46 protein-coding genes are annotated in these 46,692 nt (G+C 35.3%); 8 read left to right on the forward strand and 38 right to left on the reverse strand.

What is annotated here, in order from left to right; genetic code table 11:
• Positions 1 to 22: 22 nt before the first annotated feature.
• A complete protein-coding gene (gene yqeH, locus LLA01S_RS00330) occupies positions 23 to 1,120 on the reverse strand; it encodes a ribosome biogenesis GTPase YqeH (protein ID WP_061777669.1) in 1,098 nt (365 codons plus the stop codon).
• A gap of 215 nt (positions 1,121 to 1,335) precedes the next feature.
• Positions 1,336 to 2,817, reverse strand: a complete 1,482-nt coding sequence (gene guaB / locus LLA01S_RS00335) for an IMP dehydrogenase (RefSeq protein ID WP_003129822.1) — start codon at positions 2,815 to 2,817, stop codon at positions 1,336 to 1,338.
• A gap of 379 nt (positions 2,818 to 3,196) precedes the next feature.
• Here guaB and LLA01S_RS12800 point away from each other — a divergent pair, with 379 nt between their 5' ends.
• Positions 3,197 to 3,481 carry a hypothetical protein gene (locus tag LLA01S_RS12800; protein WP_061777650.1) on the forward strand — a complete coding sequence of 95 codons (285 nt, stop codon included), beginning with the start codon at positions 3,197 to 3,199 and terminating at the stop codon, positions 3,479 to 3,481.
• A gap of 23 nt (positions 3,482 to 3,504) precedes the next feature.
• Positions 3,505 to 4,494, forward strand: coding sequence for a GH25 family lysozyme (locus LLA01S_RS12050; RefSeq protein WP_255209957.1), 990 nt, complete (start codon positions 3,505 to 3,507; stop codon positions 4,492 to 4,494).
• 133 nt (positions 4,495 to 4,627) lie between these two features.
• Here LLA01S_RS12050 and LLA01S_RS00350 read toward each other — a convergent pair whose 3' ends face one another.
• The 24 genes from LLA01S_RS00350 to LLA01S_RS00465 all read right to left on the reverse strand — a co-directional run bounded on the left by LLA01S_RS00350 (position 4,628) and on the right by LLA01S_RS00465 (position 29,589).
• Positions 4,628 to 6,055, reverse strand: coding sequence for a DUF2142 domain-containing protein (locus tag LLA01S_RS00350; RefSeq protein WP_061777651.1), 1,428 nt, complete (start codon positions 6,053 to 6,055; stop codon positions 4,628 to 4,630).
• A 1-nt stretch (position 6,056) separates the two neighbouring features.
• Positions 6,057 to 7,856: a hypothetical protein gene (locus tag LLA01S_RS00355; protein ID WP_061777652.1), complete on the reverse strand. Its 1,800-nt coding sequence runs from the start codon at positions 7,854 to 7,856 to the stop codon at positions 6,057 to 6,059.
• A gap of 28 nt (positions 7,857 to 7,884) precedes the next feature.
• Positions 7,885 to 9,303, reverse strand: coding sequence for an oligosaccharide flippase family protein (locus tag LLA01S_RS00360; protein ID WP_021166054.1), 1,419 nt, complete (start codon positions 9,301 to 9,303; stop codon positions 7,885 to 7,887).
• Positions 9,300 to 10,430 (reverse strand): UDP-galactopyranose mutase, encoded by a 1,131-nt coding sequence (gene glf / locus LLA01S_RS00365; RefSeq protein ID WP_061777653.1) that lies wholly within the window; start codon positions 10,428 to 10,430, stop codon positions 9,300 to 9,302. The genes LLA01S_RS00360 and glf overlap by 4 nt, the downstream gene beginning before the upstream one ends.
• Positions 10,430 to 11,494 (reverse strand): glycosyltransferase, encoded by a 1,065-nt coding sequence (locus LLA01S_RS00370; protein ID WP_021166052.1) that lies wholly within the window; start codon positions 11,492 to 11,494, stop codon positions 10,430 to 10,432. The genes glf and LLA01S_RS00370 overlap by 1 nt, the downstream gene beginning before the upstream one ends.
• Positions 11,495 to 11,556: 62 nt before the next feature.
• Positions 11,557 to 12,558: a stealth family protein gene (locus tag LLA01S_RS00375; RefSeq protein ID WP_021166051.1), complete on the reverse strand. Its 1,002-nt coding sequence runs from the start codon at positions 12,556 to 12,558 to the stop codon at positions 11,557 to 11,559.
• Positions 12,551 to 13,696, reverse strand: a complete 1,146-nt coding sequence (locus tag LLA01S_RS00380; protein WP_061777654.1) for a glycosyltransferase — start codon at positions 13,694 to 13,696, stop codon at positions 12,551 to 12,553. The genes LLA01S_RS00375 and LLA01S_RS00380 overlap by 8 nt, the downstream gene beginning before the upstream one ends.
• 117 nt (positions 13,697 to 13,813) lie before the next feature.
• Positions 13,814 to 14,860 (reverse strand): glycosyltransferase family 2 protein, encoded by a 1,047-nt coding sequence (locus tag LLA01S_RS00385; protein WP_061777655.1) that lies wholly within the window; start codon positions 14,858 to 14,860, stop codon positions 13,814 to 13,816.
• A complete protein-coding gene (locus LLA01S_RS00390) occupies positions 14,853 to 15,215 on the reverse strand; it encodes a DUF2304 domain-containing protein (RefSeq protein ID WP_021036603.1) in 363 nt (120 codons plus the stop codon). Before LLA01S_RS00390 ends, LLA01S_RS00385 begins: the two co-directional genes overlap by 8 nt.
• The gene (locus tag LLA01S_RS00395) at positions 15,215 to 15,934 is read right to left on the reverse strand and encodes a glycosyltransferase family 2 protein (RefSeq protein WP_031286686.1); all 720 of its coding nucleotides are present in this window, start codon (positions 15,932 to 15,934) and stop codon (positions 15,215 to 15,217) included. Before LLA01S_RS00395 ends, LLA01S_RS00390 begins: the two co-directional genes overlap by 1 nt.
• Positions 15,935 to 16,033: 99 nt before the next feature.
• Complete coding sequence (locus LLA01S_RS00400) at positions 16,034 to 17,800, reverse strand: rhamnan synthesis F family protein (protein WP_061777656.1); 1,767 nt, start codon at positions 17,798 to 17,800, stop codon at positions 16,034 to 16,036.
• Positions 17,790 to 18,746, reverse strand: coding sequence for a glycosyltransferase family 2 protein (locus tag LLA01S_RS00405; protein WP_021166047.1), 957 nt, complete (start codon positions 18,744 to 18,746; stop codon positions 17,790 to 17,792). Before LLA01S_RS00405 ends, LLA01S_RS00400 begins: the two co-directional genes overlap by 11 nt.
• Before the next feature lie 7 nt (positions 18,747 to 18,753).
• Positions 18,754 to 20,145: a DUF2142 domain-containing protein gene (locus LLA01S_RS00410; protein ID WP_061777657.1), complete on the reverse strand. Its 1,392-nt coding sequence runs from the start codon at positions 20,143 to 20,145 to the stop codon at positions 18,754 to 18,756.
• Entirely contained in the window at positions 20,123 to 21,316 is a 1,194-nt protein-coding gene (locus LLA01S_RS00415; protein ID WP_021166045.1) for an ABC transporter ATP-binding protein, read from the reverse strand. The genes LLA01S_RS00410 and LLA01S_RS00415 overlap by 23 nt, the downstream gene beginning before the upstream one ends.
• Positions 21,317 to 21,330: 14 nt before the next feature.
• A complete protein-coding gene (locus LLA01S_RS00420) occupies positions 21,331 to 22,140 on the reverse strand; it encodes an ABC transporter permease (RefSeq protein ID WP_011834296.1) in 810 nt (269 codons plus the stop codon).
• Positions 22,137 to 23,078 (reverse strand): glycosyltransferase family 2 protein, encoded by a 942-nt coding sequence (locus LLA01S_RS00425; protein ID WP_021213965.1) that lies wholly within the window; start codon positions 23,076 to 23,078, stop codon positions 22,137 to 22,139. The genes LLA01S_RS00420 and LLA01S_RS00425 overlap by 4 nt, the downstream gene beginning before the upstream one ends.
• Entirely contained in the window at positions 23,068 to 24,276 is a 1,209-nt protein-coding gene (cps2T, locus tag LLA01S_RS00430) for a beta 1-4 rhamnosyltransferase Cps2T (RefSeq protein WP_061777658.1), read from the reverse strand. The genes LLA01S_RS00425 and cps2T overlap by 11 nt, the downstream gene beginning before the upstream one ends.
• 162 nt (positions 24,277 to 24,438) lie before the next feature.
• Complete coding sequence (gene rfbD / locus LLA01S_RS00435; RefSeq protein WP_021166041.1) at positions 24,439 to 25,338, reverse strand: dTDP-4-dehydrorhamnose reductase; 900 nt, start codon at positions 25,336 to 25,338, stop codon at positions 24,439 to 24,441.
• A gap of 187 nt (positions 25,339 to 25,525) precedes the next feature.
• On the reverse strand, positions 25,526 to 26,578 hold the full coding sequence (gene rfbB, locus LLA01S_RS00440) for a dTDP-glucose 4,6-dehydratase (protein ID WP_021166040.1): 1,053 nt from the start codon (positions 26,576 to 26,578) through the stop codon (positions 25,526 to 25,528).
• A 41-nt stretch (positions 26,579 to 26,619) separates the two neighbouring features.
• A complete protein-coding gene (locus LLA01S_RS00445) occupies positions 26,620 to 26,874 on the reverse strand; it encodes a hypothetical protein (protein ID WP_021166039.1) in 255 nt (84 codons plus the stop codon).
• Positions 26,874 to 27,467, reverse strand: a complete 594-nt coding sequence (locus LLA01S_RS00450; RefSeq protein WP_010905193.1) for a dTDP-4-dehydrorhamnose 3,5-epimerase family protein — start codon at positions 27,465 to 27,467, stop codon at positions 26,874 to 26,876. The genes LLA01S_RS00445 and LLA01S_RS00450 overlap by 1 nt, the downstream gene beginning before the upstream one ends.
• Positions 27,468 to 27,497: 30 nt before the next feature.
• Positions 27,498 to 27,818: a hypothetical protein gene (locus LLA01S_RS00455; RefSeq protein WP_061777659.1), complete on the reverse strand. Its 321-nt coding sequence runs from the start codon at positions 27,816 to 27,818 to the stop codon at positions 27,498 to 27,500.
• A 47-nt stretch (positions 27,819 to 27,865) separates the two neighbouring features.
• A complete protein-coding gene (gene rfbA / locus LLA01S_RS00460; protein WP_021166037.1) occupies positions 27,866 to 28,735 on the reverse strand; it encodes a glucose-1-phosphate thymidylyltransferase RfbA in 870 nt (289 codons plus the stop codon).
• A gap of 194 nt (positions 28,736 to 28,929) precedes the next feature.
• Positions 28,930 to 29,589 (reverse strand): DUF1129 domain-containing protein, encoded by a 660-nt coding sequence (locus LLA01S_RS00465; protein WP_011675249.1) that lies wholly within the window; start codon positions 29,587 to 29,589, stop codon positions 28,930 to 28,932.
• Positions 29,590 to 29,725: 136 nt separating this feature from the next.
• Here LLA01S_RS00465 and rpmB point away from each other — a divergent pair, with 136 nt between their 5' ends.
• From rpmB to LLA01S_RS00480, 3 genes are all read left to right on the forward strand, one after another.
• Positions 29,726 to 29,920, forward strand: a complete 195-nt coding sequence (gene rpmB / locus LLA01S_RS00470) for a 50S ribosomal protein L28 (protein ID WP_003129776.1) — start codon at positions 29,726 to 29,728, stop codon at positions 29,918 to 29,920.
• 278 nt (positions 29,921 to 30,198) lie between these two features.
• Positions 30,199 to 30,561, forward strand: a complete 363-nt coding sequence (locus LLA01S_RS00475) for an Asp23/Gls24 family envelope stress response protein (protein ID WP_031286678.1) — start codon at positions 30,199 to 30,201, stop codon at positions 30,559 to 30,561.
• Complete coding sequence (locus LLA01S_RS00480; RefSeq protein ID WP_061777660.1) at positions 30,561 to 32,225, forward strand: DAK2 domain-containing protein; 1,665 nt, start codon at positions 30,561 to 30,563, stop codon at positions 32,223 to 32,225. Before LLA01S_RS00475 ends, LLA01S_RS00480 begins: the two co-directional genes overlap by 1 nt.
• 127 nt (positions 32,226 to 32,352) lie before the next feature.
• Here LLA01S_RS00480 and msrB read toward each other — a convergent pair whose 3' ends face one another.
• Complete coding sequence (gene msrB, locus LLA01S_RS00485; protein ID WP_011675246.1) at positions 32,353 to 32,781, reverse strand: peptide-methionine (R)-S-oxide reductase MsrB; 429 nt, start codon at positions 32,779 to 32,781, stop codon at positions 32,353 to 32,355.
• 330 nt (positions 32,782 to 33,111) lie between these two features.
• On the opposite strand from msrB, the gene LLA01S_RS00490 reads away from it, so the two are divergent.
• From LLA01S_RS00490 to LLA01S_RS00500, 3 genes are all read left to right on the forward strand, one after another.
• Complete coding sequence (locus LLA01S_RS00490) at positions 33,112 to 33,570, forward strand: ferrous iron transport protein A (protein WP_061777661.1); 459 nt, start codon at positions 33,112 to 33,114, stop codon at positions 33,568 to 33,570.
• 102 nt (positions 33,571 to 33,672) lie between these two features.
• Positions 33,673 to 35,748 carry a ferrous iron transport protein B gene (gene feoB / locus LLA01S_RS00495; protein ID WP_061777662.1) on the forward strand — a complete coding sequence of 692 codons (2,076 nt, stop codon included), beginning with the start codon at positions 33,673 to 33,675 and terminating at the stop codon, positions 35,746 to 35,748.
• Positions 35,735 to 35,935, forward strand: a complete 201-nt coding sequence (locus LLA01S_RS00500) for a hypothetical protein (protein WP_061777663.1) — start codon at positions 35,735 to 35,737, stop codon at positions 35,933 to 35,935. Before feoB ends, LLA01S_RS00500 begins: the two co-directional genes overlap by 14 nt.
• A 60-nt stretch (positions 35,936 to 35,995) precedes the next feature.
• Here LLA01S_RS00500 and LLA01S_RS00505 read toward each other — a convergent pair whose 3' ends face one another.
• From LLA01S_RS00505 to LLA01S_RS00555, 11 genes are all read right to left on the reverse strand, one after another.
• Positions 35,996 to 36,901 (reverse strand): prenyltransferase, encoded by a 906-nt coding sequence (locus LLA01S_RS00505; RefSeq protein WP_032950758.1) that lies wholly within the window; start codon positions 36,899 to 36,901, stop codon positions 35,996 to 35,998.
• Positions 36,902 to 37,096: 195 nt separating this feature from the next.
• Positions 37,097 to 38,077 (reverse strand): polyprenyl synthetase family protein, encoded by a 981-nt coding sequence (locus tag LLA01S_RS00510; protein WP_011675241.1) that lies wholly within the window; start codon positions 38,075 to 38,077, stop codon positions 37,097 to 37,099.
• Between the two features lie 150 nt (positions 38,078 to 38,227).
• Complete coding sequence (locus LLA01S_RS00515) at positions 38,228 to 38,839, reverse strand: nitroreductase family protein (protein ID WP_011675240.1); 612 nt, start codon at positions 38,837 to 38,839, stop codon at positions 38,228 to 38,230.
• A 247-nt stretch (positions 38,840 to 39,086) separates the two neighbouring features.
• On the reverse strand, positions 39,087 to 40,184 hold the full coding sequence (gene rlmN / locus LLA01S_RS00520) for a dual-specificity RNA methyltransferase RlmN (RefSeq protein WP_011675239.1): 1,098 nt from the start codon (positions 40,182 to 40,184) through the stop codon (positions 39,087 to 39,089).
• Positions 40,185 to 40,375: 191 nt separating this feature from the next.
• The gene (locus tag LLA01S_RS00525; RefSeq protein ID WP_011675238.1) at positions 40,376 to 41,143 is read right to left on the reverse strand and encodes a YutD family protein; all 768 of its coding nucleotides are present in this window, start codon (positions 41,141 to 41,143) and stop codon (positions 40,376 to 40,378) included.
• Between the two features lie 14 nt (positions 41,144 to 41,157).
• A complete protein-coding gene (locus tag LLA01S_RS00530; protein WP_061777664.1) occupies positions 41,158 to 42,498 on the reverse strand; it encodes a bifunctional metallophosphatase/5'-nucleotidase in 1,341 nt (446 codons plus the stop codon).
• Between the two features lie 92 nt (positions 42,499 to 42,590).
• Positions 42,591 to 43,043, reverse strand: a complete 453-nt coding sequence (locus LLA01S_RS00535; RefSeq protein WP_011834277.1) for a dUTP diphosphatase — start codon at positions 43,041 to 43,043, stop codon at positions 42,591 to 42,593.
• A gap of 65 nt (positions 43,044 to 43,108) precedes the next feature.
• Complete coding sequence (locus LLA01S_RS00540; RefSeq protein WP_011834276.1) at positions 43,109 to 44,545, reverse strand: glycoside hydrolase family 1 protein; 1,437 nt, start codon at positions 44,543 to 44,545, stop codon at positions 43,109 to 43,111.
• Positions 44,546 to 44,673: 128 nt separating this feature from the next.
• Positions 44,674 to 44,868 (reverse strand): hypothetical protein, encoded by a 195-nt coding sequence (locus LLA01S_RS00545; protein ID WP_011675234.1) that lies wholly within the window; start codon positions 44,866 to 44,868, stop codon positions 44,674 to 44,676.
• Positions 44,865 to 45,071: a hypothetical protein gene (locus tag LLA01S_RS00550; protein WP_011675233.1), complete on the reverse strand. Its 207-nt coding sequence runs from the start codon at positions 45,069 to 45,071 to the stop codon at positions 44,865 to 44,867. Before LLA01S_RS00550 ends, LLA01S_RS00545 begins: the two co-directional genes overlap by 4 nt.
• 126 nt (positions 45,072 to 45,197) lie before the next feature.
• On the reverse strand, positions 45,198 to 46,682 hold the full coding sequence (locus tag LLA01S_RS00555; protein ID WP_011675232.1) for a PTS sugar transporter subunit IIC: 1,485 nt from the start codon (positions 46,680 to 46,682) through the stop codon (positions 45,198 to 45,200).
• Positions 46,683 to 46,692: the final 10 nt, after the last annotated feature.

The raw sequence follows: 46,692 nt of genomic DNA on the forward strand, positions 1-46,692 counted from the left end.
TACAAGTCAAACAAAAATGATTTTACCCAATCAAAGCCTTACGCACAACTACATCCACACCCTCTGGCACCCAAGCGGCAACGACTGCTTTTTGTGGCACGCGGACCCAACCAAGACCAGAAAAGACAATATCTGACTTGTCAGTAATTTTAAACTCGCGACGAACCAATTTGGCACCAACCAAAGCAGGAGCCAAAAGCTCACCTTTATGCTTTTCATAAAATTCAGTCGCACCTTCAAGTTTCGTCCGATGAACATTGATTTCATTGTCAAAATAAGCAGTCATTCCTTGGCGCTCACCACTTATAAAGTCAAAACGTGCCAAACCACCAAAGAACAAAGTTTGTTCAGGATTGAGTTGATAGGTTTTCGGCTTAATTTCTTTACGTGGTGATACATATTTCAAATCCTCTGGTTCCAAGTAATGAGCCATTTGCCCTCGATGAATAATCCCCGGTGTGTCAATCAGTGCCGAGTCTTCATCAAGCGGAATTTCAATCTTATCAAGAGTCGTTCCTGGAAAACGTGAAGTTGTAATCACATCCTCAGAACCTGAAGCTGACTTAATAATCGCATTAATCAAAGTTGATTTACCAACATTGGTCACCCCAACCACATAGACATCACGCCCACGACGATAATGCTCGATAGCTTCCATCAATTCAGCCACATCATCTTTGTTTTGTGCTGAAGTGATGAGGATATCCTTAGGTTTCAAACCACGAGAAGCCGCTTGTTCTCTCAACCAAGCCGTCATTTTCCCAACTTTTAAAGATTTTGGCAAAACATCACGTTTGTTTGCGACCATTAATAAATCATTTCCACCAGTCAATTTATGAAGGTTAGGAATCAAAGACCCATTAAAATCAAAAATATCAACCACATTAACAATCAAAGCATTATGTTGACCAATTTCTTTAAGCAAACGCAAAAAATCTGCATCAGTCAAACTTGTCGGTGCAATCTCATTATAATGACGCAAGCGGAAACAACGCTGACAGTATAAATCCTCATCGTTCTTTATTTTTTTCTTCAAAGCACCCGCAGGCAAAAAGCCAAGTGCATTTTTATCCTCAGTTTGAATTTTTGCACCACAACCAATACAGTACAAATCTTCCATTGTATTTTCATTTTCAATCATATTGCCTATTATACCACATTTCATCAGCATTTTTAGCCTTTTTTCCTAATAATAAAGAGCTATTTTTGTCAGCTTTTTACTGACAGATTTATCAGTAAGTTAATTTTAAAATAAAAAAGAGAAGGACAACTTGTCCATCCCCTTTTTCTACTGACAGAATTATCAAAATAAGATAATTTTCTTGTCAGCAATTTTTATTGTACAGAATAGTTAGGTGCTTCTTTAGTAATTTGCACATCATGTGGATGTGATTCTTTCAAGCCCGCACCAGACATTTCGATAAATTGTGCTGAATCATGCAAAGCTGTAATATCAGCCGCACCAGTATATCCCATCCCTGCTTTCAAACCACCAAGCATTTGGAAAACGATATCTGTCGCTGTTCCTTTATAAGCCACGCGTCCTTCGATTCCTTCTGGAACAAGTTTATTTGCTTCATTAACAGCCCCTTGGAAATAACGGTCTTTAGAACCTTTTTTCATCGCTGCCAAGCTACCCATTCCACGGTAAGTTTTAAACTTACGACCTTGGAAGATTTCAAATTCACCAGGAGATTCATCAGTCCCTGCGAGCATTGAACCAAGCATAACTGCATCTCCACCAGCAGCAAGTGCCTTAACAATATCACCAGAATATTTAATCCCACCATCAGCGATGATTGTTTTACCAAATTCACGCGCCACATTAGCTGCATCATAGATTGCTGTAATTTGAGGAACACCTACCCCAGCAACCACACGAGTTGTACAGATAGAACCAGGACCAATCCCAACCTTAACCACATCAACACCAGCTTCAAACAAAGCACGAGCACCTTCACCAGTAGCAATATTACCAGCAATCAAAGTACGGTCTGGAAAATGATTACGGATTTCACGAATTTTACGTAAAACACCAGCTGAATGTCCGTGAGCCGTATCAATAACAATCGCATCAGCCCCAGCAGCGAACAAAGCTTCCGCACGCTCAAAGGTATCAGAAGATACACCAACTGCTCCAGCAACAAGCAAACGACCTTGCTCATCTTTAGCAGCATTTGGGAATTCAATCACACGTTCAATATCTTTAATTGTAATCAAACCAGCCAATTTACCAGCTTCATCAACCAAAGGTAATTTTTCAATTTTATGCTCTTGCAAAATACGAGCCGCTGTATCTAAAGTTGTTCCAACTGGAGCTGTGATTAGATTTTCAGAAGTCATCATATTTTTGATTTGTTGATTATAATCAGTAATAAAACGCAAATCACGGTTAGTAATAATCCCTACCAATTTACGATTTTCAAGCGTATCAACAATTGGTACACCAGAAATACGGTAAGTCGCCATCAAGTTTTCAGCTTCTTCAATTTTATGATTTGGAGTCAAGAAAAATGGGTCTGTAATAACACCAGATTCTGAACGTTTTACCTTATGAATTTCTTCAGCTTGTTCCTCAACAGACATATTTTTGTGAACCACACCAAGTCCACCTTGACGGGCCATTGAAATAGCCATTTTTGAGTCAGTTACGGTATCCATAGCGGCAGAGATAATCGGAATATTCAAAGTCAAATTTTTAGCCAACTTTGTCTTCATACTCACCTCATTAGGTAAAACATGAGACTCCGCTGGAATCAGCAATACATCATCAAAAGTAAATCCTTTTTTCAAAAACTTAGTTTCCCAGTTTGACATCGAAAATATTCCTCCATTATCGCGCTATATAAAGTATATAGCTATATTTCTATGGCCATCGCCAATTTTTTATTTTTACTATTCTACCACTATTCCCCAAGCATTTCAACAGTAGGAAATAGTTTAAATAGGAAAAAAACTAAAATTTAGCCAATAATTACCTTATTATTTCATAATCTCACCTTAAATATGGTAACATATATTATACATGGTAAAATTCAATGGTTAAAAATTACATTTTAACTTTAAAAATAACAATTATATTTGACTGATAATTATTTTTTGCCAAACTGAAATAAAGACTGATTCTTATCATTGTAAAATATTAATAAGAAAGTTTATTTATTCCTCCCAACACAAAGAAAGCTATAAATTAGAAATGAAACTGAAAAAATCCCACATTATTTCCCTAATTCTATTTTCCGGATTACTACTTGTCGAACCCGTACTAGCCGAAGATAATGTCACCTCTGACAATCATCCGATGGGCTATTTTATCAAGCAAGAACAGGAGCAAAGTCAACAAGCTTCTGATGAAACTAGCATTCTACCACAGATGAAACTCCAAATATTAGAGCGCGCTCATTTGCAGCAGTTCCGGCAGCAAGCGCCCCTTCCAATCTCTCTTCCACTGATAACTCACTCCCTAGACAAGATGCTGTAGATATTTCAGACTACCAAAACTGGATGGTTCAATCTGATTTTAACGCTTTGAAATCAGAAGGGGTTAAAACAGCTATTATCAAGTTAACTGAAGGAACAAGTTATCTTAATCCAAGTGCTGCAAAACAAATTCTGATGGCAAAAAATGCTGGACTGACTGTAGCTACTTACCACTTTGTATATGATCCAACAAAGATTCAAAACGAAGCCGCCTTTTATGCTCAAAGCGCTAAAGCACTCGGTTTATCTACCAATACCGTGATGATTGAAGATGCGGAAGCCCCTTCACAATATTACAATTGGACAGCCGTATCACAAGTTTTCAAAAGCACTATGAACAAAGCAGGCTTCAACAATATTCGCTATTATACTTCACAAGGTTGGGTGAGTTCAGGTGTTATGAATGCTTCAACTCTTGGAGCCAAAAATTTATGGGTTGCTCAATATCTCTATGGAAAACCAAGTAATCAAAATCTTAAAAATACAGACTACGGTTCTTGGCAATATACGAGCCAAATGTATTACCAAAGCACTCCAAACTTAAGAAGTCACAATCTAGATACTTCAATTGATTATAATAATATTTTCAATGCTTCACAAGGACTTCAAGACGTTTACCGCTTGTATAACGCAAATACAGGAGAACACTTCTACACTCTCAATTTTGCTGAGAAAACAAACCTGCAGAACGTTGGTTGGAGTTATGAAGGAATCGGTTGGCTATCTTCTTCTTCTGGGTCCCCTGTTTACCGCGTCTACAACCCCAATGCTAAAGGTGGCGACCATTATTATACAATGAGTAAATGGGAAGCACAGCAGCTGGTCAACAAGGGATGGAGATGGGATAATAATGGAGCCCCTGCCTTTTACTCTAATGGCTCAAAAAATCTCTATGTATCTTATAATCCAAATGCTTATTCTGGCTCACACAACTACACCACAAGTTCATATGAGCAAAACAGCCTCCTTAGAAGTGGCTGGAAATATGGTGCAGTTGCATGGAAAGTTAATTAAATTAAATTAAATAAAACTAAGAAAAGCTTTTCTTAGTTTTTTTATATTCAGAATTTGATTGATTACTTTAGGCTAAGACTTTAGAATTAAGTAAAAATTCCAAAGTTTTCATTTGGAATATCTTTTACTTATTTTAAAATTTCAATATCGTAAATAATGTATCAAAAATCAAAAGACTGTTTGAGATTATTATAATTACCGCCGAAGACAAAGCAACTGTCTTATAAGAAATGACTTTCAGCTCAAAATGCTCATTTCCCGCAAATAATGGAAGTAGAAAAAGCATCGGTGTAACATAACGTCCCTGAACTCCGCCAATTGCCCCATTGATGGCATTCGTCCCTGAAGAATATCCTGTAAAGAAATTTATATAAAGAGCAACTATGTTCAAAACAAAAAGCCCCAAAGCACCATAACTAATTAATGGATCTTTAACAAATTTTGTTTCCACAAAAGCAGCGGCTAAAATTAATATAAACCATACACTCGTAAGCCAAAAAGGCATCATATTGTGCGTAGCTAATGGCTGAACAAGAACGGTGTTGATATCCTGAACATTAATATTAGGATTAAAGTTATATGAAAAATTCATAAATAATTTATAAATAACTAAGCCAAAACCACCATATCTACGAGCATATAAAATTCCACCAATTAAAACAATAATTAGAACAACAATACTTGTCGTAAACCTAGCCCGTTTAGAAAGTCTTCTAATAATATTTTTTGTTTTCCATCTCATAAATATAGATAAAATAATTATCGGGAAAATAAGAATTAAAAGTTTAATATTAGTTTTTGCTGCAAAGTACACGGCAATCGAACTAATAATCATTGGGAGTAAATTAAAAGGTGTTATCTTCCCTTTATCCACCATATTAATCCCCACAGCTACAAGAAAAGCCGCAAGAATTAATGTTAAACCATCGTAAGAAAGACTAGAGAAAGTATTCATTACAACAGGACTAAGCCCTATTATTGTAAATACTAATTTCCCCCTTCTAACATACTTGATGATAAAAAACAATATTAAAGTATAGACAAACATCGACAAAAGTCGAGCGCACACAATCATCATCCCCATTGAAGGATAGATATGATAACCCAACCAAACCCCTGCGGCAGGCACTATGTGACCTAAAAAATTGTAGGATAATACTTTAGGATATTCAGTAGAGCGAGGAAGTTTATTCATTGGCATTCTTTGAACTTCAGTTTCAAAGTATTTTTTAAAATAATCTCCATTCTGATAGGCTGGTTTTTGATTAACAAATTGATTACCAAACCATTTTGAATTCTCGCCGTAGACTGTTATATCTGTGGTCAAGTGCACAATATTACTAGAATTTACAAAATGATAAACACCATCTGGTTCGTTAAAGAACGGCATTCCAATGGATAGGATAATTCCAAAGAAAAGAGCAATTGACAAATAAAATTTGTGAACTTTCTTTTCTATTACTTCTGCATTAAATGATATTTTAGATTTTTCACTATGTCTTTTTTCATTATGTCTTTTGTTTAAGTGATAATCATTTCTTCTATATCTAACTGTATCCATATTACACTAACCTCACTAAAATACCACCAATAACCACAATTCCTAAAATAAACAATAATAATGGGAAAATTATTGATTTCAGAGCACTAAAATGAACCTCTTTTTGAGGAGTGACAGCTAAAATATTGTACTCATTTGTCCCTGCACCATAGTCTGGAATAAGACCATTTAGTTTAAATGATTGGTTGCTTGCTGTCTTCATACTAGTTTTAGTAAGTTGGCTACCATTAGGCGAAACTACATTTTCTGAAAAAATAGAAAAATCAATGGGTGTTTTATCAACAGAGTAGTTAGTAGGAGCGGCAACCTGATAAAGGAAGTAATCTTTTCCTTCTCCCAAACCAAATAATTTGATTAAAGATTGATTAATTTTGGTATCACGTTCATAATCATAATTGAATCTTGTATTATTCAACTCAATTGGAGATACATCATCATCACCAAAAACATATTGGTTCCCACCTCTTAATAAAGTATAGCTTGTAGGAGAAACTGTAGACAAATCTTGAATTTCGCTCCATTTCCCTTGACTATCATATAGATACTTTTTACCACCCACATTCTTCCCTAAAATATAAACAGCATCTCTAACCATCTTATTTTTATTTGCATCCACTTCAACAAAATTTATACCAGTCGTATTCACCTTGGGAGCAGACGAGGTAATCTGAGTTCCAGTTGTCTGAGAAATCACATTCGCCGTCATTCCAAAATTATTGTCTGGGGAGTTGAAAGCTTTAATTGGAACATTCATTTTTGTAGTATTCGTGCTTGTTCCTTGTTGAATAGATACATTATTTACATAGACAACAGGAGAAAGATGAGCTTTTATATCAATAGAAACATCACTATGTGTTGGTGGAATTGTCAGTTCATACATGTTAATCTGCCAAGAAATAAGAACGCTACCTATCGTATCCGCAATTTTACTTAGTTGTTCAGGACTAGCTAAAGGGTCAAAAGTTACTCCTGGATTAATAATAGGCGGTATTAATGAAGTTACTGTATTTGGAAGTGATGTTTCATCAATAACAATATTTGCATCAGGACGGAGGTCAATCTTTGTAGGTGTAGTAGGGTTTAACATCTTTTTGCTTACTTTTAGTTTATAATGTAATTCTTGATTTAACTCCACTGTTATCGGCTGACTACTTTTAGAATTACCTGAAGCAAAAGAAAGTGAAATCCCTAAACTATTTGTGTCTACCTTAACTTCACTCATATCTGGAGTGACCATAATTAACTTTATAATACCTTTGCTACTGCCATCTACAATAGCTGTCAGTCCTGTGGTCACCTTTGCTGATGCTCTTCCTTCAAGATCTGTCGTTTCATTTCCGCCATTAGGGGTATGAAATCTGACAAAATTGCTAGGAGGGTTAAAAGACATGATGTCTGTTCCATTATTTGTTTCGTTTATTGATTGAAGAAGTGTAAAATTTGTACTAAAAAGCGTTGAAATTATCGTTTGTGCTTCATTATCAGTATGTTTACTGCCTTCCCCAACAGTTAATCCAGCAACAACTATCACGTGTTCTGTATTTTGCGATCCTCGCCAAGCAGAAGAGTTTGTCACTTGGTTAGAAAATTTCCCCTCCATAATAGCTTCATATGCGGTTTGATAATTTCCTGCCAAAAATGCTTCATTTTGAATGGGATCTCCTGAAGAAGTAACTTTGATTGATAAATTCGTAGTCAAAGTTTTATCCGAAGCACTTACAGTATGTCCTTCATAGAAAGTAAAGAGTAATAGCCCCATCACTCCAATAAGAGTAACTAAGAAGGTTACCTTTTTATACATTTTATTCTCCAATCGTTTAGTATTAGGGTTATTTTTTACTTACAATCTTTTTGACTTCAATAAAAAGACTGGATTTCAATAAGATATTAAGAATTATATATATTATAGCACCAATCAATACTTGAAATATAAGATTATGCATATTCATCTTCAAAGAATTGTTTAAATAGAAAACAGCTCCAAACATCACTGCACCAGATATAAAGTATTTCCAGCAAGATAAAATCATTGGAATTATCTCAAAGTCATTTCTCAAAATATAAAATTGATAAATCGTCACTGAAGCCTCGGCAATTACTGTCGCAATCATTGCACCAGTGAGTCCCAAAAGAGGAATCAAAGCAAAGTTAAGTAAAATATTAAGAACTGCACCAATTGTTACCGAAGTTGTGAATTCTCTCATCCGATTTAATGGAAGAAGGTACTGAATTCCCAAAACATTACTCCAAGCAATGAATATAATAATTGGGGCTTCCATCATTAGCAAAGGACCGACAGCTACCCATTTAGGGCCGAAAAAGAATCCTGCAAAATTGAGTGCTATTCCCATAACACCAAACATTATCGGTACAGCAAGCCCAGTCATAAGGACGAAAGATTTTTTTAAAGTCTCTTGGACTTCTTTAATTTTACCTTTTGAAAAAAGATTTGAAACATGTGGTAACATGACTACACCTAAAGAAGTGACAATGCTCAATGTTACTTTAATCAGACTATCCGATTGACTAAAAAATCCCGATGCCGTTTTCCCATCAAAAATCCCAATCATTGTTTTGTTCGCAATTGTATAAATCTGTGTAGCAATTTGCGGCAAAAAAAGTAATAGTGTGGGTTTTAAATGATGTCCTAATGCTAATTCTTTCCATTTGGGGGCAAAAATTTCCTTGCGCAAATATGGCCAAAGTGAAAGATTTCCAATCAATAATGTTCCGGTAATGATTAAAACATAAATGGGCAAATCCTTTGGACTCTTAATAAAAGTAAAGATGAAAATAACTGAAATAATAGAGACAATAAAATTACGCCCTACTGTTCGCTTGAAATTTTCTACTCCCATAAAATACCAAGAAATATCAAAAGCCGCAGCGATAATAGCGATACTCTGCAAGAGATATATCTCAAAATCCTGTTTTTGAAAAGCTAAGAAAATACAGAAAATAAGAAAAGAGAGAGCAATGGTACAAAATCTCAAAAATGAAATTTCCCAAAAAATTTGGCTTCTCTTTTCTTTATCAGATTGATGATATGCAATCTCTCGATTTCCATAAGTTGTTATCCCAATTGAACCAGCTAATACAAAGTACTGAATAATCGCATAGGTAAATGTATTTAAACCTATAGCCGTTGTGCCAAGCACCCTAGAAATATAGGGAATTGTGATAATTGGAATAATCACAATCAATAATTGGTAAGAGCTATTCAGAAGATAGTTTTTTAATACTTTCAATCTTTAAATTCCTTATCGACAGCTTTTAAAGCTGCATTAAAGACTTGGTCCATATCATAATACTGATAGTTACCCAAACGACCACCAAATATTACTGTTTTTTCATTATCTGCTAATTTACGATATTTCTTAAAGAGTTCTGAGTTTTTCGTATCATTAACAGGGTAATAAGCTTCCTTCGTACGATCCCAATCTTGAGGATATTCCTTAGTGATGATTGTTTTATTTTCATCACCTTTTTTATCAAAGTGACGCCATTCCATCACGCGCGTAAACGGAGTCTCAGCATCTGTATAATTGATAACAGCATTACCTTGTTTGTTGTCAGTTTCAAAAGTTTCTGATTCAAATCGAACAGAACGATATTCTAATTCACCAAGTTCATAATTAAAGTATTGGTCAATCATTCCTGTATAAACGATTTTAGGAAATTCTGCTAAATAATCTTCTTTATGTGAGAAAAAGTCAGTATTTACTTGAACATCAATCAATTCAGAGTCCAGCATCTTATCAAAAATTGCTGTGTATCCATCCACTGGAACTCCTTGATAACGATGATTGAAATAGTTATTATCAAAGGTATAACGAACTGGTAAACGACGGATAATAAAACTTGGTAATTCTGTAGCTTTACGTCCCCATTGTTTTTCTGTATATCCTTTAATCAATTTTGTATAAATATCAGTACCAATTAAAGAAATAGCTTGTTCTTCAAGATTTTTTGGAATACCAGAAAGACCGGCAGCAACTTTTTGCTCCTCAATCTTTGCAGCAGCTTCTTCTGGAGTCTTCACTCCCCACATTTGATAGAAAGTATTCATATTAAATGGGAGATTGTAGAGTTCACCTTTATAATTAGCAACTACTTGGTTAATATAGCCATTAAACTCGGTAAATTGATTAACATAATCCCAAACTTCTTTATTGTCTGTATGGAAAATATGTGCCCCAAAATCATGGACATTAATACCTTTTTCTTTATGGGTATACATATTCCCACCAACGTGCGCGCGTCGTTCAATAATCAAGTTACGCTTTCCACGTTTAGCTGCTTCATGTGCGAAAATTGCACCATAAGGTCCTGCACCAACAATTAAGTAATCATAGTTTTTTGTATTATATTTCATTATTTATTCTCCTCAAGAACTTTATCTGCTTTTTTTAAGGCCTCACTTAAAAAATAACCTGAACGGATTTTTTTACCCATCTTTTGAACATTGATTACCATTTCATTATAATCTTGTTCTGAAATTTGTGAAAGCTTTTGGGGTAATTCTTCTAAATTATCTACAACAAATCCGAGATTGTTTTCTACAATAAAAGAAGCTAATGCAGCTTGCTTCCACATTATCACTGGAAACCCTGCCGCTAAATAAAGGGATGCTTTATGTGGATTATTATATTTTTGATATTGTCCACTAAGCCCTACACCACCTACAACACTGTCACCATCCCAGACCAGACCGTAAGAACCAGATAATTCTGTTAAGATCTGATTACTTGGATAACTTCCGTTATAATGGATAGATTGTAAATTTTGTAACTCATCACTTAAGCCAGGGCCATATAATTCTAACTTTATATCCGAAACTTCAGCCAATTTAGTTAGATAAGCTGACTTTTCTTTTCTCAAATTCCCTGCTATAATAACTCGATTGCCAAATTCCCCCCCTTTTCCTAGTGGACCATTGTGCAAATAATCGAATATTTCAAGATTTACTATTTTAGAAGCAGCAATATTTTTTTCAATTAGCCACTCCTTCATCTTGTAATTATGAGAAATTATACAGTCGGCCTCCGTAAGAACCTTCGTAGAAGCAGTTTGAGATAAAAGATTATTTTGAAGTTGATAATTTGGATCCCTTAATTCTTCTAAATCATGTATAAGTATAATATTAAGTGATTTATTTTTTTTCTTAGTTTTATTAACCTTATTAATCACATAACTTTCTCCCAATTGATTAGGAGGGAAATTTTCTACAAAGGTTGATTGTTTTAATGGTAAAACCTTACTATAACCACTTATTATAGTAAATATGGCATTTAAATATCGATTAGCAGATAATCTTTTCCCAGCTATCTTAATTTTCTTAAAACCATATTTATCAAATATTAGGTTTGCATCCTCCTTAGCTTTTGCACCCGCAGTATTATTTTCTTTATAATTAAATCCAATATAATATTTTTTCATATTCAATCCTTTTGTTGTTCATCCATTTAATTTCTTTTATAAAGCATGAGGGATTTTCTCATCTATAATTCATAAGAACTTTTTTCTGAAAATTTATCCGCTAATGCTTGATTTAGCTGTGTTTTTACTTTCTCAAAATTTTCAGTATTATCCGTATCATTAAAACATATAAGTTTAATATCAGATTCTAAGATCTTTTTATAGTCTACAGTATCATTTATTTCCTGATAAAGCCCAACTTTTTTGATATTGCATGGATAAAACCGTCCAGTAATTTTTAAATAGTCTTCCAACAGCAAAATTGAAATATCTTCGTGAGTTCTAAATTTATTCTGTGATGTTTTGTCAAAAGGTTCCGATACATACTCTCTTAACTCTCTAAAGGCCTCTTTTTTTAGAGGGCGAGCTAAGTGAGTAGGGTAAAATCCAATATGCCTTTTTAAAAGTGCTATCAAAGGTGAGAGATAGATGTTAAATAGTACCGCTTTTGCTCCATTTTTGATACTTAAGCTTTTTTTAGTAATAAATTTCTTATTGATTGGCAATTGATTTATAGTTAATGAATTGTTAAAAATAACACTATTAAAGGCATCAACTGGTAATACTGGAGTATACATATATTGATATAAAGGCAGATTATTTTTAAAAAAATCTGAGGGTTCTGTTTTAGAATTTAAAAATATATCATCATTAAAATAAACAAAATTTTCCGAAAGACCTGGAATTCTATCCAAATTTAGATCTAAAACGTTACTATTGAATGTTGGTAGATACTCTTTAGGAATATAGTCATCATGTTTTACAATGTTAATTTTAGGATTAGTCGTGTCTAGCCATTCTGGAACATGCCCCCAAGTTACTAAATGTATTTTGTTAACCCACGGAGCATATCGTTCTATTGCTCGAAACCAATATTGAAAATTATCCATATTTCGATAACGTGCTTCACTGTTTCGTGAATCCAGATTTTCACCACTATATTTGGCTCTTTCTTCCTGCCATTTCTTATCTGTACTATCTAAATAAGTTACTACAAAATCAATTTTTTCTAAAGTTTTATTCATTACCAGACTCTGTTCCAAGTATATGCTCCCATTCAATCGCAATTTTTTCTAATGAAAAATCTTTAGATCTCTCTTTAGATTTTTTACTCCAAAATTCTCTTTGGTTCTTATCTGAAATTAACTGCATCAATTTATCTGAGATTTCTTTTATATTCCCATTTTCAGCAACAAGGCCATATTGTTCATTTTTAAGAATTTCATCACTTCCTGTTTGTGAGAATGCAATTATAGGAAGACCATAGTTCATTGCTTCTACCAATACTAAGCCAAAGCTTTCAAATCTTGATGTCATTAAAAAAATGGAGCTATTTAAATAATGATTTGTTAGTTCTTCTCCATTTTTCGGACCTACCCATAAAATTTTATTCGTAAGCCTATTTTTTTCAATCAATTTTTTAAATCTTTTGTTGTCCCTTCCGGAACCAGCTACTCTAATTTCCCAGTCGTCAGGCAAAATTTTCGCTATCTCTATTAAATAGTCCAAGCCCTTATGCAAAATATCAATCCGTCCTACCCATGATATTATTTTTTTATTCAAGTCCACAACTTTATTTGTATCATTTAATGTAAGTGGATTATGCAAAACTTGAACTTTTTCAAATCCGCGGTTTTCTAGAACATTTTTTTCCTCTTGAGTTAGTACAATCAACCGATCACACACCCTAAGACCATTTAAAAATTGATTTTTGCTTTTCGCAAGATGATAAGTTTCATAATGGTTGAGATCCAGATGCAGCCACCCTATTAATTTCATTTCAGGAAACATTTGCTTTAATTTTTCAGCATAAATAATCCATTGTTCAACTAATACAATTGTAGAATATTTATTTTCTCTCACATACTTTACTAGATTTTCAAAATGTTTATCATTGGGGCGTGTAATCATATCAACAGTTCTTCTTAAAATATACTTGTTGATTCCCGTCTGTATAAGTAATTTTTGAAAACGCCAATTATTCAAAGACTTTTCAGGAAAAATAACTTTTTTAAAAAGAGGATAGTAACTTTCTGTTTCTCTAAAAGAAAATAAATCGATGTCGTGGTTTCTTCTGCTTAATTCATTTACAATTACACTTTGAACTCTAGCCACGCCACCAATTCTTAAATCTCCAATAGCAAATAATATCTTATTTTTCATAATTATCTTTCTTCATAGTGAGCCGTCAGTTAAATAATATTAGCTTACTGATTTTAGTCAAATTTTTCTACTTATTTTCAAGTCTAAATAGAATCGAAAAATTAAACCTTATAAATACTATTTTTTCATCCTTTTAACAGTATTCAAAAGTCCGCGCTCTACAACTCGCCAAGTTTTATTTGTTTGAACAACATTACGGAATTTAACTGCAGGATTTATGATTTTTCCACCAGTTCTAACCAGCAGTCTGCTCAATGATAAAATTTCAGGATCTTTATCGATTCCTTCAGCTCTTAAATAGTTTGTGAAATTTAAAGTTTCTTTTTTTCGAACGTCTTTTTCTGGAATTGATAAGTTAACAACATACTGAGCAAGAATGAGTTCTGAAAATCTTTGTTTCAGCACTTTTTTTACTGCTGGATTTGTTTCTTCTGGTAATTCTTTAATAAAACTCCACTCATGTTTTAGCATTGCTAAATGCATTGCACGATTTTTAACCATATTTCCAATCGCCATGCTTTGTGTCCCAGAATTTACTCGATAAACATAGACTGGAAAATCCAAGTATACTTGCGTTTTCACAAAAGGCAGTGGGAAAGTGATATATTCAACGTCAACATAGAACATTTTTTCATCAATCTTAATCTCGTTATTTTTTAAGAGTTCTGTCTTATAAGTCACAGTGTGCATTGGTGGGATTTTAATTGACGCTATGATTTCTTCATATTCATTAATCTGATGACTCTTTATGTTCAACTCCATCATTAAAGTCTCATCTTTTGTTACTTCATCATGCTCAAAATATGGATTATTAATTAAATCTACATCTGTTTTTTTCAAGAAATCAACTAATTTTACAAGATTCTCTGTTTTTACCCAGTCATCTCCGTCTACTACTTTAAAGTATTTACCTGTTGCTTCAAGAATCCCACGATTAATCGTGGAACCATGTCCACCATTCTCTTTTTCTATAACTCGAATTGTCTGCGGATATTTTTCATGCCATTTAGTTGCAACTTCAACCGTCTTATCCTTAGAGCCGTCACTTACAACAAGAATTTCAATGTCATCGACAATCGCATTGTCCAGCAAAAAAGGCATACATTCATCAATATATTTTTCAGTATTATAACTTGGCACTGTAATTGTCAATATTTTATTCATGTTTTTCCTTTTTTTCTCCATCATCAATTTTCTTTTTCAACAAGGATAACTCTTGTACTAAATTTTTTATTTCTTTTTCAGCAGATATCAGAGAAATTTGATATTTCAAACAGATAAATAATAAAGCACCTACCAAGAAATATAAAGCTAATGAGGTTAATGTTCCAATTCCCAACAGGTGTGCAATACTTGTACCCAAATCTGGAATAATCGAACCAATCAGCAATATAAGAGCTAAAATGAACCATTTTAACATATGTCTTATTTCTGCTCTATCTTTACGAACCAAACGAATCGTATAGATAAAGAAGAAAGCTGCCAAAATAATTGCTAAGATACGAAGTTGAATAGGCATTACTTACTCTCCTTTCCTAATAACGAGCTCGCAATAATCGCTAAAGATACGCTTATCATATAACTTATTCCTTTTACCATGTTAATACTTGAAACACCCGTTGTCCGTTCAAACATTTTTACCCCCACCTCTTTGACACGAATGTTCTTAGAGAATAAATGCATATAACTTTCAGGCTCTGGATATTGTCTTGGGTATCTATTAACAAATTGCTCTATCACTTTACGGTTACCTGCGCGATATCCACTGGTAACGTCTTTGATTTTAATTTTTGAAGACATATAAATGAGTGAAGATAAAATTTTTATTCCCATTTGACGTGATTTTGAAGACTTAAATTCAGAATTACTTTCATCTAAAAATCTAGAACCAACGGTAAAATCAGCTTCATCCTTCAAAATAGGTTCAATCAAGTTTGGTAAAGAATGGATATCGTGTTGACCATCCCCGTCAAATTGAACTGCTATATCGTAAGCGTTTTGTAAGGCATACAGATAGCCTGTTTGAACAGCTCCACCGATACCAAGGTTTTGAATCAATTCAACGTGGTTAATGTTGTTTGCTTTCAAAATTTCTTCTTCGTTATCAGTAGAACCATCATTTATCACTACGTAGTCTAATTGATAAGGACAACTGGCTTGATAGTCCTCTACAATTTTTAAATTTTCTAATATTCCCTCACCTTCATTGTAAGCTGGGATAATTAGTAAAATTTTCATTTTTTTGTCATCGGACACTGTTCCAAGTTCTCCTTATAAATAAACATTAATTTTGTACTTCTTTATGTACATTTTTCTAATATAAATTTTACCACAAATTTACTTATTTTTTTTACCTATTTTCAAACGGTAGGCGATAATTACTTTAATTTTCTTAAAAATCATTTTAACTAAGTCGCGCAACTTCGTTTGTGTTAGGTCAGTTTCGACGGAACGCAAGAGTCTATTTGCCGAAAAATTAGCAACAAATCCATTATTTGTTTGGATTTGAGAAATTCGGAAATCATATCCATTTGCCCATGAAGTATAAACAAGTAAACGCTCAAAAGCGTGTAAAATACTATTGTAGGGAAGAGGTTCTTCTGGGACCGCTGCTTCAATATCAACTTTTAGTAAGTTATTCAAAGCTTGTGGACGATACCAAATCATTGTTCCATAACTCATGACATAACTATCTTTTTGTTTCAAGTCTCTCGGATTTTCAAAGTTAATTTTCTTCCATATTTCTTCCATATCTGGCCAAATATCACGTTCAGTAATATAAGTTGGTCCGTAAAAATGTTCGAAAAATGAGGGAACGTCCGCAATCATCAAGCCAAGTTTCGGATTTTTTTCAAATTCTTGAAAAATTGCTTGTGCTGGTTTCAGCAATGAATATTCGATATCTCTTCGCCAAGATTCTCCTACAATCCAATCATTATCTTTAGATTTTTTGGTATGAAAATGTCCGCAAAGGTCATAATCTGCCATTAATTCTGAAATTTCCATCCACGGCAGAACATCTCGCCCTTTATTTCCAGTTACCAAAACTTTTTTGATTTGGTTTAGCGGATAAGACTTTATGATTTGTTCGTATTTATCTTTTGTATCTGTTGTGATAAAAAGGTCATAATTTTGAACATATTTATCAAAATAATCAAGATATTCTGGGATTAAATCAAGGTAAAAAGCATGAAGGTGAATCGCAATTTTCAAGTTGCTTTTTTTGTTTGTTTCGGTAGTAAGTTTGAGTGTTTTTTCTTCCAACATGTACTCGCGGTCTGGATAATCAACCTCTGTCATGTGATTAACAATAAGTTCTATTGGATAAGTCGTTTCTTGTTTTAAGCGCTCAATTACTAAAGGAGTATAAATATTATCTGCACCATAACTAAAGGCTTTGATTTTTAGAAAAGGAATGTGACGTTTTAACAGTTCAGGTAACTTGAATACGGAAAAATCATGGACAAGCATACCTGCCCACTCTTCTTTACGTGTATCAAAAATTACTCCTGATTTAAAGCCAGCATCTTCAAAATATTTCGTCATTGCTGTTTCATATTTTACAATGACTTCTACAACATCATCTAAAACTTCAATATTTGTCCAAAAATCTTCAAAAGCTTTACTTTTTACAATGTTTTGTTTGTAATTAACAAAATAACTTTGAATATGATCTGGTAAAACAATTGCTTCACGGTCTTCCCATGGTTTTACTTTATGACTTCGGTTATTAGTAATTCCCCAGAAATCAACATTTGAATCTTTATTAAACTTAGAAAAAATTCCTTCAAAATCATAAACTGGTCCAAAACAGGTATCATTCATGATTGTCACCGAATCATAGGATGCAAGTTTTTCAAATTCATAATGTTTCATCGCTTCTGACCAAGCAACAAAGTCATAGCCCTTATTTTCACGTTGCATAAAACCGTCAATGAGATTTTGCCCTGTCAGTGTAGCTAAGGCATTTTCATCCATTAAACTATTTGAAATGAAGAAAACTTCATCAAAATTTTGTCGTAAATGTTTCAATTGGTAAATAACGTGGTCACTCAACTCGTTATTTCGGTTAAAATGTACGTATAGTAATAATTTATTGTTCATTCTTCTTTCCTAAGGGGTGTATCACTTTGTTTATTAGCCGATATGCAAAAGAATTAGTAATTTCAGAAATCACTTTTTCTTGATTAGCAATATGGGTATCTTTGTCAGCTATTGTTTTTTTCATCGCTTCTTCTTGTTCAAGATACTCTTGAGCTTTATCAGCAAGTTGTCTGTCTCTATCAATTTGTAAGTTTTGATAATTATCTACCCAAAGTAGTAAGTTGTTTTGGAGCGCTTCTATCAGTTCTGACGGAATTTTTTTACTGTACTTATTGGTAATATAAAAATACGATTGATAATAGTTTTCCCAATTTCCTCTTTGACTCAAGGATTGTTCTAAAACGCGATAATTTAATTTTGTATTTGAAACAAAAATAGGTTTTGCTCCATTATTAATGATTAATCCTAACCAAAAATCATAATCTTCAAGTGTTTTATTGTTTAAAGATTCATCAAATTTTATGTCAGCAATTTTTGAGGTCCTAACCAATGACGAAGCATCAATCAGATTTCCCTCTAGTTGTTTTTTAAAGCTATATTCTAAATCTGGGCGAAGAAGGTCTTTTTGAGCATTAAAATCCCATAGCTGACAATAGGCAATATCTGAATCTGTTGCTAACAGCTCTGTCAGTAACTTTTCAACATGGTCAGTATTAAGAAAATTATCACTATCAACAAAAAGTAAAAAATCGCCTGTGCTCTTACTTAAAGCATCATTTCGTACAAAAGCTAGACCTCTATTTTCTCCTGAAAAATAATGAGTTTCAGCAAATGGTGATTCTTCAAGCACTTTTGAAATTACTGCACCAGAATCATCTGTCGACCCATCATTAAAAACTAGAAGTTCAATGTTCTGATGAGTTTGCGCAAAAATACTACGTAAGCATTCTTCAATAAAGTTTTCGTGATTGTAGCACGTCACTGCGACTGATACTTTTTTGTCCATAATTCACCTACTTAAAGATATAATGTTCTATTCCTGAACGATATTCATCCATCGGAAGTTGTAAATGGTAAGATCTGAGCATTGTAACACTCAAATTCAACACAAGTGCCATGACACTAACCGAAAGAACAATTCTTCTTAGCCAAGCTCCGGAAGTTTTTACTGAAACTTTTTGGGCTAAAAGAGTTAAACTAGGAGCCAAAAGTAAGATAAAGACTGTAAAGTATCTTCCTTGCGGTCCGGTAATAACATGTTCGGTAAAGGCTGGGTCAAGTGCAAATTTAAATAATACACCAAAAAAATTGATTAGGTTGATTAATAAGCCTAACCAAGCAAACCAACGAGGAACTTGCTCTTTTGTATAAGATAAGAACAAAAGAATTAAAGTGCCATACTGAATAGGATAAAACCAAGCTGGAATTGCTACTGTTGAAGTCCCACTAATGACTTGCGTGGTTAATACAGAGTAGTAAGGTTCCATAAAAGTATAGAGGAACTTACTTATCACTAAGCGTAATTGGTCATGGTATTTGAAAATATAGAGCAAGATTCCTAAAGCAAGTAAAGCACCACCGCCAATTAGAACTTGTAATTTTGTCAAACTAATTTTTAATTTTTTAGCTATAATGACTACAAAAACAGCTAAAACAAGCAAATAAAGCAATCGCGAATTAGCCTTTGAAAAATAAAGGGCTACTGACGGAAGAATAATTCTCAAGAAAAAATCTTTTAATAAAATCGGCTTGTTTTCTTTCAACTCCACCGCTAGATTAATTAATGTTGCACTTAGCCAAGCAAAAGCAACGTAATTATAGCAGTCATAGCTTAAACTTGTAGCAAATTGAATTGCGATAGGAGTAATAGAAATGATTGTAAAAATCATTTGGTAAGCCTTCAGCTTTTTGATGATGAAATACATCGAAATACTAAAGAAAATTAAATTAAAAAGTCTCGCAACTAGAACCATTGACCCAATTGATGGATAAATCATATGTCCCAACTTTATCCCAAGTGCAGGGATAATGTGCATGATATCTTTATACCATTTTGTTCCTAGAGCTCGTTTATCTGCCACCTTACTTTTGGAAATTACTGGAAGCTTGGTTTCAAAAAATTTTTTGAAATAAGTTCCTTCTTTCATCATCGTAGTGACTGTTGTAAAAGGAAGAGGTGCAGATTGGTAATCCTCAGCAGGAAAGCCAATTTTGCCTCTATCAACAACTGTGTTTGAGAGATAAGAAGATTTATCAAAATGATAACTAGAGTCTGGTTCAATAAAGAGTGGTTGAGCAACTGTAAAAATTAAACCAGCAACAAGAGCAATCATTAAAAAAAGACGTTCTGGTTTGATTAATTTCTTTGTTTGATTATTTTCTTTAACCAAAATTCCAATCTCCATTCCTCAAGAGTAAGCCACTTGCTGAATCTTTAGCACTGAGGTCATCTTTTGGAATGTCAAGGCGATTAATAATGATGATTTTTTCATCGGTGTCATAAGCAACCATTTCATCTTTTGCATTCCGCACAGAAACTTGTAGCTTGAGCTTTAAATTATTAACTTGATCGAGTTTGCATTCGTAAACAGCTCGTTTTTCACCTTGCCCTTCGGTGAGGTAATCCATCGAGTTATCATTGTAAATCCAAATATTACGGTCTGCATCTGTCAGAGAAAAGGCCACATAGGTTTGAATGTCTTGTTTTACATTATAAGAAATTTCAAATTTAACACTTTGTTCTGGAGTTGTTTGTACAGGTGAAAGTAAATTCACTTTCAAATCGCTGACAAATTCTTCTACTTCTTCACTACTGTCTTCTTGTGTTGCTTTAAGTCGTTTTAAGTTATCCAGACTGTATTGGTTAGCAACTTTATCTACATTTCCTGCAACTTTAATCAAACCGTCTTCAATAAGTACTGCTTTGTTACAATATTTTTTTACGGCATTCATATCATGAGTAACCAAGATAGTTGTCAGACCTGATTTTTTTCTTTCCAAGAAATAATCATTACATTTCCTTTGGAAAGCCTCATCACCAACTGCCAAAACCTCGTCCAAAACGAGCACATCTCCTCTGGCTTTAATGGCAACAGAGAATGCTAAACGAACTTGCATCCCACTAGAATAGTTTTTGAGCTTTTGGTTCATGAATTCATGTAGTTCTGCAAAATCAACGATTTCATCATACATTTCATCAATTTCTTGAGTTGAAAACCCAAGCATTGCACCGTTCATATAGACATTTTCACGTCCTGTAAGTTCAGGATTGAAACCAACGCCAAGCTCAATGAACGAAACCAATTTACCATTTACGGTCACTGTTCCTTTTTCTGGAACATAAATTTGCGAAATGATTTTTAAAAGTGTTGATTTTCCTGAACCGTTACGTCCAACAATTCCAAAAAAATCACCTTTTTCTACTTCAAAATCAATATCTTTTAAGACATGTTGTTCTTTATAACCTTTGATTCCTCTAAATCTGTTGACAAGAGTTGTCCGAAGGCTTGTGCTCGCTTCCGTTGGAAGACGAAAATACTTACTTACATGATCAATTTTTACTGCTAGTTCAGCCATTTTGTCTCCTTAAATTAAATAACTTCTGCAAACTTCTTAGAGTTTTTAGTAAATATCCAAAGTCCTAATCCAAAAACAAGAACAGGAAGGATATAAGGAATAATAATTACAAAAGGATTATCCCACATTTGCCATAGCGTTGGATTGGCATTGTTACTAAAAGTCAAAATATAGCGCATATCTTGAACGATTTGAGCCATTGGATTAAGCATCAATATTTTAGCAATTTCAAGATGTGAAGTTGAGATTTGTGTTACTGGATAGATGATTGGCGTTCCATAGAATGCTGCTTGCATCACTACTTCCCAGATTGGACCTAAGTCACGGAAATAAACAAATAGTGTTGAAAGAATAAAAGCAATTCCCATTGTAAAGAGGGTTAACTCAAAAAGGAGAGGCACTGCAAAAATTACAGTCCAACTCATGTGCACGCCATTGATGAGAGCAAAGATAATAACAACAACTAAAGAAATCATCAAATTAATGAATGCATTGGCCACAACAGAAAAGATAAGTACGGGTTTAGAAAAGTTGACTTTTCGTAACAAGTCCCCGCGACTAACAATTGAGAGCATCCCCATGTTTGTTGCTTCACTGAAAAAGTTCCAGATTGTAATCCCGAGTAAGAGGGCGACTGCAAAGTGAGGGATTGCTTCCCCAAAACGCATAAATCGTACAAAGACGAGATAGAGAATCAAGAAGAGCAAGATAGGTTTGAGGATAGACCATAAGTAACCTATAACACTTCCTTGGTAACGAAGTTTAAAGTCAGTTTTAATTAACTCTTTAAGTAGAATTTGATTTCTACGGCTGAAGAAATTCATTTGTTTTTTCCTTTGTATGCAAATTTTGTGATGATAAGTGTGCGAAAAATACTTGTATGATAGTTTTTGTTTTTACGCAAATCATATCGGTCAAGAATCTGACGACGCTCAGCTTTTGATTGATTTAAAATATTGACATAGTCTGTCACTAACGCCTTGTCTGTTTCAGACAGAGCTGACAGATTTTCTGTCAGTAATTTTTGAGCTTGTTTTTGACTTGCTGTAATAAGCCACCAATATTTTTCAAACCACAAGTTAGGGTGTATCCATTTTCTTATGCGCTTTGCAAGAGTCCTTGCTCCCAGAACATTTGAATCATGCTGACGATAAAGGTGAGTGGGTTGGTCAATATAAACCAGTTCTCCAAGTGCTGCTGCCACTATCGCTAGATACCAATCATGCATGATAATGTCATTTGTTGTTTGCCAGAGTTTCGCAAGTTCATGATTAATCACACTCGCACCACCGGTGACCGTATTTTCTGTCAGTTCTTGGACAAGGCTTGTATTAGCATGGTCAGATTGACTACGAATCATTGATTCTGATGTGACATTTAAATCTTTATCCGTCACTTTCAAATCTGTGTAATACATGACTGGAATTGTATTATCGTGCTTCTTAGCTTCTTCTAACATTATTGTCAGTTTTTCTGGCAACCAATAATCATCTTGGTCAGCAAAAAAATAGAAATCAGCATCATTATTATTTATTACGAGTTCATGAAAAGATTTAATGACCCCAACATTTTCCGCTCGAATCAGTTTGATTCGGCTGTCATTATTAATAAAGTTTTCAATAATTTCGCAAGTTCCATCTTTTGAACCGTCATCACGAATTATTAAATTCCAATCAGTATATGTTTGTTTTTGAATACTTTCAATCTGCTCAGCGACGAACTTTTCGCCGTTGTAGGTTGACATTAATATATTAACTCTCATCTCCGCCTCTGGCTAGGTTCTCCATTTTCGTTTCAGACTCAGTCTTATCGGTAGAATTAGGAAAGAAAAGTTCCTCGTATTGGTCACAAATGTGTTCCCATGTATATTTTTCTTCGATGATTTCATGAGCTTTGTTTTGTAATCTTTGTCGTTCATCTCCTGTCAAATTTTCAACTTCCGACAGAGTGGTCAGTAAATTTTCTTTATCAAAATAAATGACAGAATCACCCGCTGTTGTTCGGTTAAAATTCACTCCCAAAACAACATTGACAGCTGTTGACCACATGGCCTCAAGCAATCCAGGGTTTGTCCCCCCAACTTCATGACCGTGTAAATAAGCAAATGCTTGTTCACGTATATATCTTAATTCGTTTTGGTCATAGACCGTTCCGACAAATTTAATACGAGAATCTTTATCAAATTGTGTTTTTTCACGTAATTCTTCAAAGTAGGCATTTCCTTCATGATTTGTAATAATCACAAGGTCACGTGTCGTTTTGCTTTGCATGAAAGCTTTGATCAAAGTTTCATAATTATTTTCTGGCACAAAACGCCCAACAATCAGATAATAATCATTAACTCTATATTTTACCAGAGTTTCCGATTCTGTCAAATCTGACTTGAATTTTTCTGTCCCATAAGCAATTACTTCAGACTTAACTTGCCCGTATTCGCTAGTGAGATATTCTTTAATTCCTGTGTTATCCGAAATAATCAAATCCGCATAACGCACCATTTTTTTCTCAGAAAATTTCAGATAAGAACGCACTGGGGCCGCCCATTTTGTTCTTTTCCACTCTAATCCGTCAGGGTTAACGAACAATTTCCCGCCAAGTTTGTGAATTTTCTTGGCATAATGTCCAATAAAACCACCTGCCGTATTTCCAAGAATATAAAAAATTGGTGCTTCAATTTTTTCTTTTTTACAATATTTAAGCGCCGCATTAATAGCTAAAATATCATAAGCAATCACGCGAGCTGGACCGATTTTGGGTACCTTAATAACAAAACAGTCTGCTCCAAGATAATCAAAATGTTCACCAGGTAGTGCCATGTCTGAATTCTCACTTTGACAAGCTACATGATATTTTATATTTTTATTATTTTGATGTTTGACGAGTTCTTCAACAAATGTCTCAAACCCTCCATATTTCGCTGGTAAGCCACGACTCCCAATGATAAAAACGTGTTTTTTCATGTTTTTCCTTTTATCCCACTGACTTTTTTAGATTATCAATAAATCTTTTTTGATTCAGTGGTTTTTATTTAGCCTCTCAAAATGAGAATTCTGTCAGTACTGACGAGCTTGTGCAGGTCGCTGACAGAATTTTCAATTACTTTATATTTAATGACAAAGTCATTATTTTTTACTAATCTCGCCTTTTAGGCCATCTTTATTTTCACGTAAATCGCCTTTTTCAAGCATACTTGCTAAAGCATCTTGCCATGTAGGAATGACAAAACCTGTCGCTTTTGCTTTTTCAAGACTCATTGTTGAATTAAATGGACGTTTGGCTTTTGCTGGGAATTTACTAGAATCTACAGGCTTAACAAGCACATCTGTATCTTTCAAAATTTCTTTGGCAAAATCAAACCAAGTTACGTCTTCGCCAGGTGCAGCATCATTTGTTAAATGATAAAAACCAAAGTCAGCTTTTTCATTAACTAAATAAACCATAAATTCAGCAAGCGTACGTGTCCATGTTGGACGACCATGTTGGTCATTAACAACGGTCAATTCAGGAAAACGAGTCGCCAAATTTTGCATTGTAAAGACAAAGTTTGGCCCATATGAACCAAAAACCCAAGCAGTACGAACGATATAATGTTTTACACCAGAGGCAACAACAGCTTCTTCACCAAGGTGTTTTGTCCGTCCATATTCAGATTCAGGCGCTTTTGGTGCATCAACTGGCCATTCTTGACCAATTGGCAAAGTCCCACCAAAAACATAGTCTGTTGAAATATAAACCAATGTTGCACCTACGCGTGCAGCTGCTTCGGCCACATTTTTTGTGCCATCCACATTGATTTTTTCATCAAGCTTGCGACCTTCATCTTCGGCTTTATCAACAGCTGTATAAGCTGCGCAGTGATAAACAAGTTCAGGTTTGTTTTTGTCAAAGAATGTATCAACCGCAACTTTATCAGTGATATCAAGTTCTTTGGCATCTGTTGCTGTATAAGCCATGCCACGTTCGTCAAGTAAATGACGCAACTCTGTTCCAAGCTGACCATTTCCACCTGTTATTAAAATCATACATTCTCCAATTCTTATTTTTGCTGACAGAAAGAAACTCATTATTCAAATCTACTGACAAACCTGTCAGCAACCTTTGGACTATGTGACTCTTTTTCCTCATAAGATGACCTTCACTAATTTTGTAGTCTACAGACATCTTAGGATTTCATCAGCAAATTTTGGGCACTCTAATTAGAATGAATTTTTATTTATCCAAAACCTTTTGTGTTTCAGCATATTTTGCTTCAACAGCATCTTTTTCGGCTTTCCACCAGTTTTCGTTTTCACGATACCAGTCGATTGTTGCTTGCAAACCAGATTCAAAGTCAGTATGTTTTGGAGTCCAACCAAGTTCTGTACGTAATTTGCTATTGTCAATCGCATAACGAAGGTCATGACCAGCACGGTCAGTTACGCGGTCGTAATCGTCCTTATCTTTGCGCATACGAGTCAAGATATCTTCAAGCACTTCTTTGTTATTTTTTTCACCGTCTGCACCGATAAGATAAGTTTCGCCCATACGGCCTTTAGTCAAAATTGCCCAAACACCTGATGAATGGTCTTCTGTATGAATCCAGTCACGCACGTTTTTACCATCACCATAAAGTTTTGGTTTAATTCCTGAAAGAATGTTAGTAATTTGACGAGGAATAAATTTTTCGATGTGTTGGAAAGGTCCGTAGTTATTTGAACAGTTTGAAATCGTTGCTTTAAGACCAAATGAACGTACCCAAGCACGAACAATTAAATCAGAAGCCGCTTTTGTCGAAGAATAAGGGCTTGATGGATTGTAAGGTGTTTTGTCAGTAAATTTTTCACCTTCGCCTTCGCCATGACCTGGCAAATCTTCACGATAAGGTAAATCACCATAAACTTCGTCAGTAGAAACATGGTGGAAACGTAAATCGTATTTACGAGCCGCTTGAATCAAAGTATAAGTTCCGATAAAGTTAGTTTGGATAAATTCATCTTGAGACTTAAGTGAATTATCATTATGAGATTCAGCCGCATAGTGAACAATTGCATCCGCTTTAGAAGCCACTTGATCAACAATTTCAGGGTCTGCAATGTCACCCACCACAAGTTCGACACGTCCGCTGTCAAACAACATATTAATGTTGTTGACATTCCCTGCATAAGTTAATTTATCCAACACTGTGATATGCACATCTGGATGATTGTTATAAACATAGTGTACAAAGTTTGAGCCAATAAATCCTGCTCCACCTGTCACAACGATATTTTTAAATTCAGTCATGTTTTTTCCTTTTTCGATTATTTATTAGTAAATCTTGAAAATTAATCCACTCGATATTCTCTGACAAATTTTGCTTTTGGCACAGCTTTTAAATATTTTCCATTGAAAACCAAATAATCGCCAATAGGAACTGTCATTTTGAGTAAACCCCCGACATTTTTTACTGACAGCGATTTGTCATTCCAAGAAAAGCCCCCGTCAGTAAATGCTTGATTAGCCCAACTTGGTCTGTCAGTATTTTTTTCAACTTTCCAAAATTCTAAACGTTTTTTAGTTCGTAAATGTAAAGCAAACATTAGAGTTCATCAGCCTTCAAAGCTTTTACATCTTTTAATAATGGATGATTTTTATCAGCTTCAGAAACTTCAGCATTTTCAACATCTTCCCACTTAATTCCCAAAGTTGGGTCAGCATAATTCACAAAAGCGTACTTAGGTTTAAGTTCAAGTGCCCAGTAATCATTAACTAAATAGCTATAAGAAACTGTGTCAGACAAAACTTGGAATCCATTAGCAACACCACGTGGAACAAAAATTCCTTTACTTGCATCAATGACTGTTTGGTAAACATGACCAAAATTTTCGCCTTCGCGTAAATCAACCCATGCGCCTAAAACACTTCCGCCATCAGCCACAGAAATATACTTATCCCAAGGTTCAGCGTGGAGACCACGCAAAACATTTTTACGAGAAAAACTTACATTGTTTTGTAATTTTTCTTCGGCAAAGAAGCTTTCTGGAAAGCCAAGTGGCATCATTTTTTCTTTTTGGAAATTTTCTTTAAACCATCCACGATTATCACCATGAACTGGGATATCAAATTCTAACATTCCAGGAATTTGGCTGATTTCTCGTGCAGCCAATGTTTTTTCAAAAAAATTATCAGTCATATTTTTCTTTCTAATCACTATTTTCAAAGTTTATTCAAGAACAACGCTAACTTCATTCAGTAACTCGTCTTTTTTCGCTTTTGCATTGATGTGCGATTTTTGAATGTGTTCGAGCGTTAGGTTATTAGGTACATCTGGATGATGTTTTCGACAAAGGACATAAAGTCCATCAGCTGTGCGATGAAGTCCAATTCGATGACAACCTGGTGCATGACATTTTAGTCTTCGCCAAACAACAGCAAAGACACCAAAAAGTGGCAAACAGCTGAAAAACCCGCCCCACCACGCTGACCAACCTGCGTCAGTCACACCAGTAAACCACAAAAACCATTCCCAAATATTTTTTAGCATTGATTGTCCTTCTTGTACTTTGACAACTTTACTTTAATAATGACTTTTTAGTCTTTTCCAATCAAACGAAGCAAGTATTGACCATACTCGTTTTTCTTAAGTGGTTGCGCCAATTTAAGAACATCGTCAGCTGTAATATAACCCATACGATAAGCAATCTCTTCTAAGTTTGCCACTTGCATATTTTGCATCCGTTGAACTGTTTCAATATATTGTGCAGCTTCAAGAAGAGATTCGTGTGTTCCTGTATCCAACCAAGCAAAACCACGTCCCATCAATTCAACCGACAAATCGCCACGTTCAAGATAAGCTTTATTCACATCGGTAATTTCAAGTTCACCACGAGGTGAAGGTTCAATACTTTTTGCAATTTCAATAACATCGTTATCATAGAAATACAAACCAGTAACCGCATAATTTGATTTAGGTTCTTCTGGTTTTTCTTCAATAGAAACAGCATTCATATCTTTATCAAATTCAACAACACCAAAACGTTCTGGATCTGGAACATGATATCCAAAAACAGTTGCACCTTTTTCTTTTGCAGCTGCATTTTGAAGAATTTTAGACATGCCAGGACCGTGATAAATGTTATCTCCCAAAATCAGCGCAACTGAATCATCACCGATAAAGTCTTCTCCAATAATAAAGGCTTGAGCCAATCCATCTGGTGAAGGTTGAACAGCATATTGAAGATTGATACCAAATTCTGAACCATCTTGCAAGAGCTCTTTAAAACGTGGCGTATCTGTTGGTGTCGAAATAATCAAAATATCTTTAATTCCAGCCAACATCAAAGTTGACAATGGATAATAAATCATTGGTTTATCATAAATAGGCATCAGTTGTTTTGACGCAGCACGTGTAAGTGGGTAAAGTCGTGTTCCAGACCCTCCCGCTAAAATAATCCCTTTCATGAAAGGACCTCCATAATCATAATTAATCAGTATACATTATAACACAAAAACTTTCTCAATACACAACCTTCTATGGCCATTTAGCGGTTAAAAGGTTGATAAATAAGCGTTTCTAAGTCTTTTATTAAACAATAATGACAAGATTTTACCTATTAAATAAGAAAAGTCTCTAAATAAATAGAGACTGGCATATCTTATCTTCTTGGTTGGGCTACCAAAGCCGATTGGATGTTAAATTGACGTTTCAAGAGCCAACGTACTCCGAAAGCTACAGCCCCAACAATAACCAAGGCTACTGCAGGAAGTTGTAAATTGATTGAAGTTGGTATAAGTCCAGAGAAAATCGTTACTGCAATCCAAAGGAGTACTGAAAGAGTCGTTGCTGCAAAACCTTTCCAGTTCCAACTTCTACGGCTGTTGTCAGCTTTAGGACGGTAAAAGTAACGATACATCATGTACATCACAAGTCCAGCAACTGCAGCTGAAAGAATTGTTGTAATCAATCCATAAACCGGTGCTTTAGAAGTAATAAGTGCGGTTACTCCATTTAAAAGAGAAATAAATCCTAAGAAGAGTAAGCTACTATCAAGCCACATCAAAACTGGATTTTCATTTTTTTCACTGACAGGTCTGTCAGCGACTTTAGGTTGATATTGAGAAACAAATTCAGTCGGTGCACCCAATAACTTACGAGCAATAATTCCTGATTTTTGACCTTCAATAATCTGTGGAAGAATATCATTCAAAATTTCTTTTACTTCTTCATCTGATTTTCCGACCAAAATCAGCTGTTTCGTTACCGAATGAATGTATTCTTTATTTTTAGCAGTGAGTTCTTCGATTAAATTTTCCATAACCTCATTTTATCAGAAAGCCCGAAAAAAAACAGCAAAAAATGGACAAAAGCTTGATTTTTTTATTTGAAAAATGTTATAATCAACAAGTATGTTGTTTTTAAGCACATAAAAATTCTAATGGGAGGTAAATATAATGTCTAAAGAATGTTATTTTACTGGTCGTAAGACTGTTTCAAGTAACAACCGTTCACACGCGATGAACCAAACTAAACGTGTAGTTAAACCAAATCTTCAAAAAGTTACAATTCTTGAAAACGGTGAACTCAAAACTGTCTGGGCTTCAGCTAAAGCTTTGAAGAAATTGCCAGCAGGCGTAGAACGCGTATAATTTTTGTTTTTTGCAAAACACAAAAATATCCTGTCATCTGACGGGGTTTTTTATTTACTGACAGCTTTATCATTAAATAAAATCGTCACTACTAAATTCTGTCAGCGCTGACAAATGATAAATTTCAAAAAGCAGTTCATAAGAGCTGTTTTATTTTATAAAAGTATGATAAAATGAGTAATGATATTTAAATAATATGGAGGAAAGTGCCGTTTGTCAGTCAATTTTTCTTTATTTACAAGTTTTGTAAATATATTGACGACGGTACAGCTATGAAAATGAGTGTTATTATCAACAACCAACATGGGAATGTCGATATTGCTACCGAAGTCATTGCAACAGTTGTAGGTGCTTCTACAACTGAAATTTTTGGCGTTGTCGGTATGACCAGCAAATCTGCTGTTAAAGATAATGTACGCAGCGTTTTGCGTCAAGAAAATTACTCTAAAGGAGTTGTAGTTACAACGGCTGACAATGAAACTTCTATTGATGTTTATGTTGTCATTTCTTATGGTGTAAAAATCAGCGAAGTTGCAAAAAATATTCAAGAACGTGTTCGCTTCAATATCGAAAATCAACTTGGAATCACAGCCAGTAGCGTAAACGTCTATGTACAAAATGTGAAGGTGGTTGAGGATTAGTGTCAAATATCAATTCAAGTAAATTTCAAGAAATGGTTCAAGCAGCGGCAAGCCGCTTGAATGAACAAGCCGAATACGTCAACTCGCTTAATGTTTTCCCTGTTCCAGATGGAGACACGGGAACAAACATGGGCATGACCATTACTAACGGTGCCAAAGATGTCGCTTCTAAACCAGCCGAAACTGTTGGTGAGGTTGCTCAAATTCTTTCAAAAGGACTTCTTATGGGGGCTCGCGGGAATTCTGGTGTTATTTTAAGCCAACTTTTCCGTGGATTTGCTCAATATGTTAAAGATTATGAAGAAATTGACGGAATTCATCTTGCAGCTGCCCTTCAAAACGGGGTAGAAGTGGCCTACAAAGCCGTTATGAAACCTGTTGAAGGTACAATTTTAACCGTTTCTCGTGGTGCTGCTGAGTTAGCAAAACGTAAAACTGACGAAACTGATGATGCTGTGGAAATTATGGAAGCAGCACTTGAAGGAGCCAAAAAAGCATTAGCAATGACTCCTGATATGCTTCCTGTTCTTAAAGAAGTTGGGGTTGTTGACTCTGGTGGTCAAGGTCTCGTTTATATTTACGAAGGCTTTTTGATGGCACTTAATGGTGAATTCGTACCAGAAACACCTGTTGCCGAACTTGGGGCAATGGACCGAATGGTCAATGTTGAACACGAAAGTGTCGCCAACGTTTCAACAGCAGATATTAAATATGGTTACTGTACAGAAATCATGGTTGAGTTAGGCAAAGGTCCAACTTCCCGTGAAAGTTATGACCATGATAACTTCCAAACTTATCTTGCAGGAATTGGAAACTCACTTCTTGTTGTTGATGATGAGGAAGTCGTTAAAGTCCATGTCCACACTGAAGATCCTGGTTTAGTCATGCAAGAAGGTCTTAAATACGGACGTCTTGTAAAAGTCAAAGTCGATAACATGCGTCTCCAAAACGAAGGCGTTGCTGAAAAAGAAGCGAAATCATCAAATGTTTCAACTTCTACTTCTAAAAAAGACTGGGGCTTGATTGCTATCGCTGCTGGTGAAGGTTTGGCTGATATTTTCCGTGAAATGGGTGTTAATCACGTTGTTTCAGGTGGTCAAACAATGAATCCATCAACCGAAGATATCTTGACTGCCATTGAAGCTGTTAATGCAGAAAAAGTAATCATTGTACCAAATAATAAAAACATCTTCATGGCCGCAAAATCTGCTGCCGAAGTTGCTGAAATTCCTGTTGAAGTGATTGAATCTGCAACAGTTCCTCAAGGATTTACAGCATTGTTGAGTTTTGACCCAACACGTTCAATTGAAGAAAATAAAGCGGCCATGACCAGTGCCCTTTCAGATGTTCAATCTGGTTCGGTTACAACAGCAATCCGTGATACAAATGTCGATGGCATTGAAATTCATAAAAAAGATACACTTGGAATGTTGAATAACAAAATTGTTGTGTCAACTAGAAAAATGAATGATGCTATCTTTGCTGTCTTCGATCAAATGATTGATGAAGATAGTGAGATTGTAGCAATTTATATTGGTGAAGAAGGCAAAAAAGCCAACGCTGAAAAAATTGCGAAAGAACTTGAGAAAAAATATCCTGAGATTGAAGTTGAAATCCATGATGGAAAACAACCTGTCTATCCATATCTCTTCTCAGTTGAGTAAAATATAAAATAACAAAAATTCTGATGTCAAACATCAGAATTTTTCTTTTGCTTATAAAAAGTTACTGACAAAATACTTTTCATTGTTTTGAGTTTCTGTCAGTAACTTTTTTATTTAATCAGCGGAATTATGAAAAATATTTTATATAATCTCCGTATCCTTCTGATTCTAATTGGTCAAAGGGGATAAAACGCAAAGCTGCAGAATTGATACAGTAACGTAAGCCCCCTTTATCTAAAGGTCCATCAGTAAAAACGTGACCCAAATGGCTGTCAGCATTACTAGAACGAACTTCTGTACGCTCCATAAAAAGAGACTTATCTCGTTTTTCTTTGACCATTTTTTTGTCAATTGGTTGTGTAAAGGCAGGCCAGCCACATCCAGATTGATATTTATCAAGACTTGTAAACAGTGGTTCTCCACTGACAATATCAACATACAAGCCTTTTTCAAAGAAATCATCAAACTCATTAGTGAAAGGGGCTTCTGTTCCATTTTCTTGAGTAACACGATAAGCAAGTGGACTCAATTTCTTTTTAAGTTCTTCTTTTTTCATTAACTTTCCTTTCTTGTAAGTAATTATTGATTGTCAACCCTTTTGACATTGGTGTAAACTAAGTTGACAAAGAGTTTACACTGCTGAGTTTTCAGCGCAATCAAACCCTATAAAAATCAAAATCACTCTTTGAGTAAGCAACATAATATCAAAAAAATAGGCTTATTTCCATTGAAATCACTTACAAATCCCTCCTTCTTTCTTTTTTTAAACTCTAAAATATAATGTTACTTTTCAGAAAATTATTGTATCGTACTTTAAATTTTGATATAATCATAAATGTAAAATGTACTTGACATTTTCTGTAATCATTTGATCCCAGGAGGTAAAATGAGAACTCTTAACAATACCCATATTGGGCAAATTTACTATATTCATAAAGTTATTGGCAAAAATCAAAGTAAATTACGTGATTTAGGCCTGATATCTGATAAAAAAATTACACTTGTTTCTGCTGATGGTGAAAATTCAATCATCAAAATTGACGAGATGCGTTTAGCATTAAATTCTTCTTTTTTAGAACAAATTTTCGTTAAAGAAGAACGTTCTAGCGAAGAAATTATTGGCTTAGCTCATTTGCAAGTTGGCCAAACGGGTACTGTCCGTATGATAGACGCCACTTCTGATATACGCCGACGTTTAATGGATATGGGAATTACCCGAGGAACAAGCGTACATCTGCAAAAATTAGCCCCGCTTGGTGACCCACTTGAACTTCGACTTCGCGGATACTCTCTTTCTTTGAGAAAGACAGATGCCGAAAAAATCAAAGTTGTTCTCGAACAATAATGTTCAACTCAATCTATTTCACGTTAATTTTACTAAAAACATCTTTCTTTAAAGTACATCTTTAGTAAATGATAACAGCCCTTAATAAGAAATTACAATAATATGAAAATAATTGCTCTACTCGGAAATCCAAATAGTGGAAAAACTAGCATTTTTAATCTTTTAACTGGTTCCAATCAACAAGTAGGAAATTGGCCAGGCGTCACTGTTGAAAAAAATTCTGGAATCTATCGAAAAGATAAAAATGTTTGTATTCAAGATTTACCGGGTCTCTACTCCCTCTCTCCTTACTCGCTTGATGAGCAAGTTGCCAGAGATTTTTTGGTCAAAACCCCACCTGATGCTCTAATTAATATCGTTGATTCAACCAATCTGGAACGTTCTCTCTACTTAACTTTACAGTTGATGGAATTTGGAATTCCTATGGTACTCGCGCTCAATATGAGCGATTTATTAGAAAATCAGGGAAAGAAAATTGACCTTGAAAAACTTTCTTACAGTCTTGGTATTCCTGTCATTACAACCTCAGCTATTAAAAACAAAGGTTTAGATGAGGTCATTAAAGCAGCACTCAGAAGTCCTGAAGTTCAACCTTTAGATTATGACCATCGTCTTGAAGGAGCCTTGTCAGAAATTAGCAAAGTCACTGGTTTTACAAATCGCTTTGAACAAATTAAAGTTTTTGAAGGAGACCAACTTTTACTGACAAAATTATCAGCAGAACAACTAGATGAAGTTGAGGAAATTGTCAGTATCACTGAAAAATTAATGACTGATGACCGAGAGTCCATTATTGTCAATGAACGCTACGACTTAATCGGTCACTTTGTTCAGCTTTCTGTCAGCCAAACTGAAACAGGAAAAGTCAATCTGACAGACCGAATCGACCAAATCATCACTCACAAATGGTTGGGACTTCCTATCTTTGTTTTTATCATGTGGCTAGTTTACTTTATTTCCATTCAAACTGTCGGAACAGCGGCAACTGATTGGCTTAATGATGTCTTTTTTGGTCAGTGGCTTCCTGACTTGATTGCCAATGGAATGAATGCTTTAGCGGTCACTCCTTGGGTTCAAGATTTAGTTTTGAATGGTGTAGTTGCAGGGATTGGTGCAATTTTAGGTTTCGTTCCTCAAATTTTTGTCCTCTTTTTACTTTTAGGAATCCTTGAAGATTCTGGATATATGGCTCGGGTGGCCTTTGTCATGGACCGTATCTTTAGAAGATTTGGGCTTTCGGGTAAGTCTTTTATACCGATGCTCATCGCTTCTGGCTGTGGTGTAGCCGGAATTATGGCAACGAGAACCATTGAACAAGAACGGGACCGAAAAATTACGATTATGGTCACAACTTTCATGCCTTGTTCTGCAAAATTACCAATCATCGCCTTAGTTTCTGGTGCCTTTTTTCCCCATGCTTCTTGGGTCGCTCCAAGCGCTTATTTCCTAGGAATGTCCATGATTATTCTCTCTGGTATTATTTTGAAAAAAACGCGAATGTTTTCTGGAGATACATCAGCTTTTATCATGGAACTCCCCACTTATCACTTACCTTATGCACTGACCGTTTTAAAATATGCTTTTGACCGTGCCTTTTCTTTTGTGAAGCGGGCCGGTACGATCATTTTTGCGATGAATGTTTTGATTTGGTTCACTTCTAATTATAATTGGACATTAGCCCATGTTGATGCTGGTCAGTCTATTCTTGCTGATGTTGGTAAAGTTGTTGCAGTCGTCTTTGCTCCACTTGGTTTTGGAGAATGGCGTGCAACAGTTGCGACGATTACGGGATTAATCGCTAAAGAAACGATTGTTGGAACAATGGGGGTGCTTTTCGCTCATAATTCTGGCGACAGTCATCAACTTTGGTCGGCTGTTCAAGCAACTTATACTCCTCTTTCTGCTTATTCTTTATTGGTTTTCAATCTCCTTTGTGCCCCTTGTGTCGCTGCAATTTCAACCATTTATAAAGAAATGGGAGATGTCCGATGGACTTTACGTGCCGTTGGTTTCCAAACATTAGTCGCTTATAGTATGAGTTTCATCATTTACCAATTGGGCAGTTTTTTCAGCTCACAAAACTTTGATGTCCTTAGTTTAGTCGCTCTGCTTGTATTGTTGGTTGGTTTATATTTTATTTTCAGAAAAGGAAAGGATGTTTCCTATGAACTTAGCTAGTATCGTTATCTTAGCAATTATTTTCATCATTACTGGATTTGCCATCTTTAAAACTGTTCGCAGCAAAGGGGCATGTGAAGACTGTAATGTTAATACTTGTCCAGTTAAAGGAGCCGCAGCTCTGCCCACGTCTAATCAAGCTTCGACAAATAAAAATACAGAGTCAAAACATGATTATTGTAATTAAGAGATAGCTTTTGTCAGCAAATAAAAAAAACTCCAAACATAATTATTGGAGTTTTTTTATTTAAAATCTAATCAAACTAATAAAGAGCAATAAAACCTGAACCAGTTGGAAAACCATTAGAATTTTGACGGAACAGATAAAAGTTTCTCTTTTAACTTGTTTTTGAAGATAAGGCTTTGCAAATTTTATCATTAAAGGAACAATCAATAAAATCAAAAGCATTATCGGAGAAAGTAATCCTAAAATTACTGATACAATAATAGCGATAAAAGACAAAATTAAAGCCAAAGTCCACCAAATGAGTGCTGCTTTTTTCCCAATATAATGCACGATTGTAAAACGATGATTGGCTTCATCTTCTTCTAAATCACAGGTGTTATTCGCTAACATGAGATTAGCGATAAGCAATGTATTGGGTAAAGCAATCAAGAAGCTAGTCGCAAGATTAGCAGATGACCAAACAAAGGCCTGCGAACTATTAATATATACACAAATGAGAAAGATGATATAACCCATTGTTAAGCCTGAGAGAAGCTCACCCACAGGAAGGGATGACAAAGGTTTTGGACCTCCTGCATAAAAGATTCCAACAGCGTAACAAAGAAGACCTAGCCAAAAAACTGCCCAACCCGTCATCAATGCCACAATGATTCCTAATGCTAAACTTCCAAAAAAGAAAAAAGCAAGTAAAGCTTTAATTAAAGCCATTGACAGGTTTTCACGACCAATAATATTTGTATTTTTTTGATAATCATTGGTATCCACCGCGTTATGATAATCATTATAATTATCCCAAATATCAACAAAACAGTTAAACATAAACATGGCAACAAAATAAATACTTAATGCTAATAAATTCAGTGAATGGTAATGGTAAAGCGAGTACGAAAGGCCCAGCAGAAACGGAAAGACCGAAGCCGTTTTAGCTTTTAATTCAATGAGTTCAGCGAATATTTTAAAATTCATTATTTCCTCTTTAATGTGATTTATTGACTTTTTTGATTGATAGTTGAACTTTGAATAAGTGATAAACATGGTTTTAAAGTCTCATTCTATCATATTTTAATATAAAACTTTCTACAAAAAAACTAGATATTTTTATTCAAACTTCGTCAGTTGACGACACTTATAATAATTAAAAAACCTATCGGTGACAGGCTTTTAATAATTTCGCTCTAATAAAATCTGTGTCGCTTCTTCTAAAATTTGACGGTTAGGTGATTCTGGTAATTTTTTAATTTCGTTCAAGGCAAGTTCCGTCAGCCTTCCTGCAACAAGAAGAGAACCCGTTATTCCACCTAATTCTGTCACCAATTCTGCTAAATCTAAACATTCTTGTCTCGATAGCTTTTCTGGTGCTTCTAGATATGGAGCGATTGCTGCTTCATTAACTTCTCTAGCCAAAAGCAAGGGTAAGGTATAAATTCCTTGACGAAAATCAGTTAAAATTGGTTTATCGGCTTCATCAAGCCCTACAGTGAAATTTAAAATATCATCGTAAACTTGAAAAGCTAGACCAATCGCTCGACCAATTTTCCGTGCCGAATGCTGTAGTTTCTTGTCACCACCTGCAAAATAAACACCTTCTAGGCAACTTAAACTGAGTAATTCAGCAGTTTTCCCACTGATAGCTTTCATGTAGCGGCGAGCCGTATTGTTTTTATCAAATGCAGACTGCATTTGAGTTAACTCCCCTTGAAGAATTCTTTTCATTGACTGAGCATTTTTAGCAACAAAACTCGTCCCATTCATCGTTTCAATCAGTAACTCAAAATAAACGGTATAAACAAAATCTCCAGCATAAACTGCCACATCTTTGCCAAATTGCGATTCTACTGATGGCATTCCGCGACGCAGAGGTGAGTCATCAATAATATCATCATGAATCAATGTTGCTGAGTGAAGCATTTCTAAGGAGGCAGCAATTTTGATTAGTTTCTCCTCATCTTTTGAGCCATTAGGAACAATACCAGCGAACAGCAAAAAAAGCGCAGGACGCACCATTTTCCCGCCACGTGATGCAAATTTTTGCAGTGCTACTTCTATTTCTTGATTATTAATTTTTAAACGCTCAATCATGAGCGCTTGAACATCCTTTAATTTATTCTGAATTTCGGGATAATCCTGCCAAAATGTGAGCAATGTTTTTCTCTTTCCTCTCGATAATTCATTCATTTCTTTTGATAATTATTTATCAAATACTTTACTCTATTTTAGCAAAATAGACCAAATGTTGCGAACATAATGGCTTCTTTTCATAATCAAAAAAAGAAGTTCAGCTGAACCTCTTTTTTATCTGATTTCCATAATTTGACTTTGAGGAAGACGATAGCTTGGTTTTCCTTTGTCTTCTGAGTTTCCAAGTGGAATAATTAATTCTGGACGGTAGCGTTTTTCAACTTCTAAAAGTTCATTCACTTTTTGAGTCCGATTAAAGCCCATGATGATATTACTTTCATATCCGTAATTTTTAATAGCCAAAATGAGATTCATTGTAACTAGACCAATATTAATTGAAAGGTAATTACTCTCATGAAGTTCTTCAAAACCTTCATACATTTGTGGATAGCGACTATTGAAACGCAAAAGTTGTTCATCGTCCAATTCACCAGCACCTACTCTTGCAATCTCCCGAGAACGCTCAACCAAATCTGTATCGCTGAAAAGGACAATGACCGCTCCTGCTTGTTTGATTTGTTCATGATTTCCAGGGTCTACTTCTGTCAGTAAAGCTTCACGTTTTTCTTTTGATTCAACAATGACAAAGTGCCAACTTTGAATATTGTGTGCTGAAGGTGCAAGGCTTGCCGCCGAGATGATTTGTTTAACATCAACTGTGGGAATTTTTTTGCCATCAAATGTTTTTACTTTGTGCCGAGATTTATTAAGCTTTACGTAATCCATGATACTCCTCTATTTCTCTTATAGGATGCAGCTGAATAGTCGCTATGAAATTGGTCTAAGCAATTTCTAAGTCTAGTAGAGCAGACACCTGTTTTCTTTTACTTGTCTATATTTTAGCAAATTTTTGTAACTTTTGCATAGCATATTTATTCATTGTTCTTATTTTTTATTAAAAATTAAGCTATTTCCGAAATATTTTACTGACAGAACTGTCAGTAAAAAAAACTGCTTGATCAGCAGTTTTTTCTTAGGCTAATTTGGCCTTGTTTTTCTTAATTTGTTTTGATCTTAATTGTCCACAAGCCGCATCAATATCTGTTCCATGTTCTTGACGAACGACACAGTTAATACCATTTTTCTTCAAAACATCATAGAATTTTGCAGTATTATCTTTTGTTGAACGTTCATACTTGATATGTTCAGCAACTGGATTATAGGGAATCAAGTTGACATAAGACAATTTATTACGGGGTTTAATTAAATCTGCCAGCTGTTGCGCGATTTCAGGGCTGTCATTTTCACCAGACAACATAATGTACTCATAAGTCACCCGTCGATTGGTCGTTTCTGTATAATAATCAATCGCCTCAAAGAGTTTTTCAAGAGGGGCATTACGAGTAATTCGCATCAATGAAGTACGCAATTCATTATTTGGAGCATGGAGTGAAATAGCTAGATTGATTTGAAGATTTTCATGAGCAAATTCTTTGATTTTTGCTGGCATAAATCCGCAAGTAGAAACAGTAATATGACGAGCACCGATAGCAAGTCCGTTATCATCATTAATCACACGTAAAAAGTTCATCAAATGTTCATAATTATCAAAGGGTTCACCAATTCCCATAACAACAACATGCGAAACACGTTCGTCTAAACCACGTTCATCAAAATACTTTTGTACAAGCATGATTTGACTAACGATTTCACCGGCTGTTACATCGCGTTCTTTTTTCAAAATACCAGAAGCACAGAAGGTACAGCCCATATTGCAGCCCACTTGAGTGGTGACACAGACAGACAAACCATAAGATTGGCGCATTAAAACTGTTTCAATCATCACTTTATCAGGAAGCATAAAGAGGTATTTAACTGTTCCGTCAGCAGACTCTTGCACAACCACTTGTTCCAATGGATTCAAAATGAAAGCTTCATTAAGTTTATCAATAAATACCGCTGATAAGTTGCTCATTTCTTCAAAAGATTGAACACGTTTGCGGTAAAGCCAATCCCAAACTTGTGTTGCTCGGAATTTCTTTTCACCATTTTCAATGGCCCATTCGATTAATTGATCACGTGTCAATCCATAGATAGACGGACGTGTTTCTGTTGTTATATTCTCTGTCATTATTTTCCTTATCGTTATGTAGAATTCTAATTGTGAACGATTTCATATCCCTTGAATACACAATCAAAACTACTTTATATTCGTCTAATTATTTTCAATTCCAAATGTTTAAGGAATCCATAAATGTTAATTCTACGATAATTTTTAATCTTTAACAAGTTCACTGACCGTCAAATAACTTTTACAAAGCTTTAGTCTTTCTTCCGATTACGAATAACAAAACCTTGATTTCCTTGGTTTTTAGGCTCTGTTTGTTCAACTTTTTTCCGTGGATTTCGTTTTTTCATTGTAAATTTTTTATCAGATTCTTTGGAAGAAGTAACTTTTTTATTGACTGCTTTGTCAGCTCGTCCTTCTTGCGATTTCTTGCTGAGCGGCTTATTTATCTTTTTGTCAGTTGGTTTTGCTTTTCTGTCAGCAGATTTATCACGAATTTTAAAATCTTTCCGAGCTTCTGAGGCGTTTTCTGAACGTTTCTCATCTTTAGAATTCACAGTTTGCTCATCACGGGCTCGATTTCGATTACGATTTCTTTTGCGACGTGGCTTATCTAAACCTTGTTTTAATTCTTTTTCGGTAAAAAGTTTTTCAGAAACAAAGGCTTCGTCCCTTGTCCGAATTCGACGTAAGACAAAGTAAGCACAACCATAATTACAATACTCATTGATATAATCTTCAAGATGGTCAATTTTATTATCTGCTAACATTTTTTTGCGACTCGTTGAGAAAAAACCTTTTAAACGTAATTGTTCAAAGCCCCAATCTCCAACGATATAATCATATTTATCTAAAACATCAGAAAAACGTTGCTCCAATTTTTCCGCGTCAAAAGCCTCTCGATAATTATGAACAATGTGAAAAGTTCGTTTTCCAACTTGAACGACTTCTCCTGATGCCATAACATGTTCCCCAGGGTACTTGTTATAATTTAATTTAGTTTCATCTATTACTTTAGCCATTAATTTTTCTATTTCTATTTATTTTTAAAATATTCTGCTACAATTTCCCGTAAAAAATAGGGAAATAAAATTTCCGACTGACCTAATTTTTTCAGTAATGGGAAATACCAAGCAAATAGATATTGGTCAGGTAAAAGGATTTGATACTTTTGCTCATCATTAATTTTTTCGAGCGAATCATCCTTCGCATTTTTCAGGTAAAAGTCCCCATTGATTGGTTCAATTCCTTGAAAAATAAGTGAACCAAAAGTTTTTCCACGAAAACCCATTCCTTGAATTTTTTGAGTGGGTAAAAAAGCCGAAACATCAATAATTTCAAGTAAAACTTGCCGAAGTTCCTCACCTGTAAATGTGAAGCGAACCAAGCGGATTGAATGAGGTAAAAATTCATGTAAATCATCCAAAGTCAAACTTTGCGGTAATTCATCCGTCACTAATAGACCAGAATTTATCAGACAGAGTGCTGTCTTTTCATAATCTGCAAAAAGTTTTGCCAGATAATGACTTGCTGTAAAATCCGGAGATAGATTAGGCAAGGGTTTAGCTAACTTAGTAACTACTGTTCCTTCTAAAAGTTTATGTCCTCTTAGTTCCCAACCATTTGTTTCGACTATATCTGATCTTTTTTGTGGAAGTGTGTTGGTTGCTATTGCTTCAATCTGCGCATCAACTAATTGATTATTTTCATTAAAGGCCAAATCAATTTGTCCCACATACTCACCATAGCGACCAGCAGCAGCAAGCAAAGTTTGATTAACTTGAGCGCCATGCTCAAACAAATGATGCGTATGAGCTCCGATAATCAAGTCAATATCATAGTCTTTTGCAATTTGTTCATCGACATTCTTACCCAAATGAGAAAGCAAAATAGTAAAATCACAATCCATTTTGGGTAAAAGTTTATCTAATACAACAAAAGGGTCTAAAAGCTCCCAACCTGCTTGAGGATAAGCACGAGAGTAAGGAGCAGTCAAGCCAATCAAACCAACACGTAAGCCAAACGAAGTGGTCATTATCAAAGGCTCTGTTTGAGCAAAATCAGTTATCAAATTGGATAAGAGAACTGGAAAATTAGCCTCATCATAAAGATGGGAAAGCATCTCATGCGTCAATCCCAAACCCTCATTGTTGCCAATTGTTGCCGCTGTTAAATTTAAGCGATTCATCAATTCGACATTAATTTGCCCCTCTGTTGCCTCCGTCAAAGGGTGTACACGGTCCACATTATCACCCAAGTCAAAACGTAAACTTTCAACTTTTTCCTGTGATTTTTCCGCAAAAAAACGCTCAATCACAGGGAAACGTTCCAAGTGAGAGTGTAAATCATTCAAATGGAGGATACGCAGTTTATTCATAATACTATTATATCATAAGTAATAAGCTTTGAAAGCCTCCGTTCACAAAAATAAGAAGCGCGATTGCGCTTCTTAAATTACTTTAATTTGAATTACGCACCCGTTGACCCAAACCCACCTGTCCGTTCTTCTTTTTCTTGATTTTCATCGCCATCAGCAACTAAGAAGGGCATAAATACTCCTTGAACCACGCGCTCTCCTTTTTCAACTAAAACTTCTTCATCAGTGAAATTACGCATTTGCATAAACATGTGTCCTTCATTATCAGGATTATTATAATAATCCTTGTCGATGACACCAACCGAATTGATTAAAACCAAGCCTTTTTTACGAGGATTTGATGAGCGATCATACATATAAAGAACTTCGCCTGTCTGCATATAAGCCTTTAAACCTGTTGGGATTAATTTAATTTCACCTGGAGCAAAACGAACTGTTTCTGCCGCTTCAATATCATAACCTGCCGAATGTTCAGTTGAACGTTTTGGTAAGTTAATTCCAGCATTTTTATATTTAGCTACTACTTCAAATCCACGAATTTTCATTCTTCACCTCTTTTGTTTTTTTATTATTATAACATAAAAAGAGCACTCACTTGAGTGCTCTTTGTTTAGAGCTCTTCGCCATTTGTTTCAATAAGATGTTGATACCAGTAATAAGAATCCTTAGGAATTCGTTTCAAGGAACCTTCCATTGTTTCGTCTTGGTCAACATAAACAAAACCATAACGTTTTTGATAACCGTTCAACCATGAAAGTAAGTCAGTATAAGACCAAGTGTGATAACCAATGACCGTAGCACCGTCAGTCATGGCTTCTTTGATTGCCTTAACATGACTTTCTAGGTATTTAATTCGGTAATCATCATGAATTTTGCCCTCTTCAACTTTGTCATATTCACCCAAACCATTTTCCGTAATCATGACCGGAATACGATAGCGTGAAGTAATTCGACGGAGTGCAATTCGCAAACCTTCTGGGTCAATTTCCCAATCCCAATTTGTGCGGTCAATGAATGGATTTTGAATTTTTTTATGAAGCCCAGGAATTCCTGATTCTTTGGTTGTTCCTTTTTTACCGCTTGTATTAAATGAACCAACTCCAACCCCACCATCAATTGGATTCCAAGCGTTAGTCGCCGTTTGGTAGTAATTAATGCCTAGAAAATCAGGTTTGGCCGACTTCAAGAGTTCAGCATCTCCTGCTTCAAATTCAGGTGCTAAACCATTTTCCCGCAGATAAGCCATTGCCGCAATTGGGTATTCACCATAAAGGTAAACATCCATCCAAAAGTGGCTATAAAGTTCTTCAGCGTTCTCAGCAGCCAAAACATTTAAAGGGTCAGAATCCTTAGCATACTGCGGTGTATAGGCGAATGAAGGGCCAATTTGTCCATCCATTTCAAGCTCATGAAACTTATTAATTACCGCAGCATTTGCCAAATTCGCGATATGATTGACCTGATAAAAGAGCTTCATATCTCTTTTCCCTGGTGGGTGAGTCGCGAGTGACCAACCTTGACTTGTAAAGATATTTTGTTCATTAAGCGATACCCAATATTTTACTTTACCTTTAAAGGCTTTAAACAAAACTTCAGCATAGTTAACAAAATCTGAGATAATTTCTCGTGATTCCCAGCCGCCATACAGGTCTTCTAAAGCTTGGGGCAAGTCCCAATGATAAATCGTGACAATTGGTTCAATATGATTAGCAATCAACTCATCAATCAAGTCTTCATAGAATTTCAAGCCCGCTTGATTGACTTCGCCACGTCCGTCAGGTAAAATACGTGTCCAAGCAATCGAAAAACGGTAAGATTTAAGTCCTAATTCTTTCATCAAAGCGACATCTTCTTTGTAACGATGGTAATGATCAACAGCAACATCCCCGTTTGTCCCTTTAAAAGTTTTACCCGGAATGCGGACAAAGTTATCCCAGACACTCGCTTTTTTACCATCTTCAAAAGGTGCTCCTTCAACTTGATAAGCTGCTGAAGCTGAACCCCAAAGAAAATCACTTGGAAATGAGCTCAATTTTTTGTGTTCCATATTATTCCCCCACTGGTTATTTATACTACAATTATAACATTTGTAACCGTTTTATTTTGTTTTATATTTTGGAATTTGTTTTTTAATTTTAGACAAAAAAATTTAAAAAGTTGCCTTAAAAGACAACTTTATTTTCTTGTTTTTATCTTTATGTCTTTGTGTTCTTGTCTATTTTCTTCTTCTATTTTGGTGGCCTTCTTTTTTTGACTGCGTGCAATAAAAATCATCACGAAACCAATTAATACAATCGCTAGACCAAGCCAGTTATGATAAGCCACAAGCAATAGGCCTAAACTGATAAAAGCTATTCCCCAGGTACTCATACAACACTCACATTAAAGAAGACAGCCGCTCCAAATGAGCTTCCTTTAATTAATTGTTTAGCCATGGCTGCGTCAGTCGTTGCATCGTCCGTTGGAGTTTCAAAGAAAAGTTTTAATCCTTGTTTTTTGGTATGTTTAAAGCCATTTTCTTCTAAAAGTTCAATAATTTCTTTTTGCATCATTGCAGAATTTACGAGTATCATAGTATCTCCTCCTCTATGAATGTTTTTTATCACATCTGATAAGGTTTATATTTATAATATCTTACCAGATTTAACAAAAAATGTGTAGAGCAAGTTTTCTTACTTGCTCTACCATTAATTTCAAATTTAGTCGAGTTCTGTTTCTTCCAACTTGTTAGCTGCGATAACGAATGGTACCCAGATAACGAAGGTGATGATTAAGTTGATGATTGTAAGGACAATTGCTCGCCAGTCAAAGCCGGTTGCCATGAAGGCATTCATAATTGGTGGTGTTACCCAAGGAACGGCATTGACGACTGGGTCAACCAAGTGAAGGGCTGTTGCAGTGTAGGCAATGATTACAGAAATCAAAGGAGCGACTGCAAATGGAATAAAGAAGATCGCATTCAAGACGACTGGTAGACCAAAGAGGACTGGTTCGTTGATATTGAAGATACCTGGCGCAAGTCCGAGACGTCCAACAATCTTGTAGTCTTTACGTTTAGAGAAGAGGATGATTGCAATAACAAGTGTAATTGTACCACCTGATCCACCAAACCATGCAAAGGCATCCCATGAACCACGTACCCAAAGGTTAACATAGTCACCATTAATGGCATGAGCTTTATCAACCGCACCTTTAGCAATCAAGTCACGGATACCTTGTGAGTGTACTTGGAAGTAAAGGGCTTGGTTATTAAGTCCAAGAGGTCCCCAGATACCATCAAGTACTGGTGCCAAAACGTTTGGTCCGTGAAGTCCGAAGAACCAGAATACTGAAACAAAGAGTGTAACAATCAGTACTGAGAAGATATTTTGTGACAGAATTTGGAACGGTTCTGCGATGTAGTGAGTGATAAGGTTAATGACAGAGTCATTAGTTAATTTACCAATGATGTAGTAGATTAAGCCGACGATATAAAGGGCTGCGATTGTAGGAATGATAGCCAAGAAAGCTTTTGCTACTGCAGGTGGAACTGATTCTGGCATCTTAATTGTGATGTCAGCAAGCATGAGTTTTGCATAAATAATAACTGCAAGGGCACCCATAATAATAACTGTGAAGTAAGCTCCAGCATCGAGGTGAGCTGAGGCAAAGAGTGGTTTCCAAGCGGCAAGTCCTTGATCTCCAAGTACGCCATTGATCTTGTCAGTTGCTGCTACACCAGCTTTACCTGTCCCAAGGGCTGCTGTAAATTTACCCATTTGGTTTGGCAAACCTGCAAATAGGGTTGCAACTGATACGATACCACCAGCGAGGTCGTTGACTCCGTAAGCACGGGCCAAATTGTAACCCCAAGAAAAGGCAAAGATAAGACCAATAACTGTCAGTGTTCCTTGGTTAACAAGGGCTGAAATATTGTTCAAATCACCAATAATTGGTGTATTAGCAAGTGTCCAGACTTTTTCTGGTGCTAATTTTGAGAATGCTGTTGCTCCCAACATCATTTGTTGGATAGCTGATGGGAATGTTGTTACAATAGCCGAAACCATTGCAGCCAAGGCACCAGCAAGTGTTGCTGGCAACATACCGATAAATGAGTCACGCAGCGCAACTAGGTGTTTTTGAGACCCAATCTTTGCCGCAACAGGGACGAGATATTTCTCCATCCACGCAGTAATTCCGTTCATGGAATTCCTC

This window comes from Lactococcus cremoris subsp. cremoris NBRC 100676, from assembly GCF_001591705.1.
In the GTDB taxonomy this organism is placed as follows: domain Bacteria; phylum Bacillota; class Bacilli; order Lactobacillales; family Streptococcaceae; genus Lactococcus; species Lactococcus cremoris.

Coding starts and splice junctions, on each gene's coding strand:
- LLA01S_RS00410 (WP_061777657.1), bottom strand. CDS start 20,145: ATGGAGATTGGAATTTTGGTTAAAGAAAATAATCAAACAAAGAAATTA.
- rfbD (WP_021166041.1), bottom strand. CDS start 25,338: ATGATTTTAATAACAGGTGGAAATGGTCAGCTTGGAACAGAGTTGCGT.
- LLA01S_RS00390 (WP_021036603.1), bottom strand. CDS start 15,215: ATGCCTATTCAACTTCGTATCTTAGCAATTATTTTGGCAGCTTTCTTC.
- LLA01S_RS00400 (WP_061777656.1), bottom strand. CDS start 17,800: ATGAACAATAAATTATTACTATACGTACATTTTAACCGAAATAACGAG.
- glf (WP_061777653.1), bottom strand. CDS start 10,430: ATGAAATATAATACAAAAAACTATGATTACTTAATTGTTGGTGCAGGA.
- LLA01S_RS00455 (WP_061777659.1), bottom strand. CDS start 27,818: ATGCTAAAAAATATTTGGGAATGGTTTTTGTGGTTTACTGGTGTGACT.
- LLA01S_RS00515 (WP_011675240.1), bottom strand. CDS start 38,839: ATGGATTACGTAAAGCTTAATAAATCTCGGCACAAAGTAAAAACATTT.
- LLA01S_RS00535 (WP_011834277.1), bottom strand. CDS start 43,043: ATGAAAATTCGTGGATTTGAAGTAGTAGCTAAATATAAAAATGCTGGA.
- LLA01S_RS00550 (WP_011675233.1), bottom strand. CDS start 45,071: ATGATACTCGTAAATTCTGCAATGATGCAAAAAGAAATTATTGAACTT.
- LLA01S_RS00530 (WP_061777664.1), bottom strand. CDS start 42,498: ATGAATAAACTGCGTATCCTCCATTTGAATGATTTACACTCTCACTTG.
- rpmB (WP_003129776.1), top strand. CDS start 29,726: ATGTCTAAAGAATGTTATTTTACTGGTCGTAAGACTGTTTCAAGTAAC.
- LLA01S_RS00395 (WP_031286686.1), bottom strand. CDS start 15,934: ATGAAAATTTTACTAATTATCCCAGCTTACAATGAAGGTGAGGGAATA.
- LLA01S_RS00490 (WP_061777661.1), top strand. CDS start 33,112: ATGAGAACTCTTAACAATACCCATATTGGGCAAATTTACTATATTCAT.
- LLA01S_RS12050 (WP_255209957.1), top strand. CDS start 3,505: ATGGTTCAATCTGATTTTAACGCTTTGAAATCAGAAGGGGTTAAAACA.
- LLA01S_RS00350 (WP_061777651.1), bottom strand. CDS start 6,055: ATGGATACAGTTAGATATAGAAGAAATGATTATCACTTAAACAAAAGA.
- LLA01S_RS00555 (WP_011675232.1), bottom strand. CDS start 46,682: ATGAACGGAATTACTGCGTGGATGGAGAAATATCTCGTCCCTGTTGCG.
- feoB (WP_061777662.1), top strand. CDS start 33,673: ATGAAAATAATTGCTCTACTCGGAAATCCAAATAGTGGAAAAACTAGC.
- msrB (WP_011675246.1), bottom strand. CDS start 32,781: ATGAAAAAAGAAGAACTTAAAAAGAAATTGAGTCCACTTGCTTATCGT.
- rfbB (WP_021166040.1), bottom strand. CDS start 26,578: ATGACTGAATTTAAAAATATCGTTGTGACAGGTGGAGCAGGATTTATT.
- LLA01S_RS00450 (WP_010905193.1), bottom strand. CDS start 27,467: ATGACTGATAATTTTTTTGAAAAAACATTGGCTGCACGAGAAATCAGC.
- LLA01S_RS00380 (WP_061777654.1), bottom strand. CDS start 13,696: ATGAAAAATAAGATATTATTTGCTATTGGAGATTTAAGAATTGGTGGC.
- LLA01S_RS00445 (WP_021166039.1), bottom strand. CDS start 26,874: ATGTTTGCTTTACATTTACGAACTAAAAAACGTTTAGAATTTTGGAAA.
- rlmN (WP_011675239.1), bottom strand. CDS start 40,184: ATGACAGAGAATATAACAACAGAAACACGTCCGTCTATCTATGGATTG.
- yqeH (WP_061777669.1), bottom strand. CDS start 1,120: ATGGAAGATTTGTACTGTATTGGTTGTGGTGCAAAAATTCAAACTGAG.
- LLA01S_RS00370 (WP_021166052.1), bottom strand. CDS start 11,494: ATGAAAAAATATTATATTGGATTTAATTATAAAGAAAATAATACTGCG.
- LLA01S_RS00540 (WP_011834276.1), bottom strand. CDS start 44,545: ATGGAACACAAAAAATTGAGCTCATTTCCAAGTGATTTTCTTTGGGGT.
- LLA01S_RS00355 (WP_061777652.1), bottom strand. CDS start 7,856: ATGTATAAAAAGGTAACCTTCTTAGTTACTCTTATTGGAGTGATGGGG.
- LLA01S_RS00385 (WP_061777655.1), bottom strand. CDS start 14,860: ATGAATAAAATATTGACAATTACAGTGCCAAGTTATAATACTGAAAAA.
- LLA01S_RS12800 (WP_061777650.1), top strand. CDS start 3,197: ATGAAACTGAAAAAATCCCACATTATTTCCCTAATTCTATTTTCCGGA.
- LLA01S_RS00475 (WP_031286678.1), top strand. CDS start 30,199: ATGAGTGTTATTATCAACAACCAACATGGGAATGTCGATATTGCTACC.
- cps2T (WP_061777658.1), bottom strand. CDS start 24,276: ATGAAAAAACACGTTTTTATCATTGGGAGTCGTGGCTTACCAGCGAAA.
- LLA01S_RS00525 (WP_011675238.1), bottom strand. CDS start 41,143: ATGGCTAAAGTAATAGATGAAACTAAATTAAATTATAACAAGTACCCT.
- LLA01S_RS00425 (WP_021213965.1), bottom strand. CDS start 23,078: ATGAGAGTTAATATATTAATGTCAACCTACAACGGCGAAAAGTTCGTC.
- LLA01S_RS00405 (WP_021166047.1), bottom strand. CDS start 18,746: ATGGACAAAAAAGTATCAGTCGCAGTGACGTGCTACAATCACGAAAAC.
- guaB (WP_003129822.1), bottom strand. CDS start 2,817: ATGTCAAACTGGGAAACTAAGTTTTTGAAAAAAGGATTTACTTTTGAT.
- rfbA (WP_021166037.1), bottom strand. CDS start 28,735: ATGAAAGGGATTATTTTAGCGGGAGGGTCTGGAACACGACTTTACCCA.
- LLA01S_RS00545 (WP_011675234.1), bottom strand. CDS start 44,868: ATGAGTACCTGGGGAATAGCTTTTATCAGTTTAGGCCTATTGCTTGTG.
- LLA01S_RS00415 (WP_021166045.1), bottom strand. CDS start 21,316: ATGGCTGAACTAGCAGTAAAAATTGATCATGTAAGTAAGTATTTTCGT.
- LLA01S_RS00465 (WP_011675249.1), bottom strand. CDS start 29,589: ATGGAAAATTTAATCGAAGAACTCACTGCTAAAAATAAAGAATACATT.
- LLA01S_RS00505 (WP_032950758.1), bottom strand. CDS start 36,901: ATGAATTTTAAAATATTCGCTGAACTCATTGAATTAAAAGCTAAAACG.
- LLA01S_RS00420 (WP_011834296.1), bottom strand. CDS start 22,140: ATGAATTTCTTCAGCCGTAGAAATCAAATTCTACTTAAAGAGTTAATT.
- LLA01S_RS00500 (WP_061777663.1), top strand. CDS start 35,735: ATGAACTTAGCTAGTATCGTTATCTTAGCAATTATTTTCATCATTACT.
- LLA01S_RS00375 (WP_021166051.1), bottom strand. CDS start 12,558: ATGAATAAAACTTTAGAAAAAATTGATTTTGTAGTAACTTATTTAGAT.